We start from the raw sequence: 40,707 nt of genomic DNA, 5'->3' as shown, positions 1-40,707 counted from the left end.
CGACGGGCCGCGGCGGCGGCAGCGCGGCGGTCTCGCGCCCGCCCGCGAGAACCGGGCGCACCACGAAAAGTCCGAGCCCCAGCGCCACCGCGCCCAGGATCGCCATCTGCAGAAGCGTCATCGGATCGAGCGCCAGCTGCGACAGCCAGGACGGCGTCAGCGCCGGAGTGCCGAGCCCGTCGGGCCGGTCGAAGGGCAGCGAGCGGATAGTGATCACGTCGCCCCGCTCGGCGTCGAACCCGACCGCCGAGCCCACGAGATCGCGCAGCGCCTCCTGCTCGGTCTCGGCCATCGGTACAAATTGCGGCGTGCCGCTCGCATCCGGCGCGTAGCTGCCGTTGACGAGCACCGCCACCGTGATCCGCCGGATCGCCCCGGGCGCCCTCGTGACCTCGCGCATGGTCTCGGACACCTCGAAATTCAGCCGCTCGCGCGTCTCGGTCTCCTGGCTCGAGGAACTGTCGCCCCCCGCCGCATCGCCATCGGGGAGGTTCGAGGCCACCGTGACATCGCCGCCGCCCTGGTCCTGGCTCTGCTCGCTGCGCTCCTCGGAATCCGAGCTGATCACCACGCGCCCCTCGGGATCGAAGCGGCGCTCGACGATCTGCTCGGTCTCGGTCACCGTGTCGAGGCTCAGCTCCACCACCGCGTTGCCCATGCCGACCCGCGCCTCGACCAGCCGCTGCACGCGGTCGCGCAGCTCCGCGACCCGGTCCGCGGTCGATCCCTCGCCCTCCTCCTCGGGGCCGACGAGGCCCGACTGGCTGTCGATCACCGACACGTCCGAGGGCGCCAGCCCCGGCACCGCCGAGGCGACGAGGAACCGGATCGCCCGCGCCTGCTCCTGCGTCACCGGGCTGCCCTGCGCCGTGACCGAGACCGAGGCCGTGGGCGTGACCGAGCGCTGGAACGGGTTGGCGCTCGAATTGGCGATATGCACCCGCGCCTGCGCGATATGCGGGCTGGCGACGAGGGTGCGCGCCAGCTCGCCCTCCTTGGCGCGCCAATAGGCGGCGTCGAACATCTGCGAGGTCGTCCCGAACCCCGTCAGCCCGTCCAGAAGCTCGTAACCATGCGCGCCATTGGCGGGCAGCCCCTCGCCCGCGAGGCTCAGCCGCAGCCCGTCCCGCTCGGTCGCGGGCACGAAGATCGCGCCGCCCCGGATGTCATAGGGAATGTCGCGCGCATCGAGCGCAGTCACGACCTCGCCCGCATTGGCGGGCTCGAGCCCCGCGTAAAGCAGCACCATCCGCGGCGCCGAAGCCAGCCGCGCCAGGCCCAGAACCGCGACAAAGACCGCAAGCGTGGCGGCGATCACGATGACGCGGCGGCGCATGCTGAGCGCGGTCCAGACTGCAAGCATCTGCTGCACGGGCATTCCCCAAGAGATTCCGACCGATTTCTTCGGACAGCCCATCTTTCATCGCCGCGTCTTAACAATCGGTTAGCTCCTTGCGGATAATTTGGTCCCGAGCCGCGACAGGAGCGCCCGGAATGACCGACATGACCGCCGACAGCCCTCCCAAGGGGTCAAAACTGCCGCTGATCCTCGGTCTGATCCTCGCGCTTCTGGGGGCTGGGGGGGGCTATTACGCGGTGATCGCGGGGCTCCTGCCCGTGGGTCACGGCGACGCGGGCGCGTCCCACACCGAGGCGGAGAAAAGCCTCCTGCCCTCGCGCCACGACGTCTCGCCCCTGGGCGACATCGCCTTCGTCGACCTGCCGCCGCTCGTGGTGTCGCTCAATCCCAGCTCCTCGGCCTCGCATCTGCGCTTCACCGCGACGCTCGAGGTGCCGCGCGACGCCGAAGCCGAGGTGCGCGAGGTCCAGCCGCGGATTCTCGACGCGATGAACGGCTATCTCCGCGCGCTCGACCCCAAGGATTTTGAAAGCCGCGGGGCCTTGATGCTGGTGCGCTCGCAACTGGTGCGGCGGATCGAACTGGTGATCGGGCCCGAGCGCCTGCGCGATCTCCTCGTGCTCGAATTTGTCCTGGATTGAAGGGGGACCGATGGAACTGATTGCGGATGCGCTGCTGGTCGCCGGGGCTCTGGGCGCGGGGTTCTACTGCTTCGTGCTCTCGCGCCGGCTGACCCGGTTCAACGATCTCGAATCCGGCATGGGCGGCGCTGTCGCCGTGCTCTCGGCGCAGGTCGACGACATGACCCGCACGCTCTCGGCGGCCCAGCGCTCGGCCGGCGCATCGACCGAGTCGCTGGCCGAGCTGACCGCGCGGGCCGAAAGCGTGGCCAAGCGGCTGGAGCTGATGGTCGCCTCGCTGCACGACATCCCCCACGACCCCGATTCGCAGAGCCTCCGCCGGACCACCGATGCCGTGCATGAAGACGCGCGCGGACAGCCCGTCCCGCGCGTGATCGCCTCCGGTGGCAGCGACGCGCCCGACGACCCCGACGAAGACGACAGCCCCGAGCCCGTCTTCGCCCGCCGCAGCAGTGGCGCGGCATGAATGCGGTCGCGCGCATCGCGCGCAGGCGCACCCGGCGCGGCCGCAGCACGCTCAGCGTGGTCGGCGGCTTCCTTCTGGGCTCCGCGCTCCTGCGGCTCGCCATGGGGGCGGGCGATGTCGTCGCACAAGCCGCGCAGGCCGCCGACGAAAGCGGCCAGGATGGCGCTGTCGCCGAAGGCCCGACACCCCTCAGTGAAGGCAACAAGCTCCTCGAAGCGCTCGCCCGCCGCGACGCCCGCATCGCCGAGCGCGAGGCCGCGCTCGACATCCGCGCCCAGGCACTCAAGCTCGCCGAGACCGAGATCGAGAAACGCCTCGACGTTCTGGCCGAGGCCGAGGCGAAGCTGCGCCAGACCCTCGACGCCGCTTACGGGGCCTCCGCCCGCGATGTCGCGCAACTGACCGATGTCTACGCCAACATGAAGCCCCGCGAGGCCGCAGCCCTCTTCGCCGAGATGGACCCCGAGTTTGCCGCAGGCTTCCTCGCCCGGATGAAGCCCGAACAGGCCGCGGCGATCCTTGCCGGGCTGCCGCCGCGCAACGCCTACACGATCTCGGTCATGCTCGCCGGGCGGAACGCCGACGTGCCGACCGAGTAGGCTTGTGACCACCCCGCTCCGGCCCTAGCGTGGCGCCAAAGGAGCGCCGCGATGCAGGACCCGTCCAAGGACAGCGTGACCACCCACCAGGCGGCCGAGGATGCTCGCAACGACCACATCCTGATCTGGCTCGACGGCGCCCTGAAACCCCGGGCCGAGGCGCTGGTCTCGGTCTACGATTCCGGCTTCATGCTCGGCGACGGGGTGTGGGAGGGTCTGCGGCTTTACGAGGGCCACTGGGCCTTTCTCGACGACCATCTCGACCGGCTCTTCGAAGCCGCCAAAGCCATCGACCTCGAGATCGGCCTCGACCGCGACGGCCTGAAATCAGCGCTCGAAGAGACCCGCGCTGCCAACGGCATGACCACCGACGCCCATGCAAGGCTGATGGTCACCCGTGGCGTCAAGACCCGGCCCTTCCAGCACCCGGGCCTCTCGCGACAGGGCCCGACCATCGCAATCATCATGGAGCATTCCCGCCCCAGCCTGCCGCGCCCGATCCGGCTCGCCACCGTGGCGCAGGTCCGCGGCCTGCCGATGTCGCAGGACCCCAAGCTCAATTCCCACAGCAAGCTCAACTGCATCCTCGCCTGCATCGCCGCCGAGAAGGCCGGGGCCGACGAGGCGTTGATGCTCGATCCGCATGGCTTCGTGAACACCACCAACGCCTGCAATTTCTTCATCGTCCGCAAGGGCGCGGTTTGGACCTCGACCGGCGATTACTGCATGAACGGCATCACCCGCGCCAAGGTGATCGACCTCTGCCGCGCGAACGACATCCCGATCCACGAGAAGAACTTCTCGCTGACCGAGACCTACTCCGCCGACGAGGCCTTCCTTACCGGCACCTTCGGCGCCCAGACCCCCGTGGGCGAGATCGACGGGCGGCGGATCGGCATCGGCGAGATCGGGCCGGTGACCGAACGGCTGCGCGCCCTCTACCGCGACCTCGTCGCCCGCGAGGCCGCAAGATGACCGCGCCCCGCCGCATCGCGATGTGGTCGGGGCCGAGGAACCTCTCGACCGCGATGATGTATGCCTTCGCCGCGCGCGGCGACTGCCACGCCGTCGACGAGCCCTTCTACGCCGCCTATCTCGCGCGGACCGGCAAGGACCACCCGATGCGCGACGAGATCCTCGCCTCCCAGCCGCAGGACCCGCGCGCCGTGATCGACGCGCTGACCGGCCCGGTCCCCGGCGGCAAGCCGGTCGCCTATCACAAGCACATGGCCCAGCACATGATCCCCGGCATCCCGCGCGACTGGATCGCGGGCTGCACCAACGTCTTCCTGATCCGCCACCCGGCCCGGGTGCTCGCCAGCTTCGCCGCGAAATACGAAAACCCCACGCTCGACGATATCGGCTTTCTCCAGCAGCAGGCTCTCTTCGACGAGTTGCGCGCCGCGGGCGAACGGGCGGTGGTGATCGACAGCGCCGATATCCGCCGCGACCCCGAGGCGATGATCCGCGTCCTCTGCGACGCCATCGACCTGACCTTCGATCCCGCCATGCTGTCCTGGCCCGAGGGCGGCCACCCGGCCGACGGCGTCTGGGCCCGGGTCTGGTACGGTGCCGTGCACCGCTCGACCGGGTTCGCCGGTCCCGAGGGCGATCTGCCCCAGGTCACCGGCGCCCTCGCCCCAATGGTCGCGGCGGCGCTTCCGGCCTATGACGCGCTCGCCGCCGAAAAGCTCACGCTCTCGTGATCACGGTTTTCTGAAACTCTCTCCGACCGCCTCTCGTGGCTCTGCATGTCACACCGGCGGAGACCCGTCGGATCAACGACCCGACTTAGGAGAGACCGATATGAAGACCCTGTTCACCACCACCGCCCTGATCCTGTCCGCTGGCATGGCACACGCCGCCGCCCACGGCATGACCCCCGCCATCACCGCCGCCGACCAGAGCGTCGAGAACGGCGTCGTCAGCGCCGAGACCATCACCGCGACCGAGAACGGCTGGCTGGTCGTGCACCGCACCGATGCCGAGATGAAGCCCGGCCCCGTGGTCGGCTACGCGCCCATCCGCGCAGGCGAGACCGCCGATGTCGCCGCCATCCTGCAGGAGCCGGTCGCCGCGGGCGAGATGCTGATGCTCATGGTTCACTCTGAAGCGGGCGGCAAGGAAACCGGCGTCTTCGAATACACGCTCGGCGCCAAGGAAGACGGCCCGATCCGCGTCGACGACCAGCTCGTTATGACCGTGATCACCGCGCAGTAACGCGCGCCTCGCGAACACTCGCGGGGTCCGTGGATGCAAGATTAACCAAGCGGCCCCGCGAGAGCCGCCCGGTGCGCCGCCGCGCCGGGCGGCAATATCACGTCTGGAGCGCTGTCTGCGCCAGCGGGCAGCGCGCCCCGCCGTAAAGCCGCTCGAGCACCTCCGAGGACACCCCGGGCGCACCCGGCACCGCCTCGAACAAGGTCATGGACGAGCGCAGCTTGAGCGCGTCGACCGACCCGAGAACCTCGTCAGGCGGCGTCCCCTCATGGGACAGCATCAGCTCCGCCGCCTCGGTGAGGCGAGCGCGGAGCGTGTCATGGGCCAGATAGCGCCGCGCCTCCTCCAGCCCCGAGAGCCCGTATTCGCGTGCACGCGGCGAACGGCCCAGCGATGCGAGCTGCGGAAAGACCCACCAGATCCAGTGCGTCTCCTTGCGCCCCGCCCGCAACTCGTCGGTCACGCTGCCCCAGCAGGCGTTCTGTGCCGTCAGAAAATCGTCGAGGCTGACCATAGAGACAAGACTAGCGCGCCGCGCTCACTTGAGAAGCTGCGCCAGCTTCATCGCCACCGACATATCGCCCGAGACCTTGAGTTTGCCCATCGCAAAGGCGGTCATCGGGTTGAGCTGCCCGCGGATCAGCTTGCCCAGATTGTCCTCGCTGATGCGGATGGTGCAATCGGCAGGCTGATCGGCCAGATAGGCGGTGCCGCCGTCGAGCGTGATCGCCCCGGCCTCGCCGCAGTCGAATTTCAGGCTGTCCGACAGCGGCGCGCGGTCCAGCCCGCGCTGCATCTTCTCGGCGATCTCGGTAAGCGTCATGGCGGTCTCCCAGTCTTCGTCCGGGCGACAAGACCCGCCAAGCGCGCGGCTGGCAATCGTGACGTCAGGTCGGATGGTCGCCCGTTTTCATCCGTCGCAGGAACAGCCGGGACCCGATCACGACGGGCAGGACGACAGGCGCTTCACCCAAGCACCCCTGAGGGATCGGCCAGCCGCCACGCGACCGGCCGAAACCGAAGATCAGCCCTTCAGCCGCCGGTCGCGCGCGGCGAGCAGCTTCAGGCGCAGGGCGTTGAGCTGGATGAAGCCCGCCGCGTCCTTCTGGTCATAGGCGCCGGCATCGTCCTCGAAGGTGACATGCGCCTCGGAGTAGAGCGAATGCTCGGACCAGCGGCCCACCGTTCGCGCGAGGCCCTTGTAGAGCTTCAGCCGCACCGTGCCGGTGACATGGGTCTGGCTCTCATCGATGGCCGCCTGCAGCATCCGCCGCTCGGGGCTGAACCAGAAGCCGTTGTAAATCAGCTCCGCGTAGCGCGGCATCAGCTCGTCCTTCAGATGCGCCGCGCCCCGGTCGAGCGTGATCTGCTCGATGCCGCGATGCGCCTCCAGCAGGATCGTGCCGCCCGGCGTCTCGTAGATGCCGCGGGATTTCATGCCCACGAAGCGCCCCTCGACCAGGTCGAGCCGCCCGATCCCGTGGGTCCGGCCGTATTCGTTGAGCTTGGTCAGAAGCGCCGCGGGAGAAAGCGCCTCGCCGTTGATCGACACCGCGTCGCCGCGCTCGAAACCGACTTCGATGAACTCGGGCGTGTCGGGCGCATCCTCGGGATGGACCGTGCGCTGGTAGACATAGTCAGGCGCGTCATCGGCGGGGTTCTCCAGCACCTTGCCCTCGGAGGAGGTGTGCAGGAGGTTCGCGTCGACCGAGAACGGCGCCTCGCCGCGCTTGTCCTTGGCGATGGGGATCTGGTTCTCCTCGGCAAAGGCCAGGAGCTTGGTGCGCGAGGTCAGGTCCCAGAGCCGCCAGGGCGCGATCACCTTGATGTCGGGGTTGAGCGCATAGGCCGCAAGCTCGAACCGCACCTGGTCGTTGCCCTTGCCGGTCGCGCCATGGGCCACCGCATCGGCACCGGTCTCGGCGGCGATCTCGACGAGACGCTTCGAGATCAGCGGCCGCGCGATCGAGGTACCCAAGAGGTAGAGCCCCTCGTAGACCGCGTTGGCGCGGAACATCGGGAAGACGAAATCGCGCACGAACTCTTCGCGAATGTCCTCGATATAGATGTTCTCGGGCTTGATCCCGAGCATCTCGGCCTTCTGCCGTGCCGGCTCGAGCTCTTCGCCCTGGCCCAGATCGGCGGTGAAGGTGACGACTTCGCAGCCATATTCGGTCTGCAGCCATTTCAGGATAATCGAGGTGTCGAGACCGCCGGAATAGGCGAGGACGACTTTCTTCGGCGCGGACATGGGACGCTCCCCCGGGGTGTTGCTCGGCGGCGCGCTTAGCGGGTTTTGGCCCGAACGGCAAGCGCGCGAGCCTTGGGGGCGCCGCGGGCCCGTGCTAGCCAGACGCGAGCAGCGATGAAGGAGACCTCGATGCTGGGATGGGAGATTTTCCGCCACGCGGTGCGCATGGTGTTCCGCAATTTCCACGACGCGCTGCGGGTCTCGGCGGTGCTCTACCTCGTGCAGGTGGCCGCCTCGCTCTGGGTCGAGACCGCCATGCCGAAAGGCGCGCGCGACGGCGACGCGTTCGAGATGATCCCCGTCGGCAGCCTGACCACCGCGCTCTTTCTGGGCGTGGCCGCGGTGATCTCCAGCCTCTGGATCGCGGTCGCCTGGCACCGCTTCGTCCTGGCCGAGGAATACCCGAGCGGCTGGCTTCCGCGCTGGCACGGCGACCGCATGTTCGCCTATTTCGGCTGGGGCATCGCGATCAGCCTGATCGTGCTCTTCGGTGCGGTCCTCATGACCATCCCGGTGAGCGTTCTGGTCATGCTCATGCCGCCGCTCGCGATCTTCATGCCCTTCGCCTTCACCTTCTTCGCGGCCTGGTTCGGCTTCCGGCTGTCGATCAAGCTGCCCGCCGTGGCGATGGGCAACCCGTTGAAACTGAGCGAGGTCTGGGAGCGCACCTCGGGCAGCACCGGCACCTTCCTCGTCCTCGCGCTCTGCACCCTGGGCGCGATCGTGGCGGTCTCGGTCATCCCCGCCGTGCTCGGGACCGCCGCGCCCTCGCTCGCCTTCGCCCTCGGCGCGATCGCCAACTGGGTCGTCACCATGGTCGGAATCTCGATCCTGACCACGCTCTACGGCGTCTATATCGAGGGGCGGCGCCTCGGCTGACGCTTGCCCCGGCGCGGCGTTTCGGCGAAAGACCAAGGATGACCGAGGATCAGCCCGATTTCATCGCCAAAGCCCGCGCCGCCGCCGAGGCGCTGCGCGCGGTCTTTCCGCCGACGCCGCTTCTGCGCAATGCCCATCTGTCTGATCTCTACGGCGCCGATATCTGGCTCAAGCGCGAGGATCTCGCGCCGGTGCGCTCCTACAAACTGCGCGGCGCCTTCAACGCCATGCGCAAGCGCCCCGAGCAGGACCTCTTCGTCTGCGCCAGCGCCGGGAACCACGCGCAGGGCGTGGCCTTCATGTGCGCCGAGTTCGGCAAGCGCGGCGTGATCTTCATGCCGGTGACGACGCCGCAGCAGAAGATCCAGAAGACCCGGATCTTCGGCGGAGACCAGATCGAGATCCGCCTGACCGGCGACTATTTCGACGACACGCTCCGCGCCGCGCAGGAGTATTGCGCCGAGGCGGGCGGGCATTTCCTGTCGCCCTTCGACGACGAGGACGTGATCGAGGGCCAGGCCTCGGTCGCCGCCGAGATCGAAGAGGTGCTGGGCCGCGCGCCCGATCACCTTGTCGTGCCGGTGGGCGGCGGCGGGCTCTCGGCCGGGTGCCTGGGCTATTTCGGCACGCGCTGCCAGTGGAGCTTCGTGGAGCCCGCGGGCGGCGCCTGCCTGCAGGCCGCGCTCCGCGCGGGCAAGCCGGTGCGGCTCGAGACCGTGAACACCTTTGCCGACGGCGCGGCGGTGGCGCAGATCGGCGCGCGCACCTTCGCGAGGCTCAAGGGCGTCGGGCTCGCCTCGTCGCTGACCATCCCCGAGGACCGCATCTGCACGACCATGCTCGAGATGCTGAATGTCGAGGGCATCGTGCTCGAGCCCGCGGGCGCGCTCGCCATCGACGCGCTCAAGGATCTGGGCCAGGCGATTCGCGGGCGCACCGTGGTCTGCATCGCCTCGGGCGGCAATTTCGATTTCGAGCGCCTGCCCGAGGTCAAGGAGCGCGCCCAGCGCTTCTCGGGCGTGAAGAAATACTTCATCCTGCGCCTTCCGCAGCGCCCCGGCGCGCTCAAGGATTTCCTGAGCACGCTCGGCCCCGAGGACGACATCGCGCGGTTCGAGTATCTGAAGAAATCGGCGCGCAATTTCGGCTCGGTCCTGATCGGGATCGAGACCTCGCGCACCGAGAATTTCGATGCGCTCTTTGCGCAGATCGACGCCAAGGGCCTGACCTATCGCGACATCACCGAAGACGAGATCCTGGCCGAGTTCCTGATCTGAGCCTCATGCCGCGCGGCCTTGCGAAAGTCCTTCGAAAAGCGCGCTGCGGGACGCCTCGAACAGCGATCTGACATCGGTGACCAGCGCCGCGGGCGCGCGCCCGTCGCGCGCGGCGACCTCGCCCTCACTGCAAGCCCTCGCCAGGTCGCGGAACCCGAGGTTCAGCGTGCCGCCCTTGAGGAAATGCATCTGCGCCGCCATCCGATCCGGCGCGCCGACCGCGACATCGAGAACCGCAAGCGCCTCTGCCATTTCGTCGAGGAAGATCTCGACCACCTCGTCGAACCCGTCCGCGCCGACATCGTCGCGCAGCTCGGCCACCCTGACCCAATCGATCATCCTGAACTCGCATCCCGTAAAGGCCCCCGGACGCCACCTTTGCGCGAGAAGGGTGAAAACCGCGTTAGCCGGACGGGATCCGATGCGTCGCATTTTAGAGTTCAGCGCCCGTTAAGACCTTCGCCGTATGTCTGGCAGGGTCACCTCAGGACGCATGTTCATCGCAATGCCCACGCTCACCGCCGCCGTCCGCCCGGACGTCACAGACAGCACGACCCCAAGCCTCGGCGCAGGGGTGATCCGGCATGTCCTCGTCGTCGATGACAGCCCCAGCCAGCGCGAACTCCTGAGCCGCCTGATCCGCCGCTGGGGCTTCGACGTCCGCTCCGCCGCCTCCGGAGCCGAGGCGCTCGCGCTCTGCCGCGAACAGCCGCCGGACATGGTGTTTTCCGACTGGATGATGCCCGGCATGGACGGGCTGGAGTTCTGCCGCCGCTTCCGGCGCTTTACCGGGCCGGAATACGGGTATTTCACTCTTATCACCTCGAAAAGCGACAAGACCGAGATCGCGCAGGGGCTCGATGCCGGCGCCGACGATCTTCTGGTCAAGCCGCTCAATGCCGAGGAACTGCGCGCGCGCATCTCCGCCGGGGCGCGTCTGGTCGCGATGCAGCGCGAGCTGGCCGCGAAAAGCCGCGACCTCGCCGAGACGCTGGAGCGGTTGCAGGAGGCCTATGACACGCTCGACCGCGACCTCCGGCAGGCGCGGCGCATTCAGGAAAGCCTGGTCCCGGACCGCGAACGCCGCTTCGGGCCGCACCGGGTCAGCCTGATGCTGCAGCCCTGCGGCCATGTCGGCGGCGATCTCGTGGGCGTGGTCAGCCCGGGGCTGGGGCGGATCGGGCTCTACGGGCTCGACGTCTCGGGCCACGGCATCACCTCGGCGATGGTCGCGGCACGCGTGGCGGGCTACCTGAACGACGCGTTCCCTGAACAGAACCTCGCCATGTCGCCGCGCGGCGCGTTCTACGCCCTCCAGCCCCCGGCCGAGGTCGCGTCGCGGCTGAACCGGCGGCTCACGACCGATCCCGGCGTCGAGGAATACCTGACCCTCTGCTACGCCACCGTCGACTTCGCACAAGGCCGGGTGGAGCTGGTGCAGGCGGGACATCCGCCGCCGCTCCTGATCCGCGCCGATGGCACGCTTGAGTTCCTGGGCTCGGGCGGTCTGCCCATCGGGCTTGTCGACCACGTCACCCATGACAGCCTGAAACTCACCCTGGCACCGGGCGACCGGCTCCTGATCTATTCCGACGGGCTGACCGAGACGGAGACGCGGGATGGCAGCCTTCTGGGCGAAGACGGGCTGACCGCGCTCGTCCGCGAAGCGCTGCCGCTCTGCGGGTCGGAGTTCCTCGGCGCGCTCTTCAACGGCGCGCTGGCCACGATGAAGCGGCGGGATCTGCCGGCCGACGACATCTCGGCGGCGCTTCTGGAGTTCGGGGCATGAGCGCGGGACACCCCGCGGGGCCCGAGTTGACAGCTGACAACTTTGTACGGTTTCGCCCCTACAGAAACCGCCGCACGAAGGCCCGGTCGCCGGGATTGCCGAGGCGACGGGCGGCCTCGGCCACGGGCATCCAGCGCGCCAGGTGGTCGGGCTCGGACGGCGCGTCGAGCCGAAGCACCGGACGGGCGACGAAAACCGTACAGAGTTTCTCGGCCCAGAGATCGTATTCCGGCATGTAGGTGAAGCGCCGGAACGCCCCGAGCCTGCGCGGCGCGGCGATGCGCCAGCCGGTTTCCTCGAAGACCTCGCGATGAAGCGCGGAGAGCGCGGATTCGCCCGGGTCGATGCCGCCTCCGGGCAGCTGGAACTCGCGCTCGGGCACCCTCTGCCAGGTCAGGAGCAGCGCATCGTCCCGGGGCAGGATCGCGTAGACGCCGGGGCGCAGCACGTAGCGGCGGCCGGGGTCGGGTCGGGCTCCGTAGCGTCGGATCACGGGAACGGGGTCTCCTCGCGCCAGAAAAGGCCTTGCCTTGGGGTGGGTTTTGCGGCGGCGCGTCCCTCCCTATATAGGCTACTCTATGCCAATCCGCGGCAAACAAGGAAACCCCATGAGCTTCGGCACCAAACTCGCCTGGGACGACACCGTCCTGCCCTTCCAGCTGGACCGCTCGGACATCCGGGGCCGCGTCGCGCGGCTCGACGGGGTGCTCGACGGGATCCTCAAGCAGCACGACTACCCGCCCCAGGTCGAGGCGCTGGTGGCCGAGATGGCGCTGCTCACGGCGCTGATCGGGCAAACCATGAAGCTGCGCTGGAAACTGTCGCTTCAGGTCCAGTCCAAGGGGCCGGTGCGGATGATCGCCACCGATTTCTACGCCCCCGAGACCGAGGACGCGCCCGCGCGCATCCGCGCCTATGCGAGCTATGACCGCGACAAGCTGACCGACGGCGCGCCGATCGAGCAGGTGGGCGAGGGCTATTTCGCCATCCTGATCGACCAGGGCCGCGGCACGACGCCCTACCAGGGGATCACGCCGCTCACGGGCGAGTCGCTCAAAAGCGCGGCCGAGGCCTATTTCGCGCAGTCCGAGCAGCTTCCGACGCGCTTCCAGCTCAGCTTCGGCCGCTCGACCGAGCGCGGCGGGGTGGAACACTGGCGCGCCGGCGGGATCATGGTGCAGCACATGCCCCCCGCCTCGCCCTTCGCGAGCGGAGAGGGCGGCTCGGGCGTGGGCGGGCTTCTGACCGCCGATGACATTCTCGACGAGGACGAGGGCGAGAACTGGCGCCGGGTCAATTTCCACCTCGACACGGTCGAGGAGATGGAGCTGATCGGCCCGCAGCTGCCGCCGACCGACCTTCTGGTGCGGCTCTTTCACGAAGAGGGCCCGCGGGTCTTCGACGCGCTGCCGGTGCGCTTCGGCTGCACCTGCTCGGAGGACCGGGTCCGGCAATCGCTGTCGATCTACTCGGCGCGGGACATCGAGAAGATGACCACCGACGAGGGCATCGTGACCGCCGATTGCCAGTTCTGCGGCGCCCATTACGAGCTCGATCCCGCCACCGTGGGCTTCGAGGCCGAGGGGCATGGAGAGGCGTGAGGGGCTGGCGCGGCTCGAGGCCGCGCTTGCACGCGACACGCCCGCCTCGTCGGATTTCGACCTGAACCCCGAGGTTGTCCTGCCCGCGGGCCGCACGCTGCGGCCTGCGGGTGTGCTCGTGCCGGTGCTCGCGACCGGCGACCACCTGCGCCTGATCCTGACCAAGCGCTCGCCGCGGCTCGCCCATCACCCGGGCCAGATCGCGTTTCCGGGCGGCAAGGTCGATCCCGGCGACCGCGACGTGACCGATGCGGCGCTGCGCGAGGCGCATGAGGAGATCGGGCTGGCGCGCGACAGCGTCCGCATTCTCGGCACGCTGCCAAGCCACGAGACCGTCACCGGCTTCACCATGACGCCGGTCGTGGGGCTGATCGAGGCGCCCTTCGACCCGATCCCCGAGCCCGGCGAGGTGGCCGAGGTCTTTACGGTGCCGCTCGCCCATGTCGCCGATCCGGCGCGCTACGCGGTGCAGTTCCGGCGCTGGCGCGGGCAGCGGCGGCATTACTACACGGTGCCCTACGGGCCCTACTACATCTGGGGCGCGACGGCGCGGGTCCTGCGCGGGCTCGCGGGCCGGATGTCGGCATGAGGATCGACGCGCCCTGGCTGTCCGCCGCGCCGGTGCAGCGCGCGCTGGGGCGCCTGACCGGGGCCGGTCACGAGGCCTTCGTGGTGGGCGGCTGCGTGCGGAACGCGCTTCTGGGCGTGCCGGTCGCGGATGTCGACATCGCCACGTCGGCGCGTCCCGAGGCGGTCATGGCCCTCGCGGGCGACGGGATAAAGGCGGTGCCGACGGGGATCGAGCACGGCACGGTGACGCTGGTGATCGACGGCCAGCCCTTGGAGGTCACGACATACCGCGCCGATGTCGAAACCGACGGGCGCCGGGCGGTGGTGCGGTTCTCCGATACGCTCGAAGAGGACGCGGCACGGCGGGATTTCACCATGAACGCGCTCTATGCCGATGCCTCGGGAGAGGTGCACGATCCGCTGGGCGGGCTGCCCGATCTTCTGGCGCGGCGGGTGCGGTTCGTGGGCGACGCGGCGACGCGGCTGGCCGAGGATTACCTGCGCGCGCTGCGGTTCTTCCGCTTCGCCGCCTGGTATGGCGACCCGGACGAGGGCCTCGATGCCGAGGCGCTGGCCGCGATTGCCGCGGATCTGGACGGGCTCGACCGTCTGTCGCGCGAACGGGTGGGCCACGAGATGCGCCGCCTCCTGGCCGCGCCCGACCCCGCGCCCGCGGTTGCGGCGATGGCGCAGACCGGGGTGCTGGCACGGCTCCTGCCCGGGACCGAGGCGCGGGTGCTCCCGGTACTCGCGCATCTCGAAGAGATGGCGGGGCTCGCGCCCGATCCGATCCGGCGGCTTGCGGCGCTCGGCCCCGTGTCAGGCGACGACCTGAGGCTGTCGCGCGCCGAGGCGCGGCAGCTCGAAGAGCTGCGGGGCGGGATCGGCAGCGCCGAGGGTATCGCCGAGATCGGCTATCGCCACGGTGCGGCCACGGCGCGGGACGTGGCGCTGTTGCGGGCGGCGGTCTTCGAGACGCCGCTCGATCCCGGGGCGCTCAGAGCGGCGGACCAGGGCGCCGGGGCGCGGTTTCCGCTGGCCGCCAAGGACCTCATGCCCGCGCTCGAGGGCGCGGCGCTCGGCGCGGAATTGCGGCGTCTCGAGGCCGCCTGGATCGCCTCGGGGTTCACCCTCGACCGGGCCGGGCTTCTGGCGATGGCCCGGCGCTGACACACGAGGGTGACATCGCGCGCGTTTCGGGGTATGAGCGTCCCCGGAACACCGGAGGTGACAGAATGGATAATGCACGGACCCCACGCCGCCCAAGCTGACGGTCGCCTCGTGCATTGAGGGGCCCGAACGCGCCCCGCCTCTTCCTTCTGTCCCAGTTCATTTTCCCGAAAGCCCGGCCCATGTTCCGCTTCTTTGAGACCGCCGTCGATCCCTATACCCCCCATGCCGCGTCCGACCGTCCGCCCAGCGGGCTCTGGCCCTGGCTGATCGAGCACAGCCGCCCCTACAAGCGGCTTCTCTGGATCGCGGGCATCCTGTCGGTCCTCGTGGCCGGGGTCGAGATCGCGCTGATCTGGGCGATGGGCTGGGTGGTCGATATCCTTGCCGCCGGACCCGAGGCGGTCTGGCGCGACCATGGCACGACGCTCCTCCTCCTTGGCGCGGCACTTCTGGTTGTCCGGCCGCTCCTGCAGGCGCTTGACGTGCTGGTCCTGAACAACGCCATCCTGCCGGGGTTCGTCAGCCATGTCCGCTGGCGGTCGCACCGGCACGTGCTGCGCCAGTCGGTCGGCTGGTTCGAGGACGATTTCGCGGGCCGGATCGCCAATCGGGTGATGCAGACACCGTCGGCAGCGGGCGAGGCGGTGTTCCAGATCTTCGACGCGCTGGCCTTTGCGCTGGCCTATGTCGCCGGGGCCGCGGTGCTGCTCGGGCAATCCGAGCCCTTCCTCGCGCTGCCGCTTCTGGCGTGGTTCGGGCTGTATCTGGGGCTAATGAGCTGGACGATCCGCCGGATCGGACCGGCCTCGAAACGCGCCTCGGACGCGCGAAGCGCGCTGACCGGGCGGATCGTCGACAGCTACACCAACATTCACGCGGTCAAGATGTTCGCCCATCACGACCGTGAAGAGGCCTATGGCACCGAGGCGATCGAGCGCACACGCGAGAGCTTTGCCGCCGAGATGCGGCTTTACACGCTGATGGACGTGATGCTGACCGGGCTGAACGGGCTCCTGATCGTCAGCGTCACCGGCATGGCGCTGTGGTTCTGGGGTCTCGGGACCGCCACGGTCGGCGCGGTGGCCGCGGCGGTGGCGCTCTGCCTCAGGCTCAACGCGATGACCGGCTGGATCATGTGGGCGCTGACCACCTTTTTCCAGCAGCTCGGGATCATCTCGGAGGGGCTCGAGAGCATCGCCGATCCGATCGCGCTGACCGATGCGCCGGGTGCCGCGCCGCTCACGCTGACCGAGGGGCGCATCCGCATCGAGGCGCTCAGCCACCATTACGGGCGCGGCGCGGGCGGGCTCGACCGGATCAGCCTCGAGATCGCGCCGGGCGAGAAGGTCGGGCTGGTCGGGCGCTCCGGCGCGGGCAAGTCGACGCTCGTGAAGCTGATGCTGCGCTTCTACGACGCCGAGGCGGGTCGCATCGTGATCGACGGGCAGGACATCGCGGGCGTGACGCAGGCGAGCCTCAGGCGCCAGATCGGCGTTGTACAGCAGGACTCGAGCCTTCTGCACCGGTCGATCCGCGAGAACATCCTTTATGGGCGGCCCGGGGCGAGCGAGGCCGAGATGATCGCCGCCGCGAAACAGGCGCAGGCGCATGATTTCATATCGGGGCTTGTCGATGCGGGCGGGCGGCGCGGCTATGACGCGCAGGTCGGCGAGCGGGGCGTCAAGCTCTCGGGCGGGCAGCGGCAGCGGATCGCGCTGGCGCGGGTGATCCTGAAGGACGCTCCGATCCTCGTGCTCGACGAGGCCACGAGCGCGCTCGACAGCGAGGTCGAGGCGGCGATCCAGGACACGCTCTACCGGATGATGGAGGGCAAGACGGTGATCGCCATCGCACACAGACTGAGCACCATCGCCCGGATGGATCGCATTGTCGTGATCGAGGACGGTCATGTGGCCGAAGACGGCCCGCATGAGAAGCTTTTGGCGGAGAAGGGCCTATATGCAGGGTTCTGGTCGCGCCAGTCCGGCGGGTTTCTCGACGCGGATCGGGACGACGCGACCGGCCGGAGCGACATATCGCAGGAGACCGCGTGACACCGACGCTGAAATTCGCCGACTGGATCGACCCGTTCGCCCCCGCCGGATCGCCTCCGCCGCAGACGCTGGCGAAGTTCTTCGGCTGGGCGCTCGCGGGGGCCTGGCCGGTCCTGGCGATGGCGGGCGCGCTGTCGATCGTGGCGGGCGTGATCGAGGTCGTCGCGGCGCTCATCCTCGGCCGGGTCGTGGACGCGGCGCTGGCCACGGACGCGGCCACGGTCTTTGCCGACGAGAGCGGCATCCTCTGGGCGTCGCTGGTGTTCTTCGTGCTTCTGAGACCGGCGATCTTCGGCGTCAGCTCGTATTTCCAGACGATCATGGTGCAGCCGAACCTGCTGAACCTCGTGCTGTCGCGGCTTCATCGGCACACGCTCGGCCAGTCGGTGACCTTCTTCGACAATGATTTCGCCGGGCGGATCAGCCAGAAGGAGATGCAGTGCAGCCGCGCGCTGACCGACGTGGTGATCGAGATGATCCACACGGTGCTTTTCGCGGTCGCCTCGGTCGTGGGGGCGATCCTGCTTCTGGGCACGGTCGACTGGCGGATCGCGGCCGGGCTTCTGGCCTGGATGGTGATCTACGGGCTGCTGATCCGCTACTACATGCCGCGCGTGCGGGTGCGGTCCAAGGCGCGGGCCGGGGCGCGGGCGATGGTCACGGGCCAGGTGGTCGACACGATCACCAATATCAAGACGGTCAAGCTCTTCGCCCATGCCGATCACGAGGACCGCGCCGCGCTGGGGGCGATGTCGGATTACCGCAACCGGGCGCTCGAGTTCGGGCAGGTCTCGGTGGCGTTCCGCTTCTGGCTGATGACGCTGGCGGGGCTCCTGCCGGTGCTCCTGGTGGGCGGCGCGCTCTGGTACTGGTCGCGGGGGCTCGTGAGCGCGGGCGACATCGCGGCGACGGGCGCGGTGGCGCTGAGGCTCGCGCAGATGACGGGCTGGGTCAGCTTCACGCTGATGGCGCTCTACTCGAACCTGGGCGAGGTCGAGGACGGGATGCGCACGCTCTCGCCGCCGCACCGGCTGGTCGACAAGCCCGGTGCGGGGGAGCTGACCGTGCCCGAGGGGCGGCTGCAGTTCGACGGACTGGGCTTCCGCTACGGGCGCGACGCGGGTGGGATCGAGCACATCAACCTCGACATCGCGCCGGGCGAGAAGGTCGGGCTGGTGGGCGCCTCGGGCGCGGGCAAGTCGACGCTCGTGGCGCTGCTTTTGCGGATGTACGACGCCGAGGAAGGCCGCATCCTGATCGACGGCCAGGACATCGCGGGCGTCACGCAGGAGAGCCTCAGGCGGAAGATCGGGATGGTCACGCAGGAGACCGCGATGTTCAACCGCTCGGCGCTCGACAATATCCGCTACGGGCGGCCCGATGCGAGCTTCGAGGAGGTCGTGGCCGCGGCGCGGAAGGCCGAGGCGCACGAGTTCATCGAGGGCATGCAGGACCACAAGGGGCGGCGCGGCTACGAGGCGCATCTGGGCGAGCGCGGCGTCAAGCTCTCGGGCGGGCAGCGCCAGCGGATCGCGCTGGCGCGCGCGATCCTGAAGGACGCGCCGATCCTGGTCCTGGACGAGGCGACGAGCGCGCTCGACAGCGAGGTCGAGGCGGCGATCCAGGGCGCGCTCGAGCGGGTGATGGAGGGCAAGACGGTGCTCGCCATCGCGCACCGGCTCTCGACCGTGGCCGATATGGACCGGATCGTGGTGCTCGACGAGGGCCGGATCGCCGAAGAAGGCACCCACGAGGCGCTGCTGGCGAAGGGCGGGTTCTACGCGCGCTACTGGGCGCGGCAATCGGGCGGGTTCACGCAGGCCCGCGCGGCGGAGTGACGACAAGATTTTTAGCTAAAAATCTTGCACTCCGGCGGGCCGTCGCGGCATGGGTCGCAGAGATTTTTAACTAAAAATCTCGGGGGCGGGATGAGCGCGCAGGTCACGATCGAACGGCTGGGACATCTGGGCGACGGCATCGCCGCCGGTCCGGTCTACGTGCCCGGCGCCCTGCCCGGCGAGGTGGTCGAGGGCGAGGTCACGGACGGCGTCATGGCCGCGCCGCGGATCGTGACGCCCGCGCCCGAACGGGTCCGGCCGCCCTGCCCCCATGCCAAGACCTGCGGCGGCTGCCAGCTTCAGCATGCCGATCCGGGTTTCACCGCCTCCTGGAAGGAAGAGGTGGTGCGCGCCGCGCTCGCCGCGCACGGGCTCGAGGCCGAGATCCTGCCGATCCTCACCTCGCCTCCGGGCTCGCGCCGCCGGGCCGGGCTCTCGGCGCGGCGCACCAAGTCGGGTGCGCTTGCGGGGTTCCACCGCAAGCGCTCGGACGTGATCGTCCCGGTGCCGGATTGCCAGGTGCTGCGCCCCTCGCTTGTCGCCGCGCTGCCGATGGTCGAGGCGCTCGCCCGCGCCGGGGCCAGCCGCAAGGCCGAGCTGACCGCGCTGGTGACCGAGACGCGGACCGGGCTCGACGTGGCGGTGACGGGCGGCAAGCCGCTCGATCCCGCGCTGAGAAGCGAGCTGGCCGAGATCGCGCGCCGCTTCGACCTCGCCCGGATCGACTGGCAGGGGGAAGAGGCGCTGACCCGGCGCGCCCCGGTCGTCTCTTTCGGCGGGGTCGAGCTGGTGCCGCCGCCGGGCGCCTTCCTCCAGGCCACCGAAGAGGGCGAGGCGGCGCTCGTCCACGCGGTCGCCGGGATCGTCGGGGACGCGTCGCGGGTGGCCGATCTCTTTGCCGGGCTCGGAACCTTCACCCTGCTGCTGGCGCGCCGTGCCGCGGTCGAGGCCTACGAAGGCGCGCGGACCATGGTCGCGGCCCTCGACCAAGCGGTGCGCCATGCGCAGGGGCTGAAGCCGGTCTCGGCCAGGGCGCGCGATCTCTTCCGCGATCCGCTCCGGGCCGAGGAGCTTGCCAAGCTGGACGCCGTGGTCATCGACCCTCCCCGCGCCGGCGCGGAGGCGCAGGTCGCCGAGATCGCCCGCGCGGGCGTTCCGACAGTGGCGCATGTGTCCTGCAACCCGGTGACCTTCGCCCGCGACTGCGCGACGCTCGTTGCCGCCGGATACCGGCTGGGACCGGTGCAACCCGTCGACCAGTTCCGCTGGTCCACCCATGTCGAGCTGGTCGCGGGCCTCACCCGCGCGGGCTGACACGGAGATGTGAGCGCGGGCGGGCCTTCGCGTCTTGCCCCTGTGAGGGTGCCGAAAAATCTGCTAGTCTCGCCCGAAACAAGAACCGGGCAGCAGCAGTAAACCTACAGGCAATCAGATGACGGTAACGAGACTCGTCGGCGCACTCCTCTTGGCGGTGGCACTTTCGGGGTGTGGGAGCAAGTTCAAGACCTATAACGGCCCCGAGGTGACGCAGGTCCTCGTGCTCAAGGAAGAGCGCAAGATGTTCCTGCTTCACGGGCGCAAGGCGCTCAAGGAATACGATATCAAGCTGGGCTTCACGCCCGAGGGCCACAAGGCCCAGCAGGGCGACGGGCGCACGCCCGAGGGGCTTTATTTCATCGACCGGCGCAATCCGGAGAGCAAGTTCCACCTGTCGATCGGGATCAACTACCCCAACAATCGCGACATCGAGGTGGCGCGCGCCGCGGGCATCAACCCGGGCGGCGACATCTTCATCCATGGCGGGCCGCAGAAGGGCTCGAAGGTGAATGGATCGGACGACTGGACCTGGGGCTGCATCGCGGTCGAGGACCACGAGATCGAGGACATCTACGCGATGGTCAAGGACGGCACGCCGATCCTGATCCAGCCCTGAGGCTTTAGGCGTTGGGTGGTGGCCCGGATCAGACCGGGCCGGCACCGCCGCCGATATCGGGACCGCCGGTCACGAGCGTCCACCAGATCTTGCCGTTCGGCTCCTGGAACCAGGCAAAGCCCATATCGCGCGCATCGGGGTCGAGCACCACGTCGCGGGTGGCGGGGTCTTCCATCCAGGCGGCCAGGGTCTCGAGCTCGGTCTCGTAGGTCTCCGAGATCGCCTCGCCGATGAGGATGCCGGAATAGCCGGTGCGACGCACCCGCTCGAGCGGCGAGGAGCCGTCGGAGCCGAAATGCCACGGACGGTTCTGCACCGACATGTCGCGGGCATGGGTGGCGGCGGCGGCGCGCAGCTGCGAGTTCAGGGCGAGCGGCGCGGTGCCACGGGCTTCGCGCAGGGTGTTCATCGCGTCGAGCATGCGGAATTCGATGCGTCCGGCTTCGGCGGCGCTGATGCGGTAGGCGCGCGGGAGCGGCTTGCCATCGGGGCCGAGCGGCGCCGGAGCGAGGGAGGATTGCGGGGCACAGGCCGCGAGCGCGATCAGCGCGGGGGCGAGAAGGGTCAGTATCCGCGTCATCGCGTGTGGTCCAATCAGAGTCCAAAGGTCGGGCAAGACTTAGCCCGGTCAGGCGGCGCTTTCAAACCCGCTTCGGCAAAACTGCGCTTTCTGACGTGGCTTTGAATTGCCGCGGGGGCGTGGCGACCATATGTTACGGCCCAATGGCGCCTTATGGCGCAGCTTTTCGCAATCCAGGAGGATTTGCCATGGCACGAAAGACACAGACTGGGCTGAGCCGCCGCGGATTCCTTGCCGGAACCGCCGCGGTTCTCGGCACCCCGGCGCTGGCCCAGACCGGCGAAGGCACCACCGAGATCGAGCGTGATCTCTCCGGCGTCGTCCGCCGCAACATCTCGAGCTTCCGGTCTCTGGACTGGCGGCCCTATTTCTCGAACCTGAACGGCGGCGCGATCCTCGTCGATATCCGCTCGCGGGCGCTGCATTACTGGTCGGCGGACGAATCGGTCTACAAGCTCTACCCGACCTCGGTGCCCCTGACCGAGGATCTGACCCGGCGCGGGCGCACCGAAGTGACGCTGAAGGATCCGAAGCCCGACTGGCGCCCGACGCCGTCGATGAAGGTGCGCAACCCCGAATGGCCGGACTACGTCCCGCCGGGGCCCGACAACCCGCTCGGAACCCGCGCGCTGCACCTGTCCTGGCAGTACTATCGCATCCATGGCACGCATGACACGCGCAAGATCGGGCGGCGGTCCTCGAACGGCTGCATCGGCCTCTACAACCACCACATCGAAGAGCTTTACGAGATGGCCAAGGTGGGCACACAGGTGTTGCTAATTTGACGAGCCGCGGCGGTTCGCGGAACGCAAAGCCGATGTCTCGTTTGCAATCTGGATGGTTTACTGCTTACACAAAAGTCACGAGGTAAGCCTTGGGGTTGCCGCGTTTGCAGAACTATGCGGCGCGTCAATCTCGTATCATCTGGAGGAAAAGATGAAAAAACTCGCTCTCGCTGCCGCCTTCGCCGCCGCTGGCACCTCGGCTTTCGCCGGGTCCTATGCCAAAAACGACGTTGTCATGGAGCCGGTCGTCGTGGTGGAAGAAACCACCCAGCAGTCGTCGTCGGCTGGCATCCTGGTGCCGCTGATCCTGCTCGCCCTGGTTGCAGCAGCCGTCGCGTCGGACAGCTGAGTTCCGACCGTCTGGTCAAGACCTTGGAAAAGGCGGCACCGCTCGGTGTCGCCTTTTTCGTTTCTGCGGACGCTGTCCGGTCAGTCCTGCTCGAGACGCAGCCGCAATTCCCTGAGAACCGGCAAGGCCGCGCGGAGTTTGGTGTCGCCAAGCGTTCCGGCCACATCTGTGATCATCGGCGTGATCGCGGCGAGCGCGCGGTCGCGGGCCTCGCGCCCCGCCGGTGAGAGACCCACGAGCTTCTTGCGCGCATCGTCCCAGTCGGGGCGGATATGCACATATCCCGCCGCCTCGAGCCGCCCGAGCGTGTTGGTGATCGCGCCGCGCGTGACATGCAGGGCGCGGGCAAGCTGGGCGGGCGTCAGCTCGGCATTGCGGCGTGCGAGCTGGTTCAGCACCGAGAAATGCGAGATCTCCATCTTTTCCGGCAGCACCCGGGCCAGGCGGCTCCGCAGGAGCTGATCGGCGATCAGAAGCTCGGAGACGAGCGCGATGGTGAGAGAGCCGTTATCCGCCATTCAGGGGCCCTCGATGGCGCGGTCGTGCTGGAGCGAGGGCACCTTGGACCGGGCGGAAGTCACCGCCTCGGGGTCGAGATCGACATAGATCGTGCCGGGCTCAGTGCCTGCGTCGGCGACGATCTCGCCCCAGGGCGACACCACGAGGCTGTGGCCCCAGGTCTGCCGCTGCCGTCCGCGCGACGCGCTGTGCGTGCCGGTCTGGGCGGGCGCCAGCACCCAGGCGCCGCATTCGATGGCGCGGGCTGAGAGGAGCGGCGCCCAATGCGCGGGGCCGGTGCCCGGAGAGAAGGCCGCGGGGACGGTCAGGATCGTGGCCCCGGCCTGCGCGAGACGGCGGTAGAGGTGGGGAAAGCGCAGATCGTAGCAGATTGTCAGGCCGATGGTGCCGAAGGGTGTCTCGGCCAGAACCGCGCGGTCGCCCGGGGCGTAGCCCGCGCTCTCGCGGTAGGTCTCGGTCTCGGAGACCTGCACGTCGAACATGTGGATCTTGTCGTAGCGCGCCGCGATCGCGCCGTCGGGTGCGATCAGGAAGGAGCGGTTGGCGAAGCGCTCCTCGGGCGGGTCGTTGCGGAGCGCGAGTGACCCGGCCAGAAGCCAGACGCCCGCTCGCGCCGCCTCGTCGCGGAGACCGGCCAGCGTCTCGTCCTCGGCCTCGGGGCGCAGGACCTCCGCCTGCCGGGTGCGGCTGGCGGAGACGCAGTTCGAAACCTCGGGCGTCAGGACGAACCCGGCCCCCTCCTCCGCCGCGTCGCGGATGCGCTGCCGCAGCATGACGAGGTTCTCCGCCGGATCGTCCGAGGAGGTGATCTGGAGAAGGGCGGCCCGGGTCACCCCTCAGGCCGCGAGCATCGGGTCGAGCTTGCCGGCGCGGTCGAGCGCGAAGAGGTCGTCGCAACCGCCGACATGGGTGTCGCCGATGAAGATCTGCGGCACCGTGCGGCGTCCGTTGGCCCGCTCGATCATCTCGGGCTTGCGGCTGGGATCGCGCAGCACGTCGATCTCGGTGAAAGTGATGTTTTTCTGGGTCAAGAGACGCTTTGCAGCGTGGCAGAAGCCGCAGAGCGGCGAGGTATAGATCTCGACGGATTGCATGGTCGCGCTCCTTTCGTGTCCCGGCAGAACTTAGGGGGCCTTGGCCACCCGCGCCAGTGTCAGGACGGAAATTCTTTTTGCACCCGCAGCATGGGCGGCCTCGCTGGCGGCCGCCAGCGTCGCGCCCGAGGTCATCACGTCGTCGACGAGGATCACGTCGCGGCCCGTGAGCGCGCGGCGGCGGGGATGCGGGCGGATCGCGCCTTGCAGCGTGGCGAAGCGGGCCTCGCGGCCCTGGCCGTCAAGCGCGAGCGTGGCGCGGGTCCGGATGAGTGCGTCGGGGCAGTGCGGCAGGGTCAAATGACGCGCCAGCGCGGCGGCCAGCAGCACCGACTGGTTCGACCCGCGGTGCAGGAGCCGCCAGGGATGGAGCGGGACCGGGACGAGCACGGTGTCGGGGGTCACGAGGGGCCCTGCGGCGCGGGCGAGCCAGGGCGCGGCGGCGCGGGCGATGTCCTGCCGGTCGGCATGCTTGAGCGCGAGGACCAGCGAGCGCCCGGTGCCGGAATAGACCAGCGCCGAGGCCCCGGCCTGCCAGGGTCGCGCGATCACAAGGCAATCGTCGCAGAGCGCCTCGGCCTCGGGCGCCTCGCCGGGAAGCGGCACGGCGCAGAGGCGGCAGGTCAGGCCCGAGACGAAGCGCAGCTCGCGCCAGCAGGGCCCGCAGAGACCGAAGGGCGTCTCGACCTGCGCCTCGCAGGTCAGGCACAGCGGCGGGAGCACCGCCGAGAGCGCGGTTTGCAACCAGTCGCGCCGCATCCTATTTGAGCCCCATGAGCACGCCTCCGCCCCTTGTCGACCGCCCTGCGCTCCTCAAGCGCCGCGCCCGCGCCGCGCGCGCGCCCGCGGATTTCCTGCACGAGGCCGCGGCGGACGATCTGCAGGATCGCCTGGAGATGGTTAACAGGGACTTTCGCGACGTGGCGATCGTCACCGGCTGGTCCGAGCCGTGGCAGGCGCGGTTCCCTAAGGCGCGGATCGTGCCCGATGACGAGGTGCTGGCGCTGGAGCCCGGGGGCCACGACCTGGTGATCCACGCCATGGCGCTCCATTGGGCCAACGATCCGGTCGGGCAGATCATCCAGTGCCGCCGGGCGCTGAGACCCGACGGGCTTTTTCTCTGCGCGACGCTCGGCGGCCAGACGCTGGGCGAGCTGCGCGCCGCTTTGGGAGAGGCCGAGATCGAGCTCACCGGCGGGCTCAGCCCCCGTGTCGCGCCGATGGGCGATATCCGCGATCTCGGCGCGCTCCTGCAACGCGCGGGCCTCGCGCTGCCGGTGGCCGATGCGGCGCCCCTGACGGTGCGCTACGAGAGCGCGCTGAGCCTGATGCGCGACCTGCGCGCGATGGGCGAGACCAACGCGCTGGCCGCCCGGCTGCGCCACCCGACGCGGCGCGCGGTGCTGCTCAGGGCCATCGAGATCTATGCCGAGAGCTATGGCGGCGCGGACGGGCGGGTGCCCGCGCGCTTCGAGATCGTGACATTGACCGGCTGGGCGCCCGATGCCAGTCAGCCGCAGCCGCTGCGCCCGGGAAGTGCGGCACAACGCCTCGCCGACGCGCTTGGCGCCACGGAGACACCGCTCCGAGATTGACCGGAGCGCGGCTGAGGATAGGTCTGAGGCCGAACAAGGAGACAGGACATGCTCGACGCCAGCGCGACCGCGACACGCCCGGCCCATGCGCCGACGGATCATCCCAAGATCAAACCCGCCAAGATCGGCGTGCTCCTCGCCAATCTCGGCACGCCGGACAATTACGATTACTGGTCGATGCGGCGCTACCTGAACGAGTTCCTCTCGGACCGCCGGGTGATCGACTATTCGCCCTGGCTCTGGCAGCCGCTCCTGCAATTGGTGATCCTGTCGAAGCGCCCGTTCTCGTCGGGAGAGGCCTACAAGTCGATCTGGAACGAGGCCCAGGGCGAGAGCCCGCTGATGACGATCACCAAGGACCAGACCGCGAAGATCGCCGAGGCGATGCAGGCGGCACATGGTGACGGCGTGATGGTCGATTTCTGCATGCGCTACGGCAATCCCTCGACCAAGTCGAAGGTGCGCGAGATGATCGAGGCGGGCTGCCGGAAGATCCTCTTCTTCCCGCTCTATCCGCATTACGCGGGCGCCACCTCGGCCACCGCGAACGACCAGTTCTTCCGGGCGCTGATGGACGAGAAATGGCAGCCGACGGTGCGCACGGTCGATCCCTATTTCGAGCACCCGCTCTATATCGAGGCGCTCGCCACCTCCATCGAGCGGGCCTATGGCGAGATGGCCGAGGAGCCCGATATCCTCGTCTGCTCCTATCACGGGGTGCCGCAGCGCTACCTGATGGAGGGCGATCCCTATCACTGCCAGTGCCAGAAGACGACGCGGCTTCTGAAGGAGCGGCTGGGCTGGGCGGATGACAAGATCACCACCACCTTCCAGTCGCGTTTCGGCCCCGAGGAATGGCTGAAGCCCTACACGGTGGAAGAGGTGGCGCGGCTGGCTTCCGAGGATGGCAAGAAGAAGATCGCCGTCTGCGCGCCGGCGTTTTCGGCCGATTGCATCGAGACGCTCGAGGAGATCAACGAGGAGATCAAGGAGAGCTTCGAGCACGCAGGCGGCGAGAGCTTCACCTATATCCCCTGCCTCAACGACGACGCCGCGCATATCGAGGCGCTGGTCGCGGTCATCGAGGAGAACCTGCGCGGCTGGACCTGAGGCGGATTTCGAGGCGAAATCCGCATGAATTCCGGTCCGGAATTCAGTCGGCGCCCGGCTTCAGCGCGGCGACCACGTAATTGACGGCGAGATCCCGGTCGGAGAGCGACCAGCGGTCGGCGAGCGGGTTGTAGACCATGCCCTTTTCGTCGACCGGATCGAGGCCGGCCGCCGTCATCATCCGCGCCAGATCGGCGGGCGCGATGAATTTCGACCAGTCATGGGTGCCGCGCGGAAGCCAGCGCAGCACATATTCGGCCCCGACGATCGCGGCGGCGAAGCTTTTCGCGGTGCGATTCAGTGTCGAGCAGAGAAAGAGGCCGCCCGGCCGGACGAGCCGCGCCGCATCCGCGAGGAAGGCCTGCGGATCGGCGACATGTTCGATCACCTCCATCGCCATCACCGTGTCGAAGCGGGCGCCCTCGGCGGCGAGCGCCTCGGCGGTGGTGATGCGGTAGTCGATCTCGAGCCCAGAGAGATCGGCATGGGCGCGCGCGACCGGCACGCTCTGGCCCGAGGCGTCGATGCCGGTCACCGTGGCCCCGAGCCGGGCCAGGGGTTCGCAGAGGAGCCCGCCGCCGCAGCCGATATCGAGGACGCTCAGGCCATCGAGGGCGCGCGGCGCGGCAAGGTCGCGGTCGAACTCGGCGGCGATCTGCGAAGTCAGGTAATCGAGGCGGATCGGGTTCATCCGGTGGAGCGGGCGGAAGCTGCCCTCGGGGTCCCACCAGTCGGAAGCCATTGCTTCGAACTTCGCCAGTTCGGCGGGGTCGATGCTGCTGTCGGTCATGGCGAGGGAGACTCCTATGGTCAACGGGTCCGGTTCGACCATATAGGTGGGGCATGGACAAGGACCTGGGTCAAAAGCGCGCCGTGCAGTATCTCTATCCCCCGGTCGACCCGTTCGATCAGCGGATGCTTCGCGTCGGGGACGGCCACACGCTCTATGTGGAGCAGTGCGGCAACCCCGAGGGAAGACCCGTGATCGTCCTGCATGGCGGGCCGGGCGGCGGCTGCTCGCCCGCGATGCGGCGCTATTTCGACCCCGCGCGCTACCGCGTGGTGCTGTTCGACCAGCGCGGCTGCGGCAAGTCCCGGCCCCATGCCAGCGTGGTCGAGAACACGACCTGGCACCTCGTCCGCGATATCGAGACCATCCGCACCACGCTCGGGATCGACAAGATGGCGGTCTTCGGCGGCTCCTGGGGCGCGACGCTCGCGCTGATCTACGCGATCTCGCATCCCGAGCGCGTGAGCCACCTGATCCTGCGCGGCGTCTTCATGATGACCCAGTCCGAGCTCGACTGGTTCTACGGCGGCGGCGCGGGGCAGTTCTGGCCGGAGACCTGGGCGCGCTTCTCCGAGATGATCCCCGAGGACGAGCGCGACGACCTGATCGCGGCCTATCACCGGAGGCTCTTCTCGGGCGATCTGCGCACCGAGACGCGCTTTGCCCGCGCCTGGTCGGCCTGGGAGAACGCGCTCGCGTCGGTCTATTCCTCGGGCCAGGGCGGCGAGGCTCCGGGCGATTACGCCCGCGCCTTCGCGCGGCTCGAGAATCACTACTTCATCAACAAGGGCTTTCTCGACGAGGACGGCTGGATCCTGAACAATATCGACCGGATCGCCGATATTCCCGGCGCCATCGTGCAGGGCCGCTACGACATGATCTGCCCGCCGCGCCGGGCCTGGGAGCTGTCACGCGCCTGGGACCGCTCGGAGATTCACATGATCCGGAACGCCGGGCACGCGCTGTCGGAGCCGGGCATCAGCGCGTCGCTGGTCCGGATCATGGACGAGATTGCCGATTAGCGACACGCGCTTGTCGCTTTTAGACGTTCATGATTTGATACAAAGACGAGCATCAGGTATTGACTGATGGATCAATCAAAGAGCGTGCAGACCGGGTGCCACAACTTCTGAAGATCACGCTGAAGCGGCTTCTCTTGGGTCTGCTGACGCTGTTCGTCGTCTCCATCATCATCTTCGCCGCGGTGAACATGCTGCCGGGCGATTTCGCCGAGGCCGTGCTCGGCCAAGGCGCGACGCCCGAGGCCGTGGCCGCCATCCGCCGCGATCTCGGGCTCGATCAGGGGCCGGTGGTGCGGTATTTCCAATGGCTCGCGGGTGCGCTGCAGGGCGATCTGGGGACCTCCTTCGCGCAGGCCAATTTCCGCAGCTTCGTCGGCGGAGGCGAGGCGGCGGCCGACCAGACCACGGTGATGGATCAGATCAGGCCCCGCTTCGAGAACACGCTCTTCCTGGCGGGCGTCACCGCGCTGATCGCGGTGCCCTTCTCGGTCGGGCTCGGCATCCTCGCGGCGCTCTACCGCAACTCGGCCTTCGACAAGGCGACGAATGTCTTCGCGCTGTCGTCGATCTCTAGCCCGGAGTTCTTCCTCGCCTATATCCTGATCCTGTTTCTCGCGGTGCTGAACCCGTGGCTGCCGTCCTTGTCGAACATCTATGACGGCATGGGCCTGGGCGAGCGGCTGCAGAAGACGCTGCTCCCGGCGCTGACGCTGACCCTCGTGGTCACCGCGCACATGATGCGGATGACGCGGGCGGCGATCATCAACCTCCTGGCCTCGCCCTATATCGAGATGGCGCGGCTCAAGGGCATGAAGCCGATGCGGGTGATCGTGCATCACGCGCTGCCGAACGCTCTGGCGCCGATCATCAACGTGATCGCGCTGAACCTCGCCTATCTGATCACCGGCGTCGTCGTGGTCGAGGTGGTCTTCGTCTATCCCGGCATCGGGCAGCTCTTCGTCGACAGCGTGAAGATCCGCGACATCCCCGTGGTGCAGGCCTGCTGCCTCATCTTCGCGGCGGCCTACATCCTTCTGAACCTGATCGCCGACATCATGTCGATCCTGTCGAACCCGCGCCTGAGGCATCCGAAATGATCGTCGTCTGGATCGCTCTGGCGCTGGCGGCGTTTCTGGCAGGGGCCTGGGTCTTCCGGTTCGCGGGGCAGACGGCGACCGGCAATAGGCCCTATTTCCGCGACATGAGCTATGGCGTGGCCTTCGGCTATGTCTTCGCGGCGGCGGTGATCCTGGGCGGGCTCTGGCTCTGGTTCCAGCCCAACGCGGTGTTCTTCCGCTGGGCGGTGCAGGGCTTTGCCATCGCGGCGCTGGCGGCCTGGGCGTTCCGGCTTCTGGGGCGGCAGGTGGGCACGGCTGGGTCGCGCAAGCTCTTCCGGACCATGCCGCTGACCGCGGCCTTCGGCATCCTCGTGATCCTGATCTACGCGCTGGTGGCGATCTTCGCGGGCGCGCTGGCACCCTACGGGCAGGAAGAGGTCTTTGCGGGCGTGAACACCCTGCCCGGCGGTGATCCGGCCACGGGCGGCAATCCCGACCATCTTCTGGGCACCGACCAGATCGGGCGCGATCTTCTGAGCCGGTTGATCTACGGGGCGCAGAACACGGTGGGGATCGCCTTTGCGACGACCTGCCTCGCGTTCCTTCTGGGCGCGTCGCTGGGGTTCCTCGCGTCGGTGATCGGCGGCTGGCTCGACGACGTGCTGAGCCGGCTAGTGGACGTGCTGATGGCGATCCCGTCGCTGATTTTCGCGCTTCTTCTGATGACCATCGCCTCGGCCTGGGCGGGGTCGCAGCAATGGCAGCTGACGCTCTACATGGTGCTGATCATCGCGGTGATCGACTCGACCCGGGTGTTCCGGCTGGCGCGCGCGGTCGGGCAGTCGATCGTGGTGATGGATTACATCGAGGCGGCCAAGCTCCGGGGCGAGGGGCTGAGCTACCTGATCTTCCGCGAGATCCTGCCCAACGCGACCGCGCCGCTTCTGGCCGAGTTCGGGCTCAGGTTCTGCTTCGTCTTCCTGACCATCGCGGCACTGTCGTTCCTGGGCGTCGGCATCCAGCCGCCCTTGGCGGACTGGGGCACGATGGTGCGCGACCTCGCGCAGTTCATCAACTTCGCCGCCTTCTCGCCGCTGGCCGCCGCCCTGCCCCTAATGGCGGCGGGCGCGATCGCGCTTCTGACGGTCGCGGTGAATTTCGTGGTCGACTGGATGCTGCACAAATCCTCGGGGCTGAAGGATTGAGGCAATGAGTGATCTGCTGCTGAAAATCCGCGATCTGCGCATCGAGGGCCGCTCGGACGAGGAGTGGCACCCGATCATCAACGGCGTCGATCTCGACCTGCACAAGGGCGAGGTGCTGGGGCTGATCGGAGAGAGCGGTGCGGGCAAGTCCACCATCGGCCTTGCGGCGATGGGCTATGTGCGCGACGGGGTGCGCATCTCGGGCGGCACGGTCGCGTTCGACGGGGTCGATCTGGTCAACGCGCCGCTGATGAAGAAGCGCGCGCTTCTGGGCAAGCGCATCGCCTATGTCGCGCAATCGGCGGCGGCGAGCTTCAACCCGGCGCACAAGATCATCGACCAGCACACCGAAGGGCCGGTCCGGCACGGGGTGATGTCGGAGAAGGAAAGCCAGGAGGACGCGGTGCGGCTTTACGAGCGGCTGCGCCTGCCGAACCCCGAGGAGATCGGCTTCCGCTATCCGCACCAGGTCTCGGGCGGGCAGTTGCAGCGGGCGATGACGGCGATGGCGATGTCCTGCCGCCCCGACCTGATCATCTTCGACGAACCGACCACCGCGCTCGACGTGACCACCCAGATCGAGGTGCTGGCCGCGATCCGCGACATCGTCGACCAGTTCGGCACGGCGGCGATCTACATCACCCACGATCTGGCCGTGGTCGCGCAGATGGCCGACCGCATCAAGGTGCTCCTGAAGGGCGACGAGGTCGAAGAGGCCGAGACCCGCGAGATGGTCTCGAACCCGAAAGAGGATTATACCCGCTCGCTCTGGGCGGTGCGGAGCTTCAAGCGGCCCGCCAAGCCCGCGCCCGCCACCGACGCGGTGCCGGTCATCGCGGTCGAGGGCGTCGACGCCGCCTATGGCACGGCGAAGGTGCTGCATGACGTGAGCTTCGACATCCACGAGGGCCGCACCGTCGCGGTGGTGGGCGAGAGCGGCTCGGGCAAGTCGACGACCGCGCGCTGCATCACCGGGCTTCTGCCACCGACCTCCGGGCGCATCCTGCTCGACGGGCAGGAGCTGCCGCGCGACTATCGCCAGCGCTCGAAGGACCAGCTGCGGCAGATCCAGATGATCTACCAGATGGCCGACACCGCGCTGAACCCGAAAAAGACCATCGGCGAGATCATCGGCCGGCCGGTCGAGTTCTACATGGGGCTCACCGGCAAGGCCAAGCGCAGACGGGTCGAAGAGCTTCTCGAGGAGATCGAGCTGCCCGCCGACCAGTTCCGCGACCGCCTGCCCTCCGAGCTTTCGGGCGGGCAGAAGCAGCGCGTCGGCATCGCCCGCGCGCTCGCGGCGGAGCCCAAGTTCATCATCTGCGACGAGGTGACCTCGGCGCTCGATCAACTTGTCGCGGAAGGCATCCTCAAGCTCTTGGCACGGCTTCAGGATGAGTTGAAACTGTCCTACATGTTCATAACCCACGATCTGGCCACGGTCCGGGCGATCTCGGACGAGGTGGTGGTGATGAAGGACGGCGAGGTGGTCGAGCAGGGCGCGAAGGCGGCGATGTTCAAGCCGCCGCACCACCCCTATACCGATCTCCTTCTGAGTTCGGTGCCGGAGATGGATCCGGACTGGCTGAGCACGCTGCTCGACGAGCGCGGGCGCGACAATATCGGCGATGCCGCCGTGACACAGATGGACTGACATAAGGCTCCGGGGTCGCGACGCTCCGGGGCACAACAGACGACAACAGGGAGACATGACATGACACGTATCAGCAGACGCGGACTGCTTCGGACCGGCGCCGCCGCCGGTGTGCTGGCCGCCACCGGCCTGCCCATCCGGGCCCAGGAAGCCAAGCGCGGCGGCAAGCTGACCGCCGGTCTTTCGGGCGCCAACACCTCGGACAACTGGGATGGCCGGACGCATTCGGACATCTTCATGCAGGCCGCCGCGCAGGGTGCGGTCTTCGACACGCTGACCTACACGGCGGCGGACGGCTCGCTCCAGGGCGAGCTTGCCACCGACTGGGAGGCCACCGCCGACGCCAAGACCTGGACCTTCAACCTGCGCCAGGGCGTGACCTTCCACAACGGCAAGGCCTTCGGCGCCGATGACGTGATCGCGTCGATCAACCTGCACCTGGGCGAGGACACCAAGTCGGCGGCGAAACCGCTGGTCTCGTCGATCACCGAGATGAAGAAGACCTCGGATCACCAGATCCAGTTCGTCCTCAGCAGCGGCAATGCCGACTTCCCCTATCTGATGTCGGATTATCACCTGCTGATGTACCCGGCGGGCCAGATCGAGGAGGCGATCCAGAACGGCATCGGCACCGGCCTCTACCAGGTGGTCAGCTTCGAGCCGGGCGTGCGCTTTGTCGGCCGCCGCGTGGACAGCCACTACAAGGACGGCCGCGAGGGCTGGTTCGACGAGATCGAGTTCATCGCGATCAACGACAACACCGCGCGGATGAACGCGCTGCTCACCGGACAGGTCGACACGATCAACCGGATCGACTTCAAGACCGAGCAGCTTCTCAAGGCGAACCCGCAGATCGTCATCCAGGAAGTGACCGGCAACCAGCATTACACCTTCCCGATGCTGACCAATGTCGCGCCCTTCGACGACGTGAACGTGCGCCGCGCGATCAAGCACGGCATCAACCGCCAGGAGATGGTCGACAAGATCCTCTTCGGTCACGGCCGCGTCGCCGCCGACAGCCCGATCGGACCGGCCAACCAGTACATGGCCGATCTCGAGCCCATCCCCTACGATCCCGACAAGGCGAAGTTCTACCTCAAGGAAGCCGGGCTGAGCGAGATCAACGTCGATCTCTCGGCCTCGAGCGCGGCCTTCGAGGGCGCGGTGGACGCCGCGCAGCTGTTCCAGGCCTCGGCCAAGGCGGGCGGCATCAACATCAACGTGGTGCAGGAACCGGCGGACGGCTACTGGTCGAACGTCTGGATCAAGAAGCCCTGGTGCGCCTGCTTCTGGTCGGGCCGCGCGACCGAGGACTGGATGTTCTCCTCGGCCTACGAGGAAGGCGTGCCGTGGAACGACAGCCAGTGGGGCAACGAGGACAGCGAGCGGTTCCAGAGCCTGCTTCTGGAAGCCCGCGCCGAGCTCGACAGCGCGAAGCGCGCCGAGATGTATGGCGAGATGCAGCAGATCCTGCGCGACGACGGCGGCGTCATCATCCCGATGTTCGCCAACTGGGTGCAGGCGCTGAACACGCGCATCGCCACGCCCGAGACCGTCGGCAACCTCTGGCAGATGGACAGCGCCCGCATGGCGGAGCGCTGGTGGGTCGCCTGATCGGGCTGACCGGTTCGAATTGAGAGATGCCCCGCGGCGACGCGGGGCATTTTTCTTTGGGGGGAGGGCGAGGCGTGTTGGTCGATCATGCCAAACGCGATGGAGCTTTTTGGCAAAGCGCGGTGGAGGTCGCCGTCGAGCCCAAACTGCTTGAAGCGACATGGTATAGACATATTTGCATGCCGATCTTATCTATTCGATTGTGAATTTTGATGAAATCGGTGCGATGTGAAAAATCGGAAACCATAATGACGAATGAAATCCTGACACGAAAAGAATACGTGCGCGCCGCAAAGGAAAACTCAAAGCGCTTATTTCGAGATTCTATATTTCTGCAAAAGTCTGGCAGCTGGAAATCAGCGGCAATTCTGGCAGTTCTTGCTATCGAAGAAATAGGTAAAGCATATATTGAAATCTGGGGCGTCAAAAACAGCGCGCAAAAAGGAAGGCACCCTACGCACAGCCAAAACAAGCTGCTTTTTTCGCACTTCTTTCAGCGAATGAGCTGACAGAGAACAACATGAAGCGTCTTTCAAAATTTGGCAATGGAAAAATGATCAGAGAAAACGGCCCTTATTCTGAGCAGATGGTTTGGGCTAGAGCCGGATGGTATGATGATCTAAGGATGGTGTGTACCTACTCTGACAGAGAGCCGATTTGGCCAAGCGAAATAACTCGCGATTTTAATGCTCAATTGGTCGATGAACTCCACGCGTTTTTTAAGAAAGGGCAGGTTGCAGGTCGAAGCAAGATTGCGGTGGAATTTGGTGCCGTATTATACGAAAATGACTTTGGCCACCCTTGAGCGGGAAAACTCAGGAATTTTCTCTCTAGTATCCGGAATTTTGGGACAATCGGATAGCAGATTTGTCTGCAAAGCGGACCATCGCTTTTGGTGGACAACCACGTTATTTATTGATCAGCGACTCCGGGTGAAGACGAATTGATCCGATGATCGGATTTTGCCGACGCGAACTCCCTCGTCCTCGCCTGCGCAGCAGGATCAGGGTCCACGGCAAGAAACTCTCATCTAAAGACATCAGGATGCCTTTGGGGGCATGCTCCCGGAACGCAAGGCGCTCTCACAACCGCGTATCGTAATCCGAGACCAAGAGATGCGCCGGCTCCGCGTCCTCTTCGATGGTCGAGAAGCGGCCGATGGGCTCCGCGAAGATGTTGTCGGTCAGGTCGTCGTTGACCGTGGAGACCTCGCCGATCAGCACGTCCGCGCCCTCACCCCAGAAGGCGTGCCAGTCGCCGGGCATGAGCGTGACCGACTCGCCCGTTCCGAGTTTCAGGAGGCCGCCTGCCTCGAGCGTGCGGGGCACGCCGTCGACCATGACGGTGACCTGCGCGTCGGTGTCGATGCCGCCCGAGGGGTCGGAGGCGTAGAGTTTCAGGACGAGGTCGCCGCCGCCGCGGTTGATGATGTCCTCGGCCTTCACGTCGTGGCGGTGCATGGGCGAGAGCTGGTCGCGGCGCGAGATCATGATCTTCTCGGCGTAGAGCATGCCCCGCCCGGCCTTGAGATCGCTCTCGAGCCCGTTGCGCACGGTGAAGAGAAAGAGCCCCTTCTCGTCCCAGCGGCCCTCGCCGTAATCGGTGATGTCCCAGCCCATGCGGCGGCGCTTAATCTCGGTGTGGTCCGAGGCCCGGAGCGCCTCGGGCGCGAGATAGGCGAAGGGCGGCAGGACGTAGCCGTGGCTTTTCAGGAAGGCGTCGGCCTCGGCGAGGATCTCGTTGACGCGCGAGCGCTTCATTTCGGCGATCGCTTGGCGAGGATGCGCTGGAGCGTGCGGCGGTGCATGTTGAGACGGCGCGCGGTCTCGGAGACATTGCGGTCGCAGAGCTCGTAGACGCGCTGGATATGTTCCCAGCGGACGCGGTCGGCGGACATCGGGTTCTCGGGCGGCGGCGGAAGCTCTTCCTCGCGCGCCAGGAGCGCGTTGGTGATGTCGGTCGCGTCGGCGGGTTTCGAGAGGTAGTCGGTGGCGCCGATCTTGACCGCGGCGACCGCCGTCGCGATGGCGCCGTAGCCGGTCAGCACGACGACGCGCGCGTCGGGGCGGGTTTCGCGGAGCCGTTCGACCACGTCGAGACCGTTGCCGTCCTCGAGCCGCAGATCGACCACGGCGAAGGCCGGAGGCCGCGCGGTGGCGATGGCCGTGCCCGCGGCGACCGAGCCCGCGGTCTCGACCGCGAAGCCGCGTTTCTCCATCGCTTTCGCGAGCCGTTTCAGGAACGCTTCGTCATCGTCCACGAGCAGCAGCGAGCGATCCTCGCCGATCTCAACTGCGCTGCTGTCCGCCGCCATGCCTCGCATCCCCCTCATTCTCTTGCGGCAAGCTAGCCCTTGCCCCCGGGGCGGTCAAACCGCTTAGGCCGCGTCGATGAAGCAGGCGGCGGTCTCGGCGATCGCTTCGGGCGTCGCGTCGCGGCGGAAAATCTCGGCGAAGCCGTGGCCGGGCAGGACCAGATAGGTGAGCGTGGTGTGATCGACGAGATAGTAGGGATCGTCGCTCTCGGGCACGTTGTAATAGACGCGCCAGGCCTTGGCGGCGGCGTCGACCTGTTCCGTCGTGCCGGTAAGGGCCTTCATGTCGGGATGCATGGCCGCGGCGAACTCGGTCAGCACCTCGGGCGTGTCGCGCTTGGGATCGAGCGAGATGAAGACCGGGGTGACCTCGTAGCCCGCCTCGGACAGGCGGTCGACCGCATCGGCGTTCCGTGCCACGTCGAGCGGGCAGACATCGGGGCAGAAGGTATAGCCGAAATAGAGAAGCGCGGGCTCCTCGAAGACCTGGGCCTCGGTCACCTCGCGTCCGGTCTGGTCGGTCAGGGTGAACGGCCCGCCCAGCGCGCCGGAGCCGCCGGCGATGCGGGTGCTGCGGCAGTCGGCGAAGATGTCGCCGCCCGCGCCCGGCCCCGTCGTGTACCAGAGCCCGAGGCTCAGTCCCAGAATGGCGACCGCGCCGCCCGCGAGAACCAGTTTGCGCATGAGACCTCTCCCTGCCGGAATTGCACACACCCGGCAGGGGACCTATCAATTCCGCGGCGGGGCACAAGTCCCGGGAGGAGAGGCGGAGTGACGCAAGCGACCGAGACCGGGCTTCTGGACAGCGACCGCCGGGGCGGATGGATTCGCCTCAGGACGATGATCCTCCTGCGCTGGTTCGCCATCGCCGGGCAGACTGCCGCGCTTGTGGTCGCGACGCAGGTCTACCACCTGCAGATCGAGATCGGCCTCGCCGCGCTCGCGGTGGGCGTGTCGGTGATCGGCAACCTCGTGGCGATCTTCATCTTCCCCGAGACCAAGCGCCTGTCGGAGAGCGAGAACCTGTTGATGGTCCTCTTCGACCTGATGCAGCTCTGTTTCCTGTTGTTCCTGACCGGGGGTCTCAACAACCCGTTTGTGCTTCTCGTGCTGGCGCCGGTAACCGTGTCGGCCGCGGTGCTCGGGCTGCGCTCGATCGTGCTTCTGAACCTCGTGGCGGGGGCGCTCGTGACCGCGCTCGTGTCGCTGCATCTGCCGTTGATGACCGCCACGGGCGAGGTGCTGCGCATGCCGGGCATCTTTCTTTTCGGGCAATGGTGCGCGCTGATGATCGCGCTGGTGTTCATCTCGATCTACGCCCGCCGCCTGACCCGCGAGATCCAGACCATGTCGGATGCGGTCGCGGCGACGCAGATGGCGCTCGACCGGGCGCAGAAGCTGAACGATCTGGGGGGCGTAGTGGCCGCGGCGGCGCATGAGCTGGGCACGCCCCTGGCGACGATCAAGCTGACCTCGGCCGAGCTGATGGACGAGCTCGACGACCGGCCCGATCTGCGCGAGGACGCGGCGCTCATCCGCGCGCAGGCCGACCGCTGCCGCGACATCCTGCGCTCGATGGGACGCGCCGGGAAGGACGACCTCACGCTCCGGCAGGCGCCGCTGGGCGAGGTGCTGCGCGAGGCCGCCGAGCCGCATGAGGACCGCGGCAAGACCGTGCTCTACGAGATGGGCCCCGCGCCCGAGGCCGATCCCGACCAGCCGCATCTGCAGCGCCGTCCCGAGGTGATCCACGGCCTGCGCAACCTCGTGCAGAACGCCGTGGATTTCGCCGCCGCGACGGTCTGGATCGACGCGGAATGGAGCGCGAGCCATGTCTCGGTGCGGATCGCCGATGACGGGCCGGGCTTTCCGCCGCACCTGATGGGGCGGATCGGCGATCCGAGCCTGCGGCGACGGCGCAGCGCGCAGGACAAGCGTCCGGGATACGAGGGCATGGGGCTCGGGCTCTTCATCGCCAAGACGCTGCTCGAACGCTCGGGCGCGGAGCTGAGCTTCGCCAATGGCTCGGACCCGGCGCAGCCCGAGACCGCCGCGCGCGTGCGTCGCGGCGCGCTGGTCGAGGTGGTCTGGCCGCGGGCGACGATCGAGGCCGAGCCGGGCGCGGCGCGGCGCGCCCTCGGGGACAACCGTCCGATCGAGGGCTGAGACGGTGGCCTGTTGGCCACGGGGCTACGACTTTGGTCCCAGACCGCGGCGCGGTTAACCGATCGTTAACCTCTCTGCGCGAGACTTGTTTCACCATACTCCTCACCGGGGGATTTACCGTGACCCCTGACCTCCTCCTCTCCGCGGTGGTGGGCGCTCTTGCTGCCTGCCTCGCGGCCCCGTTTCTGCTGGGTCAGCATCGCAGCGCCGCCGCCGGGACACCGGCGGAAGACGGCGACGATCCGTTCTGTCTGTTGCGCGATGGCGCGCTCAGGGATCTCGCGCCGGGTGCGGCGGCGGTCCTGGGCGACCGCGCCGACAGCGTCCGCGACTGGTCGGACCTGCGCGCGATCTTCGCGCCGCTCGTCGGCAACCTGCCGGTCGAGCCGCCGCGGGTGCGCCCGCTCGACCTGCCGTTCCGCGATCTGCCCGACACGCTTCTCAGGATCGTGCCGCGGGGGCGCGCCCTTCGCGTGGGCCTGGCCGGGGACCGCCCGGATCGCGCGCTGACGCTCCTGACCCATCTGCAACAGGCCGAGCTGACCCAGCTCCGCGATGCCTCCGCCGCGACGCCCTGCCCGATGTGGCTGACCGCAGCGGATGGCACGCTCCTCTGGGCCAATCCGCGGTTTCGCGCGCTCGCCAACGCCGCCGGCCGCACCGGGATCTTCGACCTGCCGCCCCTCGGCGCCGCGGCGCAGGCGCAATCGCGCGAACGGCTGATCGGCCCGGGCGACACGGGCTGGTACGAGGTCAGCCGTGTGCGGACCGAAGGCGGCGTTCACCATGTCGCGGTCAATATCGACGCCGTGATCGAGGCCGAGACCGCGCAGCGCAACTTCGTCCAGACGCTGGCCAAGACCTTTGCCCATCTGCCCACCGGTCTGGCGATTTTCGATCGCAACCGGCAGCTTGTGCTGTTCAATCCCTCGCTCATCGACCTGACCCGGCTCCCGGCCGAGTTCCTGTCCGCGCGCCCCACCTTGATGGCCTTCTTCGACCGCCTGCGCGAGACGCGGATGATGCCGGAGCCCAAAAGCTACGCGGGCTGGCGGGAGCAGATGGCCGAAATGGTCGCCGCCGCGCGCGAGGACCGCTATGCCGAGGAATGGTCGCTGCCGAACGGGCTGACCTACCGGATCACCGGGCGACCGCATCCCGACGGCGCCATCGCGCTCCTTCTCGAAGACATCAGCGCCGAGATCACCCTGACCCGCCGGTTCCGCACCGAGCTGGAGCTGAGCCAGGGCGTGCTCGACCGGATGGAAGAGGCGCTCGTGGTCTTCAACCAGTCGGGGCTCCTGACCTTCTGCAACGCCGCCTATCGCCGCCTGTGGAAGACCGATCCGGACAGCGCCTTCGCCGATGTGACCGTGGTCGACGCGGCCCGGCTCTGGCAGGGCGGCGCCGCGCCCGCGCCGCTCTGGGGCGAGATCCGCGATTTCGTGCTGAGCTACGGCGAACGCACCAGCTGGGACGGCGAGACGGCGGGCGAGAACGGCGCGCGGCTCTCCGCCCGGATCGACCCCTTGCCCGGGGGCTCGACGCTGGTGCGCTTCAGCCAGGAGCCGGCGCCGATCCGGCTGCCCCACGGCCCGATTTGCGCGATGCTCGACGCCGACCGATAGCGGCTTGCAGCCCGACCGGTTGCGACTAGTCTGCGCGCCATGAGCACGCCGACCTCCCGCCACCGATCCCTTGCGCTTGCCTCGCCCGACGCCACCGCGCGGCTGGCGCGCCAGCTCGGGGCCGGGCTGCGCCCCGGCGATACGGTGCTGCTGTCCGGGACGCTCGGCGCGGGCAAGAGCCATTTCGCCCGCGCGCTGATCCAGTCGCGCCTGCCGGTGCCCGAGGATGTGCCCTCGCCGACCTTCACTCTGGTTCAGGTCTATGACCTCGGCGATGCCGAGCTCTGGCATGCCGATCTCTACCGCCTCTCCGGCCCCGACGCGGTCGAGGAGCTGGGCCTGACCGACGCCTTCGCAACCGCGATCTGCCTTGTCGAATGGCCCGACCGGCTGGGCGAGCTGACACCCGAGGGCGCGCTGAGCCTGACGCTTGATCCGGGCGCCGAGGACGACGCGCGCATGGCCGAGCTCAGCTGGACCGCGCCGCGCTGGGACGCGGCCGTCGCGGAGCTGTCCGCATGAGCCTGCGCGACAGGAGCGGCTGGGGCGAGGCCGAGGCGCGCCCCCTGGCAG

The 40,707-nt window shown here is 68.0% G+C and carries 45 protein-coding genes; 30 read left to right on the top strand and 15 right to left on the bottom strand.

Annotation, left to right across the window (positions count from 1 at the left end; all coding sequences use genetic code 11):
* On the bottom strand, positions 1-1,378 hold a 1,378-nt coding region (gene fliF / locus ACFQ4E_RS16495), incomplete at its 3' end, for a flagellar basal-body MS-ring/collar protein FliF (protein ID WP_386805498.1).
* Positions 1,379-1,494: 116 nt separating this feature from the next.
* Here fliF and ACFQ4E_RS16490 point away from each other — a divergent pair.
* The 6 genes from ACFQ4E_RS16490 to ACFQ4E_RS16465 all read left to right on the top strand — a co-directional run bounded on the left by ACFQ4E_RS16490 (position 1,495) and on the right by ACFQ4E_RS16465 (position 5,286).
* Positions 1,495-2,001: a flagellar basal body-associated FliL family protein gene (locus tag ACFQ4E_RS16490; RefSeq protein ID WP_386805496.1), complete on the top strand. Its 507-nt coding sequence runs from the start codon at positions 1,495-1,497 to the stop codon at positions 1,999-2,001.
* A gap of 10 nt (positions 2,002-2,011) precedes the next feature.
* Entirely contained in the window at positions 2,012-2,467 is a 456-nt protein-coding gene (locus tag ACFQ4E_RS16485; RefSeq protein ID WP_386805494.1) for a hypothetical protein, read from the top strand.
* Positions 2,464-3,066 (top strand): MotE family protein, encoded by a 603-nt coding sequence (locus tag ACFQ4E_RS16480; RefSeq protein WP_386805492.1) that lies wholly within the window; start codon positions 2,464-2,466, stop codon positions 3,064-3,066. The genes ACFQ4E_RS16485 and ACFQ4E_RS16480 overlap by 4 nt, the downstream gene beginning before the upstream one ends.
* A 51-nt stretch (positions 3,067-3,117) precedes the next feature.
* Positions 3,118-4,041, top strand: a complete 924-nt coding sequence (locus ACFQ4E_RS16475) for a D-amino acid aminotransferase (RefSeq protein ID WP_386805491.1) — start codon at positions 3,118-3,120, stop codon at positions 4,039-4,041.
* Complete coding sequence (locus ACFQ4E_RS16470; RefSeq protein WP_386805490.1) at positions 4,038-4,772, top strand: sulfotransferase-like domain-containing protein; 735 nt, start codon at positions 4,038-4,040, stop codon at positions 4,770-4,772. The genes ACFQ4E_RS16475 and ACFQ4E_RS16470 overlap by 4 nt, the downstream gene beginning before the upstream one ends.
* A 100-nt stretch (positions 4,773-4,872) precedes the next feature.
* Positions 4,873-5,286, top strand: coding sequence for a DUF7282 domain-containing protein (locus ACFQ4E_RS16465; protein ID WP_386805488.1), 414 nt, complete (start codon positions 4,873-4,875; stop codon positions 5,284-5,286).
* A 97-nt stretch (positions 5,287-5,383) separates the two neighbouring features.
* Here the strand turns inward: ACFQ4E_RS16465 and ACFQ4E_RS16460 are convergent, their stop codons facing one another.
* The 3 genes from ACFQ4E_RS16460 to ACFQ4E_RS16450 all read right to left on the bottom strand — a co-directional run bounded on the left by ACFQ4E_RS16460 (position 5,384) and on the right by ACFQ4E_RS16450 (position 7,537).
* Entirely contained in the window at positions 5,384-5,800 is a 417-nt protein-coding gene (locus tag ACFQ4E_RS16460; protein ID WP_386805486.1) for a DUF1810 domain-containing protein, read from the bottom strand.
* Between the two features lie 24 nt (positions 5,801-5,824).
* Positions 5,825-6,109, bottom strand: a complete 285-nt coding sequence (locus ACFQ4E_RS16455; RefSeq protein ID WP_386805484.1) for an SCP2 sterol-binding domain-containing protein — start codon at positions 6,107-6,109, stop codon at positions 5,825-5,827.
* A gap of 201 nt (positions 6,110-6,310) precedes the next feature.
* The gene (locus ACFQ4E_RS16450; RefSeq protein ID WP_386805482.1) at positions 6,311-7,537 is read right to left on the bottom strand and encodes an argininosuccinate synthase; all 1,227 of its coding nucleotides are present in this window, start codon (positions 7,535-7,537) and stop codon (positions 6,311-6,313) included.
* A 129-nt stretch (positions 7,538-7,666) separates the two neighbouring features.
* Here ACFQ4E_RS16450 and ACFQ4E_RS16445 point away from each other — a divergent pair, with 129 nt between their 5' ends.
* On the top strand, positions 7,667-8,416 hold the full coding sequence (locus ACFQ4E_RS16445) for a hypothetical protein (RefSeq protein WP_386805480.1): 750 nt from the start codon (positions 7,667-7,669) through the stop codon (positions 8,414-8,416).
* Positions 8,417-8,454: 38 nt separating this feature from the next.
* Positions 8,455-9,693: a threonine ammonia-lyase IlvA gene (ilvA, locus tag ACFQ4E_RS16440; protein WP_386805478.1), complete on the top strand. Its 1,239-nt coding sequence runs from the start codon at positions 8,455-8,457 to the stop codon at positions 9,691-9,693.
* A gap of 3 nt (positions 9,694-9,696) precedes the next feature.
* Here ilvA and ACFQ4E_RS16435 read toward each other — a convergent pair whose 3' ends face one another.
* Positions 9,697-10,032 carry an Hpt domain-containing protein gene (locus ACFQ4E_RS16435; RefSeq protein ID WP_386805476.1) on the bottom strand — a complete coding sequence of 112 codons (336 nt, stop codon included), beginning with the start codon at positions 10,030-10,032 and terminating at the stop codon, positions 9,697-9,699.
* Between the two features lie 154 nt (positions 10,033-10,186).
* Here ACFQ4E_RS16435 and ACFQ4E_RS16430 point away from each other — a divergent pair, with 154 nt between their 5' ends.
* Positions 10,187-11,482 carry a PP2C family protein-serine/threonine phosphatase gene (locus ACFQ4E_RS16430; RefSeq protein ID WP_386805474.1) on the top strand — a complete coding sequence of 432 codons (1,296 nt, stop codon included), beginning with the start codon at positions 10,187-10,189 and terminating at the stop codon, positions 11,480-11,482.
* Positions 11,483-11,540: 58 nt separating this feature from the next.
* Here ACFQ4E_RS16430 and ACFQ4E_RS16425 read toward each other — a convergent pair whose 3' ends face one another.
* Complete coding sequence (locus ACFQ4E_RS16425; RefSeq protein WP_386805472.1) at positions 11,541-11,975, bottom strand: NUDIX hydrolase; 435 nt, start codon at positions 11,973-11,975, stop codon at positions 11,541-11,543.
* A 115-nt stretch (positions 11,976-12,090) separates the two neighbouring features.
* Here ACFQ4E_RS16425 and hslO point away from each other — a divergent pair, with 115 nt between their 5' ends.
* The 7 genes from hslO to ACFQ4E_RS16390 all read left to right on the top strand — a co-directional run bounded on the left by hslO (position 12,091) and on the right by ACFQ4E_RS16390 (position 20,651).
* Positions 12,091-13,083, top strand: a complete 993-nt coding sequence (gene hslO, locus ACFQ4E_RS16420; protein ID WP_386805470.1) for an Hsp33 family molecular chaperone HslO — start codon at positions 12,091-12,093, stop codon at positions 13,081-13,083.
* Positions 13,070-13,672 (top strand): CoA pyrophosphatase, encoded by a 603-nt coding sequence (locus ACFQ4E_RS16415; protein WP_386805468.1) that lies wholly within the window; start codon positions 13,070-13,072, stop codon positions 13,670-13,672. Before hslO ends, ACFQ4E_RS16415 begins: the two co-directional genes overlap by 14 nt.
* A complete protein-coding gene (locus ACFQ4E_RS16410; RefSeq protein WP_386805466.1) occupies positions 13,669-14,823 on the top strand; it encodes a CCA tRNA nucleotidyltransferase in 1,155 nt (384 codons plus the stop codon). Before ACFQ4E_RS16415 ends, ACFQ4E_RS16410 begins: the two co-directional genes overlap by 4 nt.
* Positions 14,824-15,005: 182 nt before the next feature.
* Positions 15,006-16,880 (top strand): ABC transporter ATP-binding protein, encoded by a 1,875-nt coding sequence (locus ACFQ4E_RS16405; protein WP_386805464.1) that lies wholly within the window; start codon positions 15,006-15,008, stop codon positions 16,878-16,880.
* Between the two features lie 8 nt (positions 16,881-16,888).
* A complete protein-coding gene (locus ACFQ4E_RS16400; protein WP_386805499.1) occupies positions 16,889-18,718 on the top strand; it encodes an ABC transporter ATP-binding protein in 1,830 nt (609 codons plus the stop codon).
* Positions 18,719-18,808: 90 nt separating this feature from the next.
* On the top strand, positions 18,809-20,032 hold the full coding sequence (locus ACFQ4E_RS16395; RefSeq protein ID WP_386805462.1) for a class I SAM-dependent RNA methyltransferase: 1,224 nt from the start codon (positions 18,809-18,811) through the stop codon (positions 20,030-20,032).
* Positions 20,033-20,150: 118 nt separating this feature from the next.
* Positions 20,151-20,651 carry a L,D-transpeptidase family protein gene (locus ACFQ4E_RS16390; protein ID WP_386805460.1) on the top strand — a complete coding sequence of 167 codons (501 nt, stop codon included), beginning with the start codon at positions 20,151-20,153 and terminating at the stop codon, positions 20,649-20,651.
* A 28-nt stretch (positions 20,652-20,679) separates the two neighbouring features.
* Here the strand turns inward: ACFQ4E_RS16390 and ACFQ4E_RS16385 are convergent, their stop codons facing one another.
* On the bottom strand, positions 20,680-21,231 hold the full coding sequence (locus ACFQ4E_RS16385) for a CAP domain-containing protein (RefSeq protein ID WP_386805458.1): 552 nt from the start codon (positions 21,229-21,231) through the stop codon (positions 20,680-20,682).
* Between the two features lie 188 nt (positions 21,232-21,419).
* Here ACFQ4E_RS16385 and ACFQ4E_RS16380 point away from each other — a divergent pair, with 188 nt between their 5' ends.
* Positions 21,420-22,016 (top strand): L,D-transpeptidase, encoded by a 597-nt coding sequence (locus ACFQ4E_RS16380; protein WP_386805456.1) that lies wholly within the window; start codon positions 21,420-21,422, stop codon positions 22,014-22,016.
* A gap of 151 nt (positions 22,017-22,167) precedes the next feature.
* Complete coding sequence (locus ACFQ4E_RS16375) at positions 22,168-22,365, top strand: ferrochelatase (RefSeq protein ID WP_386805454.1); 198 nt, start codon at positions 22,168-22,170, stop codon at positions 22,363-22,365.
* A gap of 80 nt (positions 22,366-22,445) precedes the next feature.
* On the opposite strand, the gene ACFQ4E_RS16370 is transcribed toward ACFQ4E_RS16375, so the two are convergent.
* From ACFQ4E_RS16370 to ACFQ4E_RS16355, 4 genes are read right to left on the bottom strand one after another with little or no spacing between them, the layout of a single operon-like run.
* The gene (locus ACFQ4E_RS16370; RefSeq protein ID WP_386805452.1) at positions 22,446-22,883 is read right to left on the bottom strand and encodes a MarR family winged helix-turn-helix transcriptional regulator; all 438 of its coding nucleotides are present in this window, start codon (positions 22,881-22,883) and stop codon (positions 22,446-22,448) included.
* Positions 22,884-23,717, bottom strand: coding sequence for a carbon-nitrogen hydrolase family protein (locus tag ACFQ4E_RS16365; RefSeq protein ID WP_386805450.1), 834 nt, complete (start codon positions 23,715-23,717; stop codon positions 22,884-22,886).
* 3 nt (positions 23,718-23,720) lie between these two features.
* Positions 23,721-23,978 carry a glutaredoxin 3 gene (gene grxC, locus ACFQ4E_RS16360; RefSeq protein ID WP_386805449.1) on the bottom strand — a complete coding sequence of 86 codons (258 nt, stop codon included), beginning with the start codon at positions 23,976-23,978 and terminating at the stop codon, positions 23,721-23,723.
* Between the two features lie 30 nt (positions 23,979-24,008).
* Positions 24,009-24,737 (bottom strand): double zinc ribbon domain-containing protein, encoded by a 729-nt coding sequence (locus tag ACFQ4E_RS16355; protein WP_386805447.1) that lies wholly within the window; start codon positions 24,735-24,737, stop codon positions 24,009-24,011.
* Between the two features lie 14 nt (positions 24,738-24,751).
* Here ACFQ4E_RS16355 and ACFQ4E_RS16350 point away from each other — a divergent pair, with 14 nt between their 5' ends.
* Together ACFQ4E_RS16350 and hemH are read left to right on the top strand one after the other, a co-directional pair.
* Positions 24,752-25,573 (top strand): methyltransferase domain-containing protein, encoded by an 822-nt coding sequence (locus ACFQ4E_RS16350; RefSeq protein ID WP_386805446.1) that lies wholly within the window; start codon positions 24,752-24,754, stop codon positions 25,571-25,573.
* A gap of 48 nt (positions 25,574-25,621) precedes the next feature.
* The gene (gene hemH / locus ACFQ4E_RS16345; RefSeq protein WP_386805444.1) at positions 25,622-26,683 is read left to right on the top strand and encodes a ferrochelatase; all 1,062 of its coding nucleotides are present in this window, start codon (positions 25,622-25,624) and stop codon (positions 26,681-26,683) included.
* A 43-nt stretch (positions 26,684-26,726) separates the two neighbouring features.
* Here hemH and ubiG read toward each other — a convergent pair whose 3' ends face one another.
* A complete protein-coding gene (gene ubiG / locus ACFQ4E_RS16340) occupies positions 26,727-27,473 on the bottom strand; it encodes a bifunctional 2-polyprenyl-6-hydroxyphenol methylase/3-demethylubiquinol 3-O-methyltransferase UbiG (protein WP_386805442.1) in 747 nt (248 codons plus the stop codon).
* Between the two features lie 53 nt (positions 27,474-27,526).
* Between ubiG and pip the strand changes: the two genes are divergently transcribed.
* The 7 genes from pip to ACFQ4E_RS16305 all read left to right on the top strand — a co-directional run bounded on the left by pip (position 27,527) and on the right by ACFQ4E_RS16305 (position 34,831).
* Complete coding sequence (gene pip, locus ACFQ4E_RS16335) at positions 27,527-28,495, top strand: prolyl aminopeptidase (RefSeq protein WP_386805440.1); 969 nt, start codon at positions 27,527-27,529, stop codon at positions 28,493-28,495.
* Between the two features lie 95 nt (positions 28,496-28,590).
* Positions 28,591-29,592: an ABC transporter permease gene (locus tag ACFQ4E_RS16330; RefSeq protein WP_386805438.1), complete on the top strand. Its 1,002-nt coding sequence runs from the start codon at positions 28,591-28,593 to the stop codon at positions 29,590-29,592.
* Complete coding sequence (locus ACFQ4E_RS16325) at positions 29,589-30,758, top strand: ABC transporter permease (protein ID WP_386805436.1); 1,170 nt, start codon at positions 29,589-29,591, stop codon at positions 30,756-30,758. The genes ACFQ4E_RS16330 and ACFQ4E_RS16325 overlap by 4 nt, the downstream gene beginning before the upstream one ends.
* A 4-nt stretch (positions 30,759-30,762) precedes the next feature.
* The gene (locus tag ACFQ4E_RS16320) at positions 30,763-32,412 is read left to right on the top strand and encodes an ABC transporter ATP-binding protein (RefSeq protein WP_386805434.1); all 1,650 of its coding nucleotides are present in this window, start codon (positions 30,763-30,765) and stop codon (positions 32,410-32,412) included.
* 60 nt (positions 32,413-32,472) lie between these two features.
* Positions 32,473-34,026 carry an ABC transporter substrate-binding protein gene (locus ACFQ4E_RS16315; RefSeq protein ID WP_386805432.1) on the top strand — a complete coding sequence of 518 codons (1,554 nt, stop codon included), beginning with the start codon at positions 32,473-32,475 and terminating at the stop codon, positions 34,024-34,026.
* 248 nt (positions 34,027-34,274) lie between these two features.
* Positions 34,275-34,535 carry an AbiV family abortive infection protein gene (locus ACFQ4E_RS16310; protein ID WP_386805430.1) on the top strand — a complete coding sequence of 87 codons (261 nt, stop codon included), beginning with the start codon at positions 34,275-34,277 and terminating at the stop codon, positions 34,533-34,535.
* 11 nt (positions 34,536-34,546) lie between these two features.
* Positions 34,547-34,831: a hypothetical protein gene (locus ACFQ4E_RS16305; RefSeq protein WP_386805428.1), complete on the top strand. Its 285-nt coding sequence runs from the start codon at positions 34,547-34,549 to the stop codon at positions 34,829-34,831.
* A 277-nt stretch (positions 34,832-35,108) separates the two neighbouring features.
* On the opposite strand, the gene ACFQ4E_RS16300 is transcribed toward ACFQ4E_RS16305, so the two are convergent.
* The 3 genes from ACFQ4E_RS16300 to ACFQ4E_RS16290 form a co-directional block, all read right to left on the bottom strand.
* On the bottom strand, positions 35,109-35,786 hold the full coding sequence (locus tag ACFQ4E_RS16300; RefSeq protein WP_386805427.1) for a D-lyxose/D-mannose family sugar isomerase: 678 nt from the start codon (positions 35,784-35,786) through the stop codon (positions 35,109-35,111).
* The gene (locus ACFQ4E_RS16295; protein WP_386805426.1) at positions 35,783-36,340 is read right to left on the bottom strand and encodes an ActR/PrrA/RegA family redox response regulator transcription factor; all 558 of its coding nucleotides are present in this window, start codon (positions 36,338-36,340) and stop codon (positions 35,783-35,785) included. Before ACFQ4E_RS16295 ends, ACFQ4E_RS16300 begins: the two co-directional genes overlap by 4 nt.
* Positions 36,341-36,403: 63 nt before the next feature.
* Positions 36,404-37,024: an SCO family protein gene (locus ACFQ4E_RS16290; protein WP_386805424.1), complete on the bottom strand. Its 621-nt coding sequence runs from the start codon at positions 37,022-37,024 to the stop codon at positions 36,404-36,406.
* A gap of 87 nt (positions 37,025-37,111) precedes the next feature.
* Between ACFQ4E_RS16290 and regB the strand changes: the two genes are divergently transcribed.
* The 3 genes from regB (at position 37,112) to tsaE (ending at position 40,656) form a co-directional block, all read left to right on the top strand.
* Entirely contained in the window at positions 37,112-38,506 is a 1,395-nt protein-coding gene (gene regB / locus ACFQ4E_RS16285) for a sensor histidine kinase RegB (protein WP_386805422.1), read from the top strand.
* Positions 38,507-38,625: 119 nt separating this feature from the next.
* A complete protein-coding gene (locus tag ACFQ4E_RS16280; protein ID WP_386805420.1) occupies positions 38,626-40,134 on the top strand; it encodes a PAS-domain containing protein in 1,509 nt (502 codons plus the stop codon).
* Positions 40,135-40,173: 39 nt separating this feature from the next.
* Positions 40,174-40,656, top strand: a complete 483-nt coding sequence (gene tsaE / locus ACFQ4E_RS16275; RefSeq protein ID WP_386805418.1) for a tRNA (adenosine(37)-N6)-threonylcarbamoyltransferase complex ATPase subunit type 1 TsaE — start codon at positions 40,174-40,176, stop codon at positions 40,654-40,656.
* Positions 40,657-40,707 lie beyond the last annotated feature (51 nt).

Source organism: Litorisediminicola beolgyonensis, assembly GCF_042679605.1.
GTDB lineage: Bacteria > Pseudomonadota > Alphaproteobacteria > Rhodobacterales > Rhodobacteraceae > Litorisediminicola > Litorisediminicola beolgyonensis.
The sequence above is the reverse complement of the archived record's forward strand: the minus strand, read 5'-3'. Positions and strand labels throughout refer to the sequence as shown.

What these genes read in the sequence shown, in the direction of transcription:
- ACFQ4E_RS16490 (WP_386805496.1), top strand. Translation starts at nt 1,495, where the DNA reads ATGACCGACATGACCGCCGACAGCCCTCCCAAGGGGTCAAAACTGCCG.
- ACFQ4E_RS16485 (WP_386805494.1), top strand. Translation starts at nt 2,012, where the DNA reads ATGGAACTGATTGCGGATGCGCTGCTGGTCGCCGGGGCTCTGGGCGCG.
- ACFQ4E_RS16480 (WP_386805492.1), top strand. Translation starts at nt 2,464, where the DNA reads ATGAATGCGGTCGCGCGCATCGCGCGCAGGCGCACCCGGCGCGGCCGC.
- ACFQ4E_RS16475 (WP_386805491.1), top strand. Translation starts at nt 3,118, where the DNA reads ATGCAGGACCCGTCCAAGGACAGCGTGACCACCCACCAGGCGGCCGAG.
- ACFQ4E_RS16470 (WP_386805490.1), top strand. Translation starts at nt 4,038, where the DNA reads ATGACCGCGCCCCGCCGCATCGCGATGTGGTCGGGGCCGAGGAACCTC.
- ACFQ4E_RS16465 (WP_386805488.1), top strand. Translation starts at nt 4,873, where the DNA reads ATGAAGACCCTGTTCACCACCACCGCCCTGATCCTGTCCGCTGGCATG.
- ACFQ4E_RS16460 (WP_386805486.1), bottom strand. Translation starts at nt 5,800, where the DNA reads ATGGTCAGCCTCGACGATTTTCTGACGGCACAGAACGCCTGCTGGGGC.
- ACFQ4E_RS16455 (WP_386805484.1), bottom strand. Translation starts at nt 6,109, where the DNA reads ATGACGCTTACCGAGATCGCCGAGAAGATGCAGCGCGGGCTGGACCGC.
- ACFQ4E_RS16450 (WP_386805482.1), bottom strand. Translation starts at nt 7,537, where the DNA reads ATGTCCGCGCCGAAGAAAGTCGTCCTCGCCTATTCCGGCGGTCTCGAC.
- ACFQ4E_RS16445 (WP_386805480.1), top strand. Translation starts at nt 7,667, where the DNA reads ATGCTGGGATGGGAGATTTTCCGCCACGCGGTGCGCATGGTGTTCCGC.
- ilvA (WP_386805478.1), top strand. Translation starts at nt 8,455, where the DNA reads ATGACCGAGGATCAGCCCGATTTCATCGCCAAAGCCCGCGCCGCCGCC.
- ACFQ4E_RS16435 (WP_386805476.1), bottom strand. Translation starts at nt 10,032, where the DNA reads ATGATCGATTGGGTCAGGGTGGCCGAGCTGCGCGACGATGTCGGCGCG.
- ACFQ4E_RS16430 (WP_386805474.1), top strand. Translation starts at nt 10,187, where the DNA reads ATGTTCATCGCAATGCCCACGCTCACCGCCGCCGTCCGCCCGGACGTC.
- hslO (WP_386805470.1), top strand. Translation starts at nt 12,091, where the DNA reads ATGAGCTTCGGCACCAAACTCGCCTGGGACGACACCGTCCTGCCCTTC.
- ACFQ4E_RS16415 (WP_386805468.1), top strand. Translation starts at nt 13,070, where the DNA reads ATGGAGAGGCGTGAGGGGCTGGCGCGGCTCGAGGCCGCGCTTGCACGC.
- ACFQ4E_RS16410 (WP_386805466.1), top strand. Translation starts at nt 13,669, where the DNA reads ATGAGGATCGACGCGCCCTGGCTGTCCGCCGCGCCGGTGCAGCGCGCG.
- ACFQ4E_RS16405 (WP_386805464.1), top strand. Translation starts at nt 15,006, where the DNA reads ATGTTCCGCTTCTTTGAGACCGCCGTCGATCCCTATACCCCCCATGCC.
- ACFQ4E_RS16395 (WP_386805462.1), top strand. Translation starts at nt 18,809, where the DNA reads ATGAGCGCGCAGGTCACGATCGAACGGCTGGGACATCTGGGCGACGGC.
- ACFQ4E_RS16390 (WP_386805460.1), top strand. Translation starts at nt 20,151, where the DNA reads ATGACGGTAACGAGACTCGTCGGCGCACTCCTCTTGGCGGTGGCACTT.
- ACFQ4E_RS16385 (WP_386805458.1), bottom strand. Translation starts at nt 21,231, where the DNA reads ATGACGCGGATACTGACCCTTCTCGCCCCCGCGCTGATCGCGCTCGCG.
- ACFQ4E_RS16380 (WP_386805456.1), top strand. Translation starts at nt 21,420, where the DNA reads ATGGCACGAAAGACACAGACTGGGCTGAGCCGCCGCGGATTCCTTGCC.
- ACFQ4E_RS16375 (WP_386805454.1), top strand. Translation starts at nt 22,168, where the DNA reads ATGAAAAAACTCGCTCTCGCTGCCGCCTTCGCCGCCGCTGGCACCTCG.
- ACFQ4E_RS16370 (WP_386805452.1), bottom strand. Translation starts at nt 22,883, where the DNA reads ATGGCGGATAACGGCTCTCTCACCATCGCGCTCGTCTCCGAGCTTCTG.
- grxC (WP_386805449.1), bottom strand. Translation starts at nt 23,978, where the DNA reads ATGCAATCCGTCGAGATCTATACCTCGCCGCTCTGCGGCTTCTGCCAC.
- ACFQ4E_RS16355 (WP_386805447.1), bottom strand. Translation starts at nt 24,737, where the DNA reads ATGCGGCGCGACTGGTTGCAAACCGCGCTCTCGGCGGTGCTCCCGCCG.
- ACFQ4E_RS16350 (WP_386805446.1), top strand. Translation starts at nt 24,752, where the DNA reads ATGAGCACGCCTCCGCCCCTTGTCGACCGCCCTGCGCTCCTCAAGCGC.
- hemH (WP_386805444.1), top strand. Translation starts at nt 25,622, where the DNA reads ATGCTCGACGCCAGCGCGACCGCGACACGCCCGGCCCATGCGCCGACG.
- ubiG (WP_386805442.1), bottom strand. Translation starts at nt 27,473, where the DNA reads ATGACCGACAGCAGCATCGACCCCGCCGAACTGGCGAAGTTCGAAGCA.
- pip (WP_386805440.1), top strand. Translation starts at nt 27,527, where the DNA reads ATGGACAAGGACCTGGGTCAAAAGCGCGCCGTGCAGTATCTCTATCCC.
- ACFQ4E_RS16325 (WP_386805436.1), top strand. Translation starts at nt 29,589, where the DNA reads ATGATCGTCGTCTGGATCGCTCTGGCGCTGGCGGCGTTTCTGGCAGGG.
- ACFQ4E_RS16320 (WP_386805434.1), top strand. Translation starts at nt 30,763, where the DNA reads ATGAGTGATCTGCTGCTGAAAATCCGCGATCTGCGCATCGAGGGCCGC.
- ACFQ4E_RS16315 (WP_386805432.1), top strand. Translation starts at nt 32,473, where the DNA reads ATGACACGTATCAGCAGACGCGGACTGCTTCGGACCGGCGCCGCCGCC.
- ACFQ4E_RS16310 (WP_386805430.1), top strand. Translation starts at nt 34,275, where the DNA reads ATGACGAATGAAATCCTGACACGAAAAGAATACGTGCGCGCCGCAAAG.
- ACFQ4E_RS16305 (WP_386805428.1), top strand. Translation starts at nt 34,547, where the DNA reads ATGAAGCGTCTTTCAAAATTTGGCAATGGAAAAATGATCAGAGAAAAC.
- ACFQ4E_RS16300 (WP_386805427.1), bottom strand. Translation starts at nt 35,786, where the DNA reads ATGAAGCGCTCGCGCGTCAACGAGATCCTCGCCGAGGCCGACGCCTTC.
- ACFQ4E_RS16295 (WP_386805426.1), bottom strand. Translation starts at nt 36,340, where the DNA reads ATGGCGGCGGACAGCAGCGCAGTTGAGATCGGCGAGGATCGCTCGCTG.
- ACFQ4E_RS16290 (WP_386805424.1), bottom strand. Translation starts at nt 37,024, where the DNA reads ATGCGCAAACTGGTTCTCGCGGGCGGCGCGGTCGCCATTCTGGGACTG.
- tsaE (WP_386805418.1), top strand. Translation starts at nt 40,174, where the DNA reads ATGAGCACGCCGACCTCCCGCCACCGATCCCTTGCGCTTGCCTCGCCC.